Genomic DNA, 54,331 nt, shown 5'->3' with positions numbered 1-54,331 from the left:
CGACCTCCCCGACGGCGTCGTCATCGGTGCGATCTCCCGGGGCGGCGAACACATCACGCCGCGCGGGTCCACGGTCGTCCAGCCCGGCGACCACGTCATCGTCTTCGTCGACGCGGCCGCGCTCGACGAGGTCGTCGAACTGATTTAGGACTTCTGTCTTCGTCTTCTCTCGATATACACAGTCGATCACTGCTAGAAAGCTGGTAGACGAATCTGGTTTCGGCCAGTATTCGCGACCGCTCGAGTCTCTGACCCCCGATCTCGACCCCTACTTCCCGAACCCGATTCTCGATTCCGACCCACCGATTCAGTGGCGAACGCCGCGGTAGAGGACGTACGCGACGAAGAACATGACGTATGCGGCGGCGAGTCCCGTCGTCAGAGCCGACCTGCCGGCGACCGCGATTACGAGTATCAGCAGCGGGCCGACGAGCAGGAGCGAATCGAAGACCCGGTCTTCGGCACCCGACTCGAGGAGGTCGCCGACGATCGGCAGCTCACTGACCCGCATCAGTAGAGCCCTCCGCGGCGGAAGCCGGCTCGTAACAGCACCAAGACGGGAATGATCTCGAGGCGGCCGATCCACATGTTGAAGAGGAACATGATCTTGCCGAGCGTCGGCAGCGATTCGGGGCCGGTGATCCCTGCAGAGAGGCCGACGTTACCCTGTGCGCTCGCGACTTCGAAGAGCACGTTCTCGAGCGTGTACTCGCCCTGCGGGAGCAGCAAGAGGAGCACGAACGTGCCGATGCCGAGAAAGATCAACCAGAGCGCGGTGATGATCGCCGCTTCTTCGAACTCCTGGCGCATCTCCTGTTCGTTGAGGCGGCGGCCGTTGATCCGCAGTCGGCGGACGGCCGTCTCGGGATAGAAGACATCCGAGATCCGGAACCGGATGCCCTTCACCAGCGTGAGCGCCCGGATCAGCTTGATCCCGCCGACCGTCGACCCGGCCGCGCCGCCGATGAGCATCCCGAAGGAGACGGTGAGCTGAGCTTGGGTCGGCCAGCGCCCGAGCGCCACGTTGGTCGCGTCGACGGCGGTCTGGAAGCCGGCACAGGTCGCCGCCGAGACGAACTGGAACGAGCCGTACCGAAACGCCGTAAACAGGGAGTCGTACGTGTCGCCGACGTACACCAACGCGGTGAGCAGGGCCGTTCCGAGCCCCATATAGATGAATACCCAGCGGGTCTGGAGGTCGGCATAGAGGTTCCGCAGGTCGCCCTGCAGGATGAGGTAGTGGACCGGGAACGCGATGCTGCCGAGCAGCATGATCGGCAGGAGTGCGAAGTCGATGGCGGCGCTGTCGTAGGTCGCGATCGAGTTGTCGGTGATCGAGAACCCGCCGGTCGCGAGGCCGGTCATCCCGTGGTTGATCGCGCCCCAGATCGGCATCCCGACGACCCAGAGCAGCAGGATCGAGACGAAGGTAAACAGGATGAAGATCCACCAGATCGTCTGCACCGTCGAGACGATGCTCGGATGGATCCGCTCCGAGCGAGCCTCGCTCTCGTAGAGGGTGAGCGAGCCGCTCCCCGGCCGAGCGAGGATCGCCGTCGTGAGGACGATGACGCCGACGCCGCCGACCCACTCGATGAACGAGCGCCACCACTGCAGGGTTCGGGGCAGGACCTCCTCGTTGTCGGTCATCGTCAGGCCGGTGCCCGTAAAGCCGCTCATGCTCTCGAACAGCGCATTGAGCGGGTTCGTAAATGCCGCCAGCGTCGATGTCTGTGACGGCTCTCCGAGGATCGGCGGCGCGAACTCGACCGTCCACGCGATGAGGACGAAGGGGAGCGAGCCGAAGATCGCGACGCAGAACCACCCCAGTGCGGCGATGATCATCCCGTGAAGTTTGCCGGGCCTGGTCGCCTTCCGGAACCGTGAACTCAGGGCGTAGCCGATCGCGAACGGAATCAGCCCGGAGACGACCAATGCCGGAATCGCGTAGTACTCGCCCCAAACCAGCGGAATGAGCGTCGAGACGAACAGGAGACCGGCCAGTGCCTGAAACATGCGCCCCAAGTCCCGGCCGATCGTTTCCACCGCCTCGTTCATGTCTCTCTCCTCGCTCCCGATGGACTCGAGTTCGCACCGCGCTGTCGATCACGCACTCGAGTCGAGGGCCGCTCGCTCGAGGCCGTCCGGTGCGGTCGATCGAGAGCAGTGTCCCGCTCGTGCGTGTCCGACATCATCGTAACCGGTCTTCGGGGTGGCCGAACACGTCCGTGAGTTCGGGATCGGCACCGAACGCCGAGTAGACGGTGAGCAAATCGCCGGCCTGAACCGTTGTCCCTCCGCGCGGCGTGATCGGTTGCTCTCGCCCATCGCGTTCGATCGCGACGATCAGGACGTCCTCGGAGAGGAGGTCTTCGTCCGCCGCCTCGATGAGTGTCTTCCCGGCGATCGGCGCGTTTTCGGTGACCCGGATCTCGAAGACCTCCGCTTGTTCGCCGATCTGCATGTAGTCGACGATCGCCGGGCGAGCGACCGCTCGGTAGAGGTATTCGGCGATGAGTTCTTGGGGGTTTTCCATCGTGTTGACGCCGATCTGGCGGAACACGTTCATGTGCTCGGGATCGTGGACCACCGAGACGATCGTGGGGACCTCGTGTTCCTGCCCGAGCAGGCAGACCATGATGTTTGTCGGGTCCCGATCGGTTGTGCTGATCAAGGCGTCAGCTTTCTCGATTCCGGCGTCGATAAGCGCATTGTGGGCCGTCGCATCGTCGTTCAGGACCAGACAGTCGTACTCACCGGCGACGTGATCCGCCCGTTCGGGGTCGTTCTCGATGACGACGACCTCGTTGCCCGATCGGGTCGCGATATCGATGAGGGGCATTCCGATATCGCCCGCACCGACGATGACGATATACATTACGTCGGTCTTGTCGGGTATTCGTTGAAAATATATCGCTTTACTGACCTCGATCGGGACCCGATCTCGAGTCCGAATCCGCCGAGCTGTCTCCGCCCCGGTACCGCGCAGGCCGCTATCGACGGGCCGACCGCGAGGTCACTTCCACGGTGGCGTCTGCCGACGCCGTTTCGACCGTGCTTCGGATTCGGCCAGAATCCGTTCGATCGCCCAGCCGACCCACAGGAAGACGGCCGCCATGAAGACGACCATCTCGAGTCGGATGACCGACCCGTATCGCACTGCGAGGACGAGGGCCATGATCGCCACCGCTGCGGCAACGACGCTGAACACGTCGTAAAACGAGTGCGGGTGACGAACGCTTGGTGGTCGAACGCTCATAGATAAGTATACGTGCCGTTCGTATATAGGCCCTTATCAAATTATATTGATACGATAGTCACGCCGAACCGGTCCGAATGACGCCACGATTCGCAGTGATCCGGGATCGATTATCGTCGCGGTGGCGGGTGCTTACGATGGATTAATAGGACCGAGCCGAAATGCCGTTAGATATCGTGCCCAGACGTGACTGCGAAATCGGGGTGTTCTATGCGGCTCCGTACTGATTGGCGGGCCAGTCTGGCGCTGGTCGGAACCGTCCTCAAGTACCTCTCCGTCCCGCTGGTGATCCCGCTCGTCGTGGCGCTCATCTACGGCGATCCCGCGTTCCCGTTCGTCGCGACGATCGCGCTGACGGTCGCCGTCGGCCACGGCCTCGAGCGACTCAGTCCCGAGCCGGACTTGGAGGTCCGTGAGGCGATGTTGTTCGTGGCGATTTCGTGGCTGGCCGTCGCGATCATCGGCGCGGTGCCGTACGTGCTCGCGGGCTGGGGGACCGAATCGACGCTCGCCCATCCCGTCAACGCCCTGTTCGAGTCGATGTCCGGGTTCACGACGACCGGAGCGACGGTGCTCAGCGAGATTTCCCTCGAGCGCCACTCGCATGCCGTGATGATGTGGCGACAGCTCACCCAGTGGCTCGGCGGGATGGGGATCATCGTGTTGATGGTCGCGATCCTGCCGGAGATCGCCGTCAGCGGCGCACAGCTCGTCGAGTCGGAAGCGCCGGGGCCGGAGCTACAGAAGCTCACGCCGCGAATCGCCGAAACCGCGCGGATCCTCTGGCTCGTCTACTTCGCCTTTACCATCGTGTACATGGCCATTCTCTACGGGCTCCACCTCGCGGGGATGGCACCCGAAATGAACCTCTACAATGCCATTGCCCACGGGTTCACGACCCTGCCGACGGGCGGGTTCTCGCCGGAATCCGACAGCGTCGCGGCGTTCTCCGCGATCGTCCAGTGGACCGCAATCCCGTTCATGATCATCGCGGGGATGAACTTCGCCCTGTTCTGGCACGTCTTCAGCGGGGAGGGGCATCGATTCGTCCGCAACTCGGAGTTTCGTGCCTATATCGGCGCGATCGGTGCGCTGACCGTTCTCCTCGCCGGGGTCCTCTATACCGGTGCCGCGCCGGCGCTCGGCGACCTCGGCGGCGTGACCGACGGGGTCCTCGAGAACTCGCTGCGACAGAGCGCGTTCCAGATCGCGTCGCTGCTGACCTCGACCGGCTACGCGACGAGTGACTTCGCCGACTGGAATTCGACGGGCAGAATCGTCCTTCTCTTTGCCATGCTCGTCGGCGGCTGTGCCGGCTCGACCGGCGGCGGCGTCAAGGTCGTCCGGTGGCTGATCGTCTTCAAGGTACTCCGTCGAGAGCTGTTTACGGCCTCCCATCCCGAGGTTGTCCGCCCGATCCGGCTCGCCGGCAACGTCGTCGACGAGGACGCCATTCGCGGCGTGCTCGGCTTTACGTTCATGTACCTCCTCATCTTCGCGATCGCGACGCTGCTCATCGCACTCGACGCCAGCCGCGTCGCCGCCATCGACAACATAACGCCGCTCGAGGCGTTCAGCGCGAGCCTCGCCACGATCGGGAACATCGGTCCCGGATTCGGATTCCTCGGTCCGTTCGGCAGTTATCTGGACTTCCCGATCCCCTCGAAGCTCCTGATGATCTTCCTGATGTGGATCGGTCGCCTCGAGATTATTCCCGTGCTCGTCATGTTTACCGGCGGGTTCTGGACCCGCTGAGCTGCCGCCGGATTTCGAACGCTTCCCGAATACCGCCAGTTCTCGCAGTTCTACCGGTCAAAAGAGAGTGAGTGCGAGCGGTCGCGACGGGCTCAGTCGATCGTCGTCCCCGGATTCTCGCCCTCGAGGAACGAGGCGAGCGCCTCGAGCCCGAAGATCGACGCCTCGGCCTCGAGTTCGAGCAACGTCTGCACCTTGCCGGCCATCCCGCCGGTTACGTCCGTCGCGTCGCTGGCCCCCAGCACGTCGGCGACGGTCTCGAAGTCGCCGATCCGGTCGATTACCGCATTATCGTCGTCTAACACGCCGGGGACCGTCGAGCAGAGGCCGACCCGGTCGGCCTCGAGGGCGCGAGCGAGGGCCGCGACCAGTTCGTCCCCGCTGATCACGGTCGCGCCCGCGCCGGCGTGGGCGATCATGTCGCCGTGGATGACCGGGACGAACCCCTCGCCGAGCATCGTTTCGATCTGGCCGGTCGGCAGGCTGAGTTGCCCCGCGCCATCCCGGTGGGCCGCCGAGAACGGGTGGACTGGCACCGCGTCCACATCGCGGTCGAGCAGGCGGCTCAAGACGAACTGGTTCAACGTTTTCATCGCACCGTGGACGTCGAGCGCCGCGCTCGCGTCGCGGGTCCCAGCAGTCGTGCTGATGCCGTGTTCGCTGGCGTTGTGGTGGCCGAAACTCCCGCCGCCGTGGACGATCACGAGATTCTCGAGTCCGGCGTCGAGCGCCGCGGCGATCGCGTCGGCCGCTCGCTCGAGGGCCGCGCCGTCGAGGGTTTCCGGGCGGTCCTTCTCGGTGATGACGCTCCCACCGAGTTTCAAGACGATCATTCGAGCCGCTTCACCCCGGTTTCGGCGAGTTCCGCGCGGAAGGCGTCCTCACAGCCCGGCGTAAAGGACAGCCCGGTCTCCGTCTCTTCGGTGGGGTCGAGCGCGACGATACAACCGCCGCCGCCGGCCCCGGTGAGCTTCGCGCCGTGGGCACCCGCGTCCCGGGCCGCCCAGACCATCGTATCGAGCGAGCGCGAGGAGACGCCGAGCGCGGAGAGGAGGCCGTGATTGAAGTCCATCAGCCGCCCGATCTCCTCGACGTCGCCGTCGGCGAGCGCGTCCTCGCCGTTCCGGACGATGTCCCCGATCGCTTCGACCGTGTCGGCCGCGAAATCGTACTCCTCGCGCAGGGAGCGGACGCCCGCAACCAATCGGCCGGTGTCCCCCGCGCCGCCGTCGAACCCGATCACGATCGGCAGGTCCGGAGCCTCGAGCGAGCGGCAGTCGTCGCCCTCGACGCGGACCGCACCGCCGGTCGCCGAACAGAACGTGTCGGCCCGCGAAGCCTGTCCCTCTTGGACCTGTGACTCCGTCTGATAGGCCCGCTCCGCGAGTTCCTCGGGCTCGAGCGTGACGCCGAGTTCGCGGGTCGCAGCGTCGATGGCGGCGACGACGACCGCCGCCGAGGAGCCGAGTCCGGCACCCAGCGGGATGTCGCTCTCGATCGTGACGTCGAAGCCGGCGTCGTCCTCGCCGGTGACCGCCCGGACCTGCTCGATCGCGCCGTCGACGTACTGTGTCGCCGCCGTCACCAGCGACTCCGGTACGTCAACGTCGGGACGGCTGTCCGCAGTCGCGCCGTACTCGACGGTGAACCCGTCGAGGCTGAGATCCTCAGCGTTGACTCGGAGGCGGCCGTCGTCCCGTTGGGTCGCCTCGACCCGTGCCCGTCGCTCGATCGCACACGGAACGGCGGGCTCGCCGTAAACCACTGCGTGCTCCCCGAACAGATACACCTTCCCGGGAGCGCTCGAGAGTGTCATGCCCGGCCGTTCGTCCGACGACGGTTAATAGCTATCTTTGTCGTTGTTGCCACCCGCCGGCGACCGTCCTCGGACAGTCGACCGATCCCGTGCCGGCAGAGGGGACTTATGTGCCTGCAGTCGAACCTCGGTCGTATGTCGCTCGTCTTGCCGAGTGAACTCGTCGTCGATCGGTTCCTGCCGACGGTACGGGCGATGCTGGCCGTCCGACTCGCCGAGCGCGGCCTGACCCAACGGGAGATCGCCGACGAACTCGGCGTGACCCAAGCCGCCGTCAGCAAGTACGTCGGCGGCGAAAGCGGCGGCGACGACCGGTTCCGGAACGACCCCGAAACCGTCGCGACCGTCGAACGCATCGCGGACGGCCTCGCGAGCGGCGAGTTAGACGGCTACGACGCCCTCGCCGAACTCCTCTCGCTCGTCCGCAGCCTCGAGGATCGGGGCCCCATCTGCGAACTCCACGAAGAGGAGATGCCTGAACTGCGCGGACTGGGCTGTGATCTCTGTGTTCGCGGACTCGACCCCGACGTGCGGGCCGAACGGGACGTGCTCGCGAACGTCCGCACTGCCACACGGACCCTCGCCTCGATTCCCGGCATGGTCGACGCCGTGCCGAACGTCGGGACGAACGTCGGCATGTGCCTGCCGGATCCCCGTGACGAAACCGACGTGGCCGCGATCCCCGGCCGGATCTACGCCATGGGCGGTCGCATTGAGATCCCGGCGAATCCGGAGTTCGGCGCGTCGAAACACGTCGCGACGGCGGTCATCGCCGCGAATGCCGTCGAACCCGAGGTCCGGGGCGCTATCAACATCGCCACCGACGACGACCTGCTCGAGGCCGCCCGAAAACGCGGACTCGACCCACTTGAGTTCGACGCCGACTACGAAGACCGCGGCGCACACCTCCGTCGCCAGTTCGCGGACCGCGGAACGGTCCCCCGCGTCGCCTACCACCGCGGCGCGTTCGGGATCGAACCCGCGACCTACGTTTTCGGCGCGACGGCCGCCGACGCCGCTGAACTGATCGACGATTTGCTCGAGGCGGCCGCGTCGTAACCAGATACTGGCCACCACTCCGGGCTGTGCTCAGCGCTCTAGTCGCTCTTGAATGTCACTGTACACCCGATCGCAGAACACAGCGTCTCGCGGCGGAATTACCCGCTCAGCCCACACTCCGAACTACTGCTCTCGCGTTTCCGCTCGAGGGTCCGACAGCCACTGACCAACCGATCGGGAATCTCGTCGGCGTTCGCATACAGGCTCTCGATGATAACACTTACTTCCTCGAAATCGCGACCGCGGTAGGCGCGCAACGGATCGTCCTCCCACTGGACGAGCTCCGCCTCCGCTAACAGCGGGAGGTGGTGGTGGCGCAATCGAATCCGCAACTGATCGAACTCCGTCGCCATGCTCGAGTTCGAGACGGCCTCGGGCAACCGGATGGACTCGCCGGCGGCGACATCGATCAACGACCTGACGACCTGCCGTCGCGGTTCGGCCGAGAGTGCAGTAAACGCGCGGTCCCACCGACGAATCGTATCGTCAGCGACGTGTGACCGTGACCTATCCATACGATCATTACCTTTCTATCACACGGTAAACCTTGTGGGGAGCTGTCAGTTGGCACAGTAACTGCGACGCTTGCCTCCTCAAACGTAGTGTCAGACCCGCTTCGAACGCCGAACGCACCGCTGGGCGCGCAAACGTCGTGAGAAAACGAACAGTATCAATATCGAACGCGTTAGACGCCGCTCTCGAAGTCCTCGAGCGAGTAGGACGGCTCTGCGCCGCGTCGGTCGAGGACCTCGTTGGCGAGCAGCCAGTAGACGACCGAGAGAGCCTTGCGACCCTTGTTGTTCGTCGGGACGACGAGGTCGACGTTACTGACTTGGTTGTTGGAGTCACACATCGCGATGACCGGGATGCCGACCGTGATAGCCTCCTTGACGGCCTGGGCGTCGCCGATCGGGTCAGTGACGACGAGCACGTCCGGCTCGATGTAGCCGTCGTACTTCGGGTTCGTCAGGGTGCCCGGGATGAAGCGACCGGTGCGGGCGCGAGCGCCCACGGCGTCGGCGAACTTCTCCGCCGGAAACCGGCCGTACTGGCGTGAGGACGTGACCAGAATCTGCTCGGGGTCGTAGTTCGCGAGGAAGTCCGCGGCCGTGCGGATACGGCCGTCGGTCTTCGAGACGTCGAGCACGTAGAGCCCGTCGGTCCGGACGCGGTGGATGAACCGGCCCATGTCCTCGGTCTTCTGCTGGGTCCCGATGTGGACGCCAGCGCCGAGGTAGTCTTCGACGGGGATCAACAGGTCCGCTTCCTCGTCGGACATCACGTCGTCGTCGAGGGTCGGACCGGCGTCGTCCTCGGCGTCGTCGGCTTGTTCTGCGTCGGCCGCGGGCGATCCCTCGGCGTCGGCGGGCTGTTCGTCTACTGGCTCGACGTCGTCGGCGTCGGCGGCGGGGCCAGCCCCTTCGGCTGGCTCCTCGTCGATCGCCTCCTCGGCGGCGTCGAGCCCTTCCTGGGTTGCGTCGTTCTCTGTCATGTCGCGTCGTCTGCGATTCGGATGAGCTCGTTGAGCTTTGCAGTTCGCTCGCCGCCGACGGCACCCGTCTTGATGAAGGGCGCGTCGGTCGCAACGGCGAGGTGTGCGATCGTCGCGTCTTCGGTCTCGCCCGACCGGTGGGAGACGACCGAGTCGTAGCCGTTCTCCGTCGCGAGTTCGATCGCGTCGAAGGCGTCCGTCAGCGTCCCGATCTGGTTTGGCTTGATCAGGATGCTGTTTGCCGCGCCGCGATCGATTCCCTCGATGAGCCGATCGGTGTTCGTGACGAACAGGTCGTCACCACAGATCAGCGTCTGGTCGCCGACTTCGTCCGTGAGGTCGGCGAAGGCGTCGTAATCGTCCTCATCGAGCGGGTCCTCGACGTAGACGAGGTCGTACTCCTCGACCAACTCGGCGATGTACTCGATCTGTTCGTCGGTGTCGCGGCTCACGTCGCTGTACTCGTACGTTCCGGACACGGAATCGTACAGCTCCGCGCCGGCGACGTCCAGTCCGAAGCCGATGTTGAAACCGACCTCGTCCTGAACCATCGAGACCGCCTCGGCGACGACGTCGAACGCCTCGCCGTCGTCGATCGACGGTGCCCATGCGCCCTCGTCGCCCTTGCCACACGGAACGTCGCGTTCCTCGAGTAGGTCTGCGACGGCGGCGTGGACGGCCGCGTTCGCGAAGACGGCGTCGGCGACGCTCGGCGCGCCGACGGGTGCGGCGAGGAACTCCTGAATGTCGGTCGCGTCGGCGGCGTGTTCGCCGCCGCCGACGACGTTCCCGAGCGGAATCGGGAAGTTCTCGCCACGGAAGGTCCCGCCGAGATGCTGAAAGAGCGGAGCACCGAGCACGTCGGCACCGGCCTTCGCGGCGGCCATCGAGATCGCGACCGCGCTGTTGGCACCAATCTCCGAGAAGTCGTCGGTGCCGTCGGCGGCGTGCAGTGCGGCATCGACATCGCGCTGGTTGCCCGCGTAGACCTCACCGACGAGCCGGGGAACGGCGTGTTCCCGGGCCGCGGCGATCGCCTCGCCCGGCGGCCGCTCGACGGCCTCGTACTCGCCGGTACTGGCACCGCTCGGTGCCGCGGCACGGCCGAAGCCGCCGCTCTCGGTTACGACATCGGCCTCGACCGTCGGATTGCCTCGGGAGTCGAGGATCCGACGCAGCCGGATGTCGGTGATAAGCGTCATTTCCTGTCGTACCCCCGCTTGACGGTAAACGGCAACACGCCAGCGTCGTACTCCTCGGCGGCGATGAGGATCGGTTGGGTCTGCTCGGTCTCGGTCAGCACCGGCGCGCCGTAGGAGATCTGCAGCGCTCGAGCGCCGAGGATGCGTGCCTTCTCGTAGCGGTTGTGCTGTTGTTGTTGCATTGTTACTGGTACGGGGAGACGACGTCGACGAGGTCCTTGTGACTGACGAGCATGCGCCGACAGCAGTAGCGCTCGACGCCGAGTTCGTCAAGAACCTCTTCGGGGTCCTCGTCGCCCTCGTTGGCTCGCTCGTCGAACTCCTCCCAGTGTTCGGCGACGACGTTGCCACAGGTGAAACACCGGACCGGTACCATCATGCTTGAATCACCTCAGCGGTAGGACTTCTGGTAGCGCGCCCGAGCGCCCGGGCCGCCCCATTTCTTCGGTTCGGACTGGCGGACGTCGTTGACCAGCAGCGACCGGTCGAACTCCATGAACGCGTCGCGGAGTTCGGCGTCGTTCGTGTGCTGGACGATGCCGCGCGCGATGGCGGTGCGGACGGCGTCTGCCTGGCCGCTGATGCCGCCACCCTCGACGCGAACGTCGATATCCATCTCGCCGCGCAGGTCGTCGCCGACGATGCGGAACGGCTCGAGCATCTTGAGCCGGGACATCTCGGGTTCGACCAGTTCGACGGGCTGGGAGTTGATTCGAACTCGACCCTCGCCTTCGCGCACCGTAGCGCGAGCGACGGCCGTCTTTTTCTTGCCACTCGTGTTGGTTACCATGTGACGTTAGCACCTAACTGTTCGGACACTTCGTGTAGGTGGACGAAGCGGATGTTCGACAGTCGATCCAGCGACGTCCCCTCGAGGACCTCCGACTCGTGGTCGTCGTCGTTCTCGTAGGGGTTGCCGACGTAGACGCGGACGCTGTCGAGTGCCTCGCGGCCACGCGTTTTCTTGTACGGCAGCATCCCGCGAACGGACCGCTTGAAGATCATGTCCGGTCGTTTGGGGTAGTACGGCCCGCGGTCCGAGCCCAGGTTTTGCCGCGTGCGGTACGTCTCGAAGATGTCGTCTTCGTCGCCGGTGATGACCGCGTCCTCGGCGTTGACGATCGCAACGCGGTCGCCGTCCAGCGCGCGCTGGGCGACTTCGCTTGCGACCCGGCCGAGAATACAGTCCTGTGCGTCGACGACGAGATCTGCGTCGAACTCTGCGAGACTCATCGAATCACCCGGACGTTAGACCCTTCGGGGTTGTCCTCGAGGGCTTCCTCGAGGGTGACCGACTCGCCGACCTGTTCGATCTTCGTCTCTGCGGACGAGGAGAACTTGACGGCGGCGACGGTGACGTTTTTCTGTAGTGCGCCGGAGCCCAGCACTTTGCCGGGAACGACGACAGTCTCTTCTTCGCGTGCGTACCGCTCGATGCGGCCCAGGTTCACCTCAGCGTGGGTGCGCCGGGGCTTCTCGAGTCGATCCGCAACGTCTCGCCAGATGCCGGCGTCCGTTTCGCGGGACGTCGACTTCAGCTCGGCGATAAGATCGTTGAGCCTCGGATTAGTCTTGCTACTCATTGGTATCCTCCAACTGCTAACTGATCGACGACGCGAGGAACTGCGCCGTCGACGATGGAATCGAAATTGTTGCCCTGACGGCCGACGTGTCCGCGGTGCTCGCAGTCGATCTGCGAGCTGTCGGAGACGGACTGTCGGTCGACAGTAGAGAAGTGATGCAGGGAGCAGGATTTGAACCTGCGGACTCCTACGAGACAGCGCCCTGAACGCTGCGCCGTTGGCCTGACTTGGCTATCCCTGCTCGCACTTCCGTCTACCCGTCGCCCCTTCAAACCCCTTTCGATTCCAGTGGACACGCGATCGCCGGTCTCGTGGCTCACGGCATCGGCGAGCGGCGTGCCCGAATTGGGTTGGGGGCGTCGGTTCATATCTACAGCTGTACTGCGTCTTCGAGTTCAGTCGCACGCGCCGCGATCGTGTCCGCGGCCCGCGTCGCGAGCTCCTCGATCGGGAACGAGCCGTCCGTCTCCACGTGAAAGACGAAGGCGTTTGGCACGTCCTCGACCCGGACCTCCTTGCCCGGATAGCGATTCGAGAGGTCGTGGTCGAACTCGCTCGTTGCAACGAGTTCGCCGTCGTCCTCAATGACGCCACGGATGATCCGGCTCTCTTCGTCCTCGAACTCGGGGAGGTCACCGTCGACCTCCACGCGCTGGAGGTGTCGGTAACCGACTGCGACCCCGCCCTGGTGTTTGGCGTGGTTCTTCCCGCGGTTGACGACCGCATCCGCCTCGGCCTCGAGGCGCTGGCCGTCTTTGAGTTCGATAATCGGGACGTTGTCGTCCGCGGGTTGGACGAGGTCGTCCTCGGAGACGAGGTCGCCGGAGTAGGCGGTCGCCGGCCCTTCGACGTCGATCGAGAGCGTGACGGTCTCGTCTTCGCCAAACTCGCCGACCGGCGGTGTCGTCAGCGGGACGAGTCCCATTCGGAGCGCGAGTTGCTCGTCGAACATGACCGACGAGTTCTCGACGAACCGGACGGTGTCGACGGCCATCGTCGGCACGTCGGCGACCATCGCTCGACGGATGCCGTTGGCGAACCCGGGTGTCACGCCGCGAATGAGGAACCGTGCTTCACGATCCTCGCGTTCGACGAACTCGACGTCGTACTCCTCAGTCATGATCTAGTAGCCGCCCTTGCCTTTCGGAGCGCGCGATCCGTCGTGGGGGATCGGCGTGACGTCCTCGATGCGCCCGATCTCGATGCCCGAGCGGGCGAGCGCGCGAATCGTCGCCTGCGCGCCCGGACCGGGGGACTTCTGGAGGTTGCCACCGGGGCCGCGCACGTGAACGTGCAGGCCCGTGATGCCGGCCGCTTTGACCTCTTCGGCGACGGACTCGGCCATCTGCATGGCCGCGTACGGCGACGCCTCGTCGCGGTTCTGCTTGACCGCCGTCCCACCGGAGGACTTGGCGATCGTCTCCGCGCCCGTGAGGTCGGTCACGGTCATGACGGTGTTGTTGAACGATGCGTGTACGTGGGCAATGCCCCATTTCTCGTCGTCCTGACTCATGTTATTGACCCTCCGCGCGTTCGGGGTGGAGTTCGTCCGCGAGCGGACTGTTCTCGTCGAAGGCCACCAGATCCTCCTCGTCGATGTCGACGACGTAGGACGGAACGCGGTGGCGCTGGCCGTCAACGATGATGTGTCCGTGCGTGATGTACTGGCGGGCCTGCTGGGCCGTATTCGCCAGTCCGGAGCGGTAGACGACCGTCTGGAGTCGGCGCTCGAGGACGTCCTCGATCTCGAGCGACAGGATGTCGCCGAGTTCGTCGGTCTCGTCGAGGATGCCGACGCGCTTGAGCCGACCGAGGAACTCCTCGGAGCGGCGGATGACGGTTTCGTCGTCCTGGGCCTGACCGAGCAGTTCTCGGGCCTCGCGCCGGTAGGAGCGAAGCTCGGACTGTGCTCGCCAGAGCTCTTCCTTGTTCTTGAGACCGTAGCGGTCGACGAGGGAGTGCTCGCTTGCGATGCGTTCACCCTGGTAGGGGTGGTTCGGCGTTTCGTATTGCTTGGTGTCAGTGCCGAGTGGCATTATTCACCCTCGTCCTCTTCTTCTTCGGCGGCGGCCTCCTCGGCCTGTTCTTCGCGGATCTCTTCGACGTTGACTCCGATAGTGCCCTCCGTTCGGCCGGTGGACTTGGTTCGCTGACCGCGAACCTTCTGGCCGCGCTTGTGGCGCGTGCCCTTGTAGGAGTCGATCATCTTCATCCGGTTGATGTCGTGCTGTCGAGTCAACTGGAGATCGTTGCCGATCTCGTGGGTCGTCTCACCGCTGTAAAAGTCGTCCTGTCGGTTGTTGAGCCAGTCGGGGACTTCGTCAGCGTAGTTCTCGACGACCTCGATGACGCCATCGATGACGTCGTCGTCGAGTCGGCCGAACGTCGCCGTTCGGTCGACACCCGCTTCCTCGGCGATGAGCCGGGCGGTTCGGCGACCGATCCCGTTCATCTCCGAGAGCGAGCGCTCGACGGACTTCGTCCCATCGAGGTCGGTTTGCCCGATGCGGACGAAGTATCGAAGATCTTCGTCGTCTTCTTGTTCTTGAGGTTCTTCGGCGCTCATGTGTCGTATATCTGTGTCTGGTCTGCGCGCGTTGCAAATTGACTGGCGGGAAAGCGCCAGCAAATGTCCGACGTTGTGGCGGGGATTTGAACCCCGGAGGCTTGACGCCACATGGTTAGCAACCATGCGCCTTGGGCCGCTTGGCTACCACAACACCGTCGGTCTATCGTCGCCCTTGCGGACTCGGGGATCGCTCCCCTACACGTAACGCACTCGGTCCTACCCCCGTCTTCTACTTAAGGGCAACGAAAGGTGGCGGCCGATCGTGTGTTTCTCTCTCGTACTCTGCCCCGCTCGAGTCCCGGAGATTCGACTCGAGTCGGCACCCGAAAACGAATCCGAATCAGGCTCCGGCGTACTCCTCGATGTACTTCTCGTTGATCTCCCACTCGCCCTCGTCGTTTTGGATCATGTACTCGCCGTAGTAGGGCACCCGGTTGGCGACGACGTCTCGAAACGCCTCGCGGATCTCCGGCTTGGTCATCTCACCCATCGTTTTGAGGTCGTCGTTGCGGTTGAGACAACCTTTGAGATAGCCCTCGTGAGTCACGCGGACGCGATGGCAGTTCGCACAGAAGGTGGGGTTCTCGACGGGGTCGACGATTTCGACCATCCCGCGGCCGGCGGCGTCCGGTCCGGCATCGGCCGCATCGGTCGATCCGTCGCTGACCCAGTATCGCTTGCGATCGTGCATCTCGCGGTGTTCGATCTCGTCGGCCTGTTCGGCCAGCCAGTCGTGAACCCGCTGGATGTCGATGTTCCACTCCGGCTTGCCCGTCAGTTCGGGCATGTACTCGATCAACTGCAGCTGGAGCCCGTCGTTTGCCGCGACGTGGTCGACCATCTCCGGCACGTACCCCGCCGTGTGCTCGAAGACGACCATGTTGAGTTTGACCGGATCTAAGCCCGCCTCGAGCGCCGCGTCGACCCCCTCGAGGACCTTCTCGTAGGCTCCGCTTTTGGTCACCGCGGCGAAGTCCTCCGGATCGAGCGCGTCCTGGGAGACGTTGACTCGCTCGAGGCCGGCGTCGACGAGGTCCTCGGCTCGCCCGGGAAGGAACGTCCCGTTCGTGGTCAGCGAGACCTCCATCTGATCGGGCGTGCGTTCGATAATCTCCGCTAAGTCCTGCCGGAGCATCGGCTCCCCACCGGTGAACTTGACCGCGTCGACCCCGAACTCGGCGGCGACCTCGAGGAACCGGACGACATCGTCGGTCGACATCTCGTCGTCCTGTGGGTCCATCGGCCCGCGGGTGTCGCCGAGCCCCTCGTTGTGACAGTAGACGCAGTCGAAGTTACACCGATCGGTGAGGGAGACGCGAACCCCAGAGACCTCCCGCCCGAAGTCGTCGGTGAGCATGCTACCGAGTTGCAGCCGGATCCGCTTAAGCACGCCGGGAATCTGACGGGGTCGTAACCGATTTCGGTTCCGAATGCTGTCAGCGCGGTGCAACGATGGAACGGGAACGAGAACGCCGGGGTTCAGCGGAGTCGGACACTCTTGGTCGTCCGCGTGATGAGGAGTCACATGAGTACCATCGCCGAACTCGCCGTGCCCGCCGCGGCGTTCGCGCTCCGGCACACGCTCGAGGCGACGGACGACCTCGACATCGAGATCGAGATCGAACGCGTCGTCGCGTACGACCCGGGTCACGTCATGCCCTACGTCTGGTTTTCGGGCTCTGAATCGACGCTCGAGACCGTCGACGACGCGCTGGCGGACGACCCCAGCGTCGAGGCGGCAGAACGGCTGACGAACCTCGGCGACGAGTGTCTCTACCGGATGAACTGGGTGGACGACGTGACCGTCATCCTCCACCTGCTGACCGAGGAACGGGCGACGGTCCTCGATGCGCACGTGGAGGGCAAACAGTGGCGATTCCGCGTCCTCTTCCCGGAACGGGAGGCGCTCTCCCGGACCTACGACTTCGCGACCGAAGCGGGATTGAGCGTCGAGATTCAGAAGATTCACCGACTCGAGGAGAACCGCCATGACCGGTTCGGGCTCACCGAGCCGCAGTACGAGACGCTGGTCGCGGCCCTCGAGCGCGGCTACTACGAGATTCCGCGCGGGATGGACATGGACGGGTTGTCGGACGAACTCGGTATCTCCCATCAGGCGCTCTCCGAGCGGCTCCGGCGCGCACACCGCACGCTCGTCGAGGAGGTGATCGACGTCGGCGAAACCGCTGGGAGCGACGAACGCGAGTGACCCGCGTCAGCCACCGGCCGGCGGAAGACCTACCCCGTCCACGCTCGAAGGAAACGGTATGGACGAGGACATGCTCGCAGACCAGCGTCGCCTCGTAGAACTCGTCGAGGAGGAAGGATGGGACGTGACCGACCTCGAGATTTCGGCCTACGACAGCCCGTGGGCCGACGAGGACGACCCCGAAGCGACGGTGACGATCACCGCGAGAAAACCGTACGAGGGCGACAGAAACGACGGCGAGGATGACGGCGGAGACAACGAGAGTCCGTACCGGCTGAAGTAGGGCTCGAACGACCGGAACCGATGGCCTCGATCGATCACCCCTTGATGTTACACACGGGGAACGTCCGCGCGACCTTGTCGCCGATCCCTAGCTCGTCGGAGACGCGGACGACCTCGTCGACGTCCTTGTAGACCCCCGGCGCTTCCTCGGCGATCGTGGCACCGGACTGGGCCTTCACGTAAATCGCCTGCTGGTCCTCGAGGTCTTGCTGAACGTCGCCACCCCAGTACTCGTTTTTGGCCTGCGTACGGCTCATCAGCCGCCCCGCACCGTGGGCGGTGGAGCCGAAGGTGAGGTCCATCGAGTTCTCGCCGCCGCGGAGGACGTAGCTGCCCGCGCCCATGCTGCCGGGGATGATCACCGGCTGGCCGACATCGCGGTAGGCTTTGGGGACTTCGGGGTGGCCCGCGGGGAACGCCCGCGTCGCACCCTTCCGGTGGACGTAAAGTTCGCGTTCGTCGCCGTCAGCGTTCACCGTGTGGGTCTCTTTCTTCGCGATATTGTGGGCCACGTCGTACAGCAGGTGCATGTCCATGGACTCCCACGAGCGGTCGAAGACGCGCTCGAAGACCTGCCGCGTGCGGTGCATGATCAGCTGGCGGTTGACCCACGCGAAGTTGATCGCCGCGTTCATCGCGCCGTAGTAGTCCTCGGCGAGTTGTGAGCCAGCGGGCGCGGCCGCGAGTTCCTTGTCGGGCAACTGATCCAACAGCCCCTTGTGTTGCTGCTCGATCTTCCGCAGGTAGTCGTTGCAGGTCTGGTGGCCCAGTCCGCGGGAGCCACAGTGGATCAACACGACGATCTGGTCTTCCTCGAGCCCGTAGGCTTCTCCCACGCCCGAATCGAAGACGTCGGTCACGCGCTGGACCTCGAGGAAGTGGTTGCCCGAGCCCAGCGAGCCGATCTGGTTCTTCCCGCGGTCCTTGGCCTTCTGGCTCACCTTTTCGGGGGCCGCGCCCTCGCGCATCCCTTCGTCCTCGCAGTGTAACAGGTCCTCCTCGACGGCGTGGCCGTTCTCGAGCGCCCAGTCGACGCCGCGGGCGAGGATCTCGTCGACGGCGTCGATGCCGGGTTCGACGATGCCGCCGCCGCCCAGCCCCGACGGGATATTCGCGAAGAGGGAGTCGACGAGTTCCTCCTCGCGGCCCTGCAACTCGTCGTAGGTCAGGTTCGTCCGCATCATCCGGACGCCGCAATTGATGTCGTAGCCGACCGCTCCCGGCGAAATACAGCCGTCTTCGGCATCGAGTGCGCCGACCCCGCCGACCGGGAAGCCATAGCCCTGATGGGTGTCGGGCATACAGATCGCGTGGTTGGTGATGCCGGGCAGGTGGGTCGTGTTTTTGATCTGCTCGAGGCTCTTGTCCTCTTTAATCTCCTCGAGCAGTGCTTCGCTCGCCAGCACCCGTGCGGGGGCGCGCATGTCGCCCTCCTGTGGAATCTCCCAGACGTGCTCGCGCACCCGCTCTAACGTGATGCCGTTTGCGTCGAAAGTGGTCATACTCGAGACTCGAGCCCCGGCGATGAAAGATGTTCGTCTTGCCAGCGACTCCGAGAGACCGTCTCATTGACGGATTGCGACGACGACCGGAGCTGATGCAAGCAGTTGCGTCTCGGGTTAGACATCGAAGACGACGTACGCCTCCCAGCCGCCGGCCTCGTCCTCTCCAACCCGCTCGAGGCGCATCTCCGAGTAGGTTACCGCCTTCACTTCGCGAGCGTCGACCGCGTCAAGGGGGACACCGCGGGCGCTGGCCTCAAGGTACCACTCCGCCGGTCTGTCGTCCGCGCCCGATCTGTCGCCCGACGCCGGCCCGGCGATCGAGTCGACGCGGTGGTCGACCGGCAGTTCCGCGCGGGTGTCCCGCAGGTAGATCAGTTCGTCGAGGTAGTCGAACAGGAGCGCCTCGCGGCTCTCCGCGGTCACGGAGAGCGAAAAGCGGTCGCCGGTCTCGGCCGGTATCTCGTCGCACGACGCGGCCGCGAGGCCGTCGGCGACCGCGGCGAAGACCGCCTCGAGCGAGTGTCCGGTCGCCGCCACCGCGACATCGGCCGTGTGATCGCGCAGTTCGAACCCCATCTGATCGCCCGTTCGCCGGCGTGACTTCTATGCCCGTCGTTTCGGCCGCGTCGCCGGCGATCTAGTCGCCCGCGAACGGAACCTGTTACGGACATGTCGGCTCCGTCTGACGTTCCCGCGGATCGACTGCCGGTGGAATTATATTGACGACGATGGTATGTGACGGTAGTGAGCGTCAACATCGACAGTCGCGTCGTCGCCCCGGGGAGCGACGATTTCGTCGACGAAGCCTGGCAGCTAAAAGAGGAGATCAACCGTCAGGAGGATGTGCTCAAACAGCGACACGACTTCTTTACCGACGCGTATCGCCGGTCGACGGTCCACTGTTACGTTCAAGACGGCGACCTCATCGGATTCGCCGCCGTTCGTCGCGACGGCTACATTCTCTTTCTGGCGGTCTCCCCCGACTACCGCGGTGAAGGGATCGGCAAACGGCTCGTCGCCCACGTGGCCGACGACCACGACACGATCACGTGTCACGCCCGCACGAGCAACGAGAACGCGTTGCAGTTCTACGAACACCTCGGCTTCGAGATCAAGCGCCGGATCGACAACTACTACGAGGACGGCGGCGACGCCTACTACCTGAAACTCGGCGCCGACGTCGGCCTCGCCGACCGAATTTCCGACCTGATCCGTCGGTGAGTCGGGTCGAGCGTCGCGTTGTCATACATAGTTGAGTCACGACTCCGTCCCATTCGGCAGGGTTATACACCACCACCGACGACTACCCGAAGCGCATGGAGGAGCGAACGAGGGCCTATCTGCGGGGCCGGTTCCGCGATCACTATCGACGGACAGCGATCACGCCGCCGCCCGCGGCCAACGAACGCGAGTGGGGGTTCATCCCCTGGACGGAGGGCCCGGACACGACCATGGTCCGCCACCGTTCGCTGCTCGAGTTAGGCGACCTCTCGGAGTTCCTCGTCCGGAAACGCCCGCGCCACGTCTACTTCTCGGCGGGGCGCTTTCGCGATCCGGGCGCGAGTTCGATGCACGAGAAAGACTGGCAGTCCGCGGATCTCGTCTTCGACCTCGACGCCGACCACCTGCCGGGTGTGACGCTCGGCGAGGACAGCTACGCCGAGATGCTCGCCCAGTGTAAGGACGCCCTGCTCCGACTGCTCGATTTCCTCGAGGACGACTTCGCCTTCGAGGACCTCGAGATCGTCTTCTCGGGCGGCCGCGGCTATCACGTCCACGTCCGCGATACGAACGTCCTGGAACTCGATCGGGAGCACCGGCGCGAAATCGTCGACTACGTCCGGGGCATCGGCCTCGAGTTCGACGAACTGATCGAGACCGAGACCGTCGCCGGGTTGGGCCGGAAGACGCCGACGGAACGCCGAACGCTGCGAGTCGAGGGCGGCTGGGGTGCTCGCATCCACGACCACTTCATGGCCTTCATCGACGACCTGCTCGCGGCCGACGAGGACGACGCCCTCGAGCGACTGCAGGCGTTCGACGGCATCGGCGAGGGGAAGGCACAGGCCACGCTGAACGCGGCCCGCAACAATCGCGAGCAACTCGAGGCGGGCAACGTAACGGTCCACACTGCCGTCGCGCAGTTAGCCGAACGGTTCGCGAGCACGGCCGTCGAGCGAGATAACGCGCCCATCGACGAACCCGTCACGACGGACACGAACCGACTCATCCGGCTCCCCGGCAGTCTCCACGGCGGGAGCGGGCTGAAGACGGTGCGACTCGAGCGCGACGAAATCGCCGATTTCGACCCGCTGGTCGACGCCGTCCCCGAGACGTTCGTCGGTCACGAGATCACGGTCGACGTCAGCGACGGTGGCGAGGTCGAACTCGGAGGAGATACTTTTACGGTCTCCGAGGGTGACCAGTCACTACCCGAGTACGTCGCCGTGTTCCTGATGGCACGCGGCCGCGCCGAGAAGGAGAAAGAATGAACCTCGACGAACTGCGTTCGGTCCAGAGCAAGGAGCGCCAGAAGGACAGCCTCCAGAACCTTCGCCCCTCGTTCTACCAAGAGGTCGGCGAGTACATTGCCGATCTCGAGGACGAACGCGACCGCGTCGCCGAGCAGGCCGAAGATCCCTTTTCCGCGCCCGAGGTCGGCCGGCTGACCGACGAGATCGAGACCGCCAAGGACGTCGTCGAGGCGATCTACGAGCGCCGGATGGGCAAACTCGTCAAACAGGCCAGCCTCGCCGCGGCCGGAATGGCAGCCAACGACGAGGGCCTGACCGCCGAAGAGGCCGACCTCTTCGACGATCTGGTCGACCGCATCGGCTCGAACAAGAGCCGGGTGCTCGACGTCCTCGAGGGCGTCGAGGGTGCGGCCACCGAACCGGACGCGCGGATCGACGCCGCGGCCGACTCCGATCCCACCGCGACCGACGGACCCAGCGGCCGCGAGTCCCGTCCTGACGACCCGTCACCACCCGGTGCGACCACGGACGAGACCCCGCCGGCACCGCCCGAGGAACCGGCCGGTCCCGAAGCCTCCGAAGCGGGCGGAAAACCGGGAGCAGGCGACTCGAGCGGCGTCTCTCCCGCCGACGTCATGGGCGGAGAAGGGCCGTCGACGGACGCGCCGGAGGCGGACGCCGTCGACCGGAGCGAGCCCGCCAACCCGTCGAACGACCGACCGGACGGCCCCAACGCCGCGCAGGGTTCGGGTGGGCCCGACGGGGCCACTGGGCCGGATTCCGCGCCGACCCCGCCGAATCCCGACGCCGACTCGGCGGCCGGCACACGGGACGATGACGAGCCCGCCGACATCGATCGGACGACGGTTCGGATCACAAGCGACATCGGCTCGATCCTCGGCGTCGACGACCGCGAGTACACGTTGACGAGCGACGACGTCGTCACGCTCCCGGAGCAAAACGCCGCTCCCCTCGTCGACCGAGAGGCCGCCGAACGGCTCGAGTGAGTCGGCGTTCGACTCGCCGCCGGTCCCGGTCCGTTTCCGCCGCGGCCGAGTTTCCGGCGCGGTGTGTCGCCGTGTGAAATCGCAACGTATACGGCAGCGGTCGCTAAGTCGAACCCATGCTCGATGTCGGCGACGAAGCGCCGGAGTTCGAACTGCCAAACCAACACGGCGAGACGGTCAGCCGCTCCGATTTCGAGGGGCGGCGGCTCGTCGTCTACTTCTATCCCCGTGCCAACACGGAGGGCTGTACCACCGAAGCCTGCGGGTTCAACGACGCGCTGCCGCAGTTCGAGGACCGCGACGTGTCGGTCGTCGGTATCAGCGACGACCCCGTCGACGACCTCGCCGACTTCGCTGACGACTACGACCTTGAATTCGACCTCCTCTCCGACGAGTTCGGCGAGGTCGCGACGCTCTACGAGTCCTACGGGGAAAAGCAGATGTTCGGCAACACCTTCGACGGCGTCTTCCGGAACACCTACGTCATCGGTCCGGACGGTCGGATCGAGGCGACCTACGAGGGCGTCTCGCCGGAGGGCCACGCAGACGACCTCCTCGAGGACCTCGAGGAACTCGACCCGGCAGATATCGCCCACTGACGGGGTTCGCGCGGTCCGTTCTCGGTCCCGTTGTTAGCCGTTGGAGTCGTCGTCGGCGTCGGTCGGACCCAGAACGCGAACGGAACCGCGATCGGAGACGCGGAGCAGGTGCTCGTTTAGTCGCAGTTCGACGGTGACGGACTCCTCCCGTCGGTCGTCACCCATCAGCGAATCGAGGGCCTCGGGATCGATGTGGTCGTACAGCGTGAAGCCGTGTTCGGTCGTACACTCGATCGGATCGGTATCGAGCGCGGCGGCGATCGCGTAGACGACGGCGATGCTGGCCGGCGTCGTCTCGTCGTGGGACCGTTCGGCCAGCACCGGCCGTTCGTCCGCGGGATCGCGATCGGGTCCGGACATTAGCCGCTTGCCCTCCGGCGGTTCGCTCGTCGCTCGTCGATCTCCTTGATCCGGTCGATCGATTGTCCGACCATTACCAGTGGTAGCCGATCGGCTACTACCAAGCTTTGGCTTGAATAGGTGAGTCCGATCGACGTACCTCCGTGGGGACACTGTTCGTGACATGCACAGCTGCCGAGCGAGTAAGCTGATATTACTCTCCGCGTGCCGGCCGCACAACCCGATTTTACCGGACTGAAGAAGTGGCATAGCTTTTCCGCGTTTCACGCCGATTACTCCCACACTATGGCTCCCTCAACGAGCGGTCGGTTCACCCATGTCTGAAGCTGATGCCATCGACGCGCTGGAGGAGTTGGGGCTTCGCACGTACGAGGCGCGGTGTTTCGTAGCGCTGACGCAGCTCTCTGAGGGAACGGCAAAGGAGATCAGTCAGGTCGCCGACGTTCCCCAGTCGCGCGTCTACGACGTCGTCGAACAGTTACACCGGCTCGGGCTCGTCGACGTCCAAGCGTCCGACCCGCGGCGATACGCCGTCGTCTCCGTCGATGTCGCCCGAGAACGACTCCGACAGGAGTACCGCGACCACCTCGAGACTGCGACCACGAACCTCCGGGACCTCGAGCGACGGACGACCGAGGGCGACGGCGTCTGGAAGGTCGCCGACCAGCGGGATCTGTCCCACCGGACGACGGCGGCCGTCGAGAACGCGACGAGCGAGATCTACCTGCTCGTGGCGGACGGAGACCTGCTCGAGCCAGCCCTCCTCGAGGCACTCGCCGCGGCGCGCGATCGGGGCGTCGCGGTGTTCGTCGAGGTACCGTCGGCGTCGGCCCGGCACGCCGTTCGGGAGGCCGTCGAGACGGCTCGGGTCTCCGTCACCGACTTCGCGTTCGATTCGAAAGGACCGGCGGAGCGGTCGCTGGGCCGTCTCCTCTTCGTCGACCGGGAGACGGTCGTGATAAGCGCGCTGACGGAGGGACTCGTCCCGCGGGAAACGGCGGAGACCGGGATCTGGTCGAGCGAACGCGGCCACGGCCTGATCGTCTGGTTCCGGTACGTCCTCGAGGAACGGTTAGCGACGGTCGCGTTCGAAACCGGCGGGCCGGTCGACTCGGGTGAGCAAAACGGGGAGTGCACGGCCTGCGAAGAATGAGATGACAGTATAGAACGGGCCCGGGAGCGGTCACGTGTCGTGACCGCGTGGCGACCTTACTGGAAGGTCCGTCCGAGCTGTTCGTCCTGTCCGGGTTCTGCCTGCTGGAACTCCTCTTCGAGGTCCTCGTACTGCTCGCGGGTCTCGGGGGCGACGCTCGGGTTGACCTCCTCGAGCGCCGTCTCGAAGTGTTCGCGGCTGATGCGGACGTTGCCGATGGTGTCGTCCATGTCCTCGGGGTCGACCGAGTTGATGAACTCGCGGCTGGCGGCCATCGACGCCTCGCGGCAGACCGCTTCGATGTCGGCACCGACGTAGCCGTCCGTCCGACTGGCAAGCCACTCGAGGTCGACGGATTCGGCCAGGGGCTTGTTGCGGGTGTGGACGTCGAAGATCGCCTTGCGCGCGTCCTCGTCGGGGACCGGCACGTGGACGTGGCGGTCGAGCCGTCCGGGACGGAGCAGGGCGCTGTCGATCAGGTCCGGTCGGTTGGTCGTGGCGATCACGACGACGTCCTCGAGTTCCTCGAGGCCGTCCAGTTCCGTCAGGAGCTGGGAGACGACTCGTTCGCCGACGCCGGAGTCACCCTGACGCTGGCCGCGTTCGCCCGCGATCGAGTCGATCTCGTCGAAGAAGATCACGGTCGGTGCGTTCGACCGCGCCTTCTCGAAGACCTCGCGGACCCCCTTCTCGGACTCCCCGACGTACTTGTTCAGCAGTTCGGGGCCCTTGATCGAGATGAAGTTCGACTGGGCCTCGTTGGCGACGGCCTTCGCGAGCAGGGTCTTCCCCGTGCCCGGCGGGCCGTACATGAGGACGCCCTTGGCGGCCTGCATGTCCATCTGCTCGAACACCTCGGGGTAGTCGAGCGGCCACTGGATCGTCTCGCGGAGCTGCTCTTTGGTCTCGCCGAGTCCGCCGACGTCGTTCCACGTGACATCGGGGACTTCGACGAAGACCTCGCGCATCGCGGAGGGCTGGATGCCCTTGAGCGCCTCCTTGAAGTCCCGTTCGGAGACTTCCAGCGAGTCGAGCACGTCGGCGTCGATCTCCTCGGACTCGAGGTCGAGTTCGGGGCGGATGCGACGGAGCGCGTTCATCGCGCTTTCGCGTGCGAGCGACTCGAGGTCGGCACCGACGAAGCCGTGCGTGCTCTCGGCGTACTGATCAAGATCGATCCCCTCGTGGAGGGGCATCCCGCGGGTGTGGACCTGCAGGATCTCCTTGCGGCCCTCCTTGTCGGGGACGCCGATCTCGATCTCGCGGTCGAAGCGACCGCCGCGCCGGAGCGCGGGGTCGATCGCGTCGACGCGGTTGGTCGCGGCGATGACCGTGACGCGGCCCCGTTCCTCGAGGCCGTCCATCAGCGAGAGCAGTTGAGCGACGACGCGTCGTTCGACGTCACCGCCGGCCTCCTCGCGCTTTGCCGCGATGGAGTCGAGCTCGTCGATGAAGATGATCGAGGGGGCGTTCTCCTCGGCTTCCTCGAAGACCTCGCGGAGCTGCTCCTCGCTCTCACCGTAGTACTTCGACATGATCTCCGGGCCGGAGATCGTCTCGAAGTGGGCGTCGATCTCGTTGGCGACGGCTTTCGCCATCAGCGTCTTCCCGGTGCCCGGCGGGCCGTGCAGGAGCACGCCCTTCGGCGGCTCGATGCCCAGCTGCTGGAACAGCTCGGGGTGGCGCATCGGCAGCTCGATCATCTCGCGGACCTGATCGAGTTCGTCGTCCAGCCCGCCGATGTCCTCGTAGGCGACGTTCGGGACGCCTTCGGCGGACGCGCCGCCGCCGGACTGGACCTGTTCGGCGGGGGTCTCGGAGATTTCGATGCTCGTCGAGTCCGTGATGACGACGGTCCCCGACGGCGAGGTGCTCGCGATCTTCAGCGGCACCGACTGGCCGGAGCTGGCCATGGGACCGAACGAGAGCGAGAACGGTACCGTCTGGCCCTCGGTGACGGCCTGTCCGGACAGCTTGTCCCGGACGAGCGGGCCGATATCCCCGCGAATGCGGAGGTTCTGGGGCAGCGCGACGGTGACCGACGTGGCGGGTTTGACATCCGCGGGTTCGATCGTGACGTTGTCGTCGATCCCGACGTCGGCCTCTTGGCGCAGGCGGCCGTCGATGCGGACGATGCCGCGTCCTTCGTCTTCGGGGTAGCCGGGCCAGACGCGAGCGACGGCCTGACTGTCACCCTTCCCCTTGATGACGATGTAATCGCCGTTCTCGAGGTCGAGTTCGTTCATGGAGACGCGGTCGATCGCGGCGAGTCCGCGGCCGGCGTCTTTCTGTTTCAGTGGTTTGACGGTGAGCTTCATAGTTCCTCCTCCAGTTCGACAGTGAGAACGCCGTTTTTCATAAACGTGTGCGCGTTCTCGGCGGTCTCGGGCAGTTCGATTTCGTACTGATCGTCCGCGAGGACGACGATAACGGTTCCATCGACGACGTCCACCGAGGCATCAGCCTCCTCGGTACCGAAGTCGACGGCCATCACCGTGCTGTCCTCGTACTCGTATCGACGGGCCACTTGCCCCTCTTCGCGGGTGAATTGTTCGAGAGTCATGCTGTAACTAACCCAAGGTAAGCACTGCTAATATATAAATCTTCCGCCGACTAATCGCAGGAAGGCGGCACGGTCGATCTGTAGTTCATTGTTCGTAGTTCACAGCGACAACGCCCACGCTGGTCAGTCAAGCGGTAGCTGCTACTCGGCCCGCGAGGAGGATAGCCCCGTTGCTGGCGTACTCCGGTGGCCCCGAATCGAGTCTTTATGCCCGCCCCGCTCGTGTCCTTTCGTATGGAAACGGTATCACACCACGGACGGGAGACGGCCTACGACGTTGTCGACCGCGGCGGCGACGGCCCGCCGATCTGTTGTGTCCACGGCAGCGGCGGCTCGCGCGAGGTATGGACCGGCCAACACCCGCTCGCGGACCACCACCCGATCGTCTCGGTCGATCTCAGCGGCCACGGGGAGTCGGACGACATCGATGCGAGCGCCGGCTACACGGCGCTGTCGGCCTACGCCGACGACGTACTGGCCGTCGCGGAAACAACGGATGCGGATATCCTCGTCGGGAACTCGCTCGGCGGTGCCGTCGTCTTACAGATCCTGCTCGAGCGCGATTTCTCCCCCGAGGCGGCCGTGTTGACGGGCACCGGTGCCCGGCTCGGCGTTCTCGAGGACCTGCTGTCGTGGCTCGAGTCGGACTTCGAGCGGGCGGTCGAGTTCCTGCACGGGCCGGACCGGCTCTTTCACGACCCCGATCCCGAGATCCGAGAGCGCTCGATGGAGCGGATGCACGACTGTGGACAGGCGGTGACGCGGCGGGATTTCCTGACTTGTCACGGGTTCGACGTTCGCGACCGCGTCGGCGAGATCGAGGCCCCCGTCCTCGCGGTCTACGGGGAGTACGACCAACTGACGCCGCCGTGGTTCCACGAGTATCTGGCCGACGAGATCGACGGGGCCGGCCTCGCCGAGATCGAGGACGCGGCCCATCTGGCGATGGTCGAGCAAGCGGCCGCGTTCAACGGGGCCATCGAGGAATTCCTGGCGACCGTCGGCGAGGATCGCAGCCGAGACTGGTACTGAGAGTCGGCCGACAGCCCGAGACGCCGCCTCCCTGCGCTGTTCTCAGTAAATCTCCTCGAGGTCGCGCTCCTCGTGGCTGTGTTCGTCGGCGGGAAACTCGCCGGACTCGACCGCCGACACGTACGCGCCGATCGCGGATTCCATCTCCCCGCGAACGTCGCCGAACTGCTTCGAGAACGAGGGCGTCCACTCGCTGAGCCCGATCGCGTCGTCGACCACGAGCACCTGTCCGTCGCAGTCGGGGCCGGCACCGATCCCGATCGTCGGGATGTCGAGCGCCGCCGTCACGTCGGCCGCGAGGTTCGACGGCACGTGCTCGAGGACCAGCGAGAACGCGCCCGCCTCCTCGTGGGCTTCCGCCAACTCGAGGATGCGCTCGGCGGCCTCCTGGTCGGTTCCCTGTCGCGGATAGCCGCCGTACTGATTGACGTGCTGGGGGGTCAGGCCGAGGTGGGCCATCACCGGAATCCCGAGCTGGACCAGTTTCTCCGTGAGGTCGACAGTGTGGGGGCCACACTCGAGTTTGACCGCGTGGGCGTCCTCCTCTTTGAGCATCCGCCCGGCGTTCTCGACGCTCGCGCGCTCGTCGACCCCGACGGAGAGAAACGGCATGTCGGCGACGACGAGGGCGTCGTCGGTCGCGCGTGCGACCGCGCCGGTGTGGCGAGCCATGTCGTCGACGGTCACCGGAAGGGTGTCCTCGTAGCCCAGACTGGTGTTCCCGAGGCTGTCTCCGACGAGGATGATGTCGACGCCGGCCTCGTCGACGATCGACGCCGTGGGCGCGTCGTAGGCCGTCAGCATCGTGATCGGTTCCTCGCCCGCCTTCGCTCTGAGATCCCGCACGCTAGGCATACCCACAGGTCGGTCCCCCGTGATTAAACGTCGTTGTTCTCCGGCAATCGATCGACCGCAAGCGCCGTCACCCCCTCGCACCGCACCGGCCCGGGGGCGACCCGGCGCGCTTAAGAGGGACCGGTCGCCATACTCACGCGTGCCAGAACGCGTCGAGACGAGTTCGCCCGACGGCGTCGACTACGGCTGGGTCATGCAGACCACCTTCGTCGCGACGATCGTCGTCGGCGCGCCGCTCGTCGCCGCGCTATCGACGACCGCGACCCTCCCCACGTGGGCCGATCGACTCGAGTTCGCGATCCGGGTCGGGGCCCCCGTCTGGTTAGTCACGTCGATCGCGGTGTTCGCTTACGCGAAACGAAAACAGACGTAGCCATCCGGCGACGCGAGCCCGGATTCGGACTCAGACTCAGACACCGGACGGCCCCTCGCCGACGTACTCGAAGTCGACGCCCGCCCGTTCTGCCGTCCGCTGATCCCGCGCGGAGTCACCGATGAACAGCGCCCGCTCTGGTTCGACCCCGAGTGCGCTCACGGTCGCGAGCAACGGCTCCGGATCGGGTTTCCACGTTCCGACGGAATCCCGGCCGACGACGGCGTCGATCGCCGGCGTCAGCGCGTGTTCCTCGAGCGCGATCCGACACGCCCGCTCGCAGTTCAGCGAGCAGATGCCCGCCGGCAGCGATCGCTCGAGTAACCCGTCGGCGTGGGCGAGCCGATCGGCGGTCCGTGCCCCGTCGTGTTCGTGTGCGGCGATCACGGCCTCCACTTCGTCGGCCAGTCCGACATCGGCCGCGGCCTCGAGCATGTCCCAGAGCCCATCGCTCGGCGGGTCGACGGCAGCGCTGTCGTACACCTCGCGGACATCGACGGCGACGGCATTCCAGTCGACATCGAGATTGACGAGGGTGCCGTCCAGATCGTAGACGACGGCGTCGTAGTCGGTCATAGCCGGCTCTACGGGCGACAGGAGAATAGGAACTTCGGTCGCGGCGGTCGCGGCGTGGCGACCGGTCGGCCGCTCGAGCCGAGCGGCGGCCATCGAACGACCGTCCTCAGTCCAGCAGTTCCCGCGCGATCACCGTCTTCTGGATCTCCGTCGTCCCCTCGTAGATCTCGGTGATCTTGGCGTCGCGGTAGAGCCGTTCGACCTCGCTCTCGGTGACGTAGCCGTAGCCGCCGTGGATCTGTACCGCCTCGTTCGTCACGAACATCGCCGCCTCGCTCGCGAAGTACTTGGCCATGCTCGCCTCGAGCGCCGCGTCCCCGGCCGCCCGCTTTTGGGCTGCGTCGCGGGTCAACAGCCGTGCGGCGCGGGTCCGCGTCGCCATCTCCGCGAGTTTGTGCCGGATCGTCTGGATGTCCGCGATCGGGCCGCCGAACTGATCGCGCTCCTGACTGTAGGCCATCGCTTCCTCGAGCGCGCGGCGTGCGAGCCCGACGGACTGGGCGGCGATGGCGATCCGGCCGCCGGTAAGGATGTGAAACGCGGCCGAGAGCCCCTTTCCTTCCTCGGTGAGCCGGTTTTCGGCCGGAATCCGAACGTCGTCGAAGGTCAGGCTCGTGGTGTCGCTCGCGCGCAGGCCGAGTTTATCCTCTTTCTCGCCGACAGTCAGCCCGTCGGCGTCGCCGGGGACCAGAAACTGCGTGACCGAGTCCGGATCGTCCCGGTCGGTCTTCGCGAAGAGGACGTAGACGCCGGCGCGCTCGCCGTTCGTGATCCACTGCTTCTCGCCGTCGATGACGTATTTGTCGCCGTCTCGAGAAGCCTCGGTCGACATCTCCGCCGGGTTCGATCCCGCGTGGGGTTCCGAGAGCGCGAAGGCACCGACCGGCCGCCCCGCGGCCATTTCGGGAAGCCAGCGCTCCCGCTGGTCCTCGCTTCCGAACTCCGCGATACAGGAGGTGGCAAGCGAGTGGACCGACAGCGCCGTCGCCACGGCTAACATTCCGGCGGCCACCTCCTCGTTGACCACGGCGGCCGTCACCGGGTCCGCGTCGTAACCGCCGTAGGCCTCGGGGACCGTCAACCCGGTCAGATCGAGGTCGGCGAGCCCGTCCCAGACGTCCTCCGGAAACCGCTGGTCCCTATCGGCCTCGAGCGCGGTCGGCTCGATCTCCTCGCGCGCGAACTCCCGGACGACATCGCGGACCGCCGCCTGTTCCTCGGTGAGTTCCATGGCGGCCATTCGACGGCCGTGGCAAAAATCTCCGTGTCGGATTCGGACTCAGTATCGGTCTCGGATGCGGCTCAGACCGCGGGCGGGACTCAGACCCCCTCGAGGTTGAGCGCCTGCAGCTCTTCGCGCAACTCCGCCACGCCGTCGTCGTCCTTGAGTCGCAGCGGGCTCCGGAGCGGGCCGGCGTCGAAGCCCCGTATCCGGAGCGCGGTCTTGACGCCGGACATGTACGCGCCGCCGGCCTTGAACGCGTCTCGTACCTGGAAAATCTTGCTCTGCAGTTCTCGCGCACGGTCCTCGTCGCCCGCGTCGTAGGCCTCGTAACAGTCGACGACGAGTTCCGGGAACGCGTTCGCGACGGCGCTGACCGCGCCCGAACAGCCGACCTCGAGCCCGGTGAATATCAGCGAGTCCGAGCCGGCGAGGAAGGTCAGGTCGGGGTGGGAATCGATCCCCTGTGCGAGCCACGGCACGTTCTTGCTCGAGTCCTTGACGCCGGCGATGGTGTCGATGTCGGTGAGTTCGGCGAGGGTGTCCAGCGAGAGTTCGTTCCCGGTCTTGCTGGGAATGTGGTAGATGTAGACCGGCAGGGAGACGGACTCGGCGACCCGGCGGTAGTGCTCGAGGGCCCCCTCGCGATCCAGCGGGTAGTAGTAGGGCGTGACGACGACGATGCCGTCCGCGCCGACGGACTCGGCGTGTTCGGCGTGGCCGACGGTCTGGTGGGTACTCGGCGCACCGACGCCGGCGATGACCGGTACCTCGCCGCCGACTTCGTCGACGACCGCGTCGATGACTTGGTCGCGTTCCTCGCCCGACAGCAGCGGGAACTCGCCGTTAGTTCCCAGCGGAAAGACGCCGTGTGCCCCGCGGTCGACGACGAACCGGGCGTGTGCGGCGGTCGTTTCGTAGTCGACGGACTCGTCCTCCTGAAAGGCGGTGACAGTCGGCGGGACGATACCGTGAAGCGACAACGGATCGGCAACACCGGGGTCGTGATTCGCCATGAACGCCCCTCCGCCCGGCACGGTCAAAAAACGCCCGCCGTCGGCCCGCCTCGGGCGGCTCAGTCGGGCGTTGCCATCTCGCCCGCCGGCTCGTCTAACTGTTCGCCCGCGAGCACGCGATTCGCCCGACGGAGCCGCTCGGAGAGGGCCTGATGGGAGATATCGAGTTCGTTCGCGAGTTCCTCGAGCGAGATTTCGCGGGGCACGTCGTAGTAGCCCTGCCGGTAGGCCTCGGCGATGGCCTCCTGCTGGGGTTCGGTCAGCGCCGCCGTCGTCTCGAGGTCCTCGTCTTGCCCGGCCTCGACCATGCGCTTGACATCGATTCGGACGCCGCGGTCTTCGATGGCCGAAACGGCACTCGAGAGCTCCTCGCGGTGGGGAAAGAGCAGGCGGAGCGTCCACTGGCCGTCCGAAACGTGGGCGTCGAGTACCGTCCCGCCGTGTCGGTAGACACAGCAACAGACCGACCCGACTTCCTCGGTGTACTCGAGCCGGTAGAACAGTTCGCCGTCTGCGGTGTTCTCGAGCAACTGGCGGTGCTCGGCGACGGTCGGATCGTCCTCGAGAACGGGCTCGAGATCGTCCCGGTCGACGTTCGAGAACCAGACGAGCGGGACCGTTCGGGACGGCCCCTCCGCGACGACGCTTTCGACGCGGACCTCGAGGGCCGGTAGTTGCTGGAAGGTCTCTGCGAGTGCGAACTCGGTCGTCGAAAGCGAAAGTTCTGCGATCGTCGTCATTGGGATCACCTCATAGCGCTGGCTCGAGTCCGACCGGCAACCGACGCCGCCGTGAGAACGGGACTCGAGTCGTCTCGTCGGTTCGCCGATCCGCTCGGCCTCGTCACGAACGGGCCGCCAGCGGCCGTGAGGCAGTCGCTGCCGACCCCGTTCGCTCGGATCGTGCTGATAGAAGGGAGGATTCCGACACGGTTGATGAGCGGGCCTTTGTGTTCCGGCCGTTTAAGAGAGCACGTCACCCGTTGCGACGGTCAGAATCCCGTGACGGAAGCGGATTCCGGACGAGTCACTCGGCGGGTGGGCTCACCCGAGTCGGGCGAGTCGATTCAGCGCGTAGACCGTCCGGAGCACGTCCCCGCTTTTCCCGCGATCGAAGACGAGTTCGTCCGTCTCGAGAACGTGCTCTAAGGTGTCTTGGGAGGCGTGTTCCGGGGCCGCTGCGATCCCGGCGTCGGTCTCGGCGACCCACTCCATGACCCGCAGATCGCTCTTGGAGTCGCCCATCACGAGCGCGAAGGGATCATCGACACCTAGCACGTCCAGTGCCCGCTCGACGCCGACCACCTTGTTCAGTTCGAGGCTGCCGATCTCGGCCGCATCGGCCTCGTAGTAGGCCACGTCGATGCGCTCGAGGAGCGCCGCGAGTTCCTCGGGCACCGCATCGGCCTCGAGGTCGGGATACGCGCCTTCTCCCTCGAGGACGGCCCTGATCTCAGGGTCCTGTGCGGCATAGAACGCGCGGGTCCAGTCGACGACCGCCTCGTCGGCAAGTTCTGTGCTGCCGTCGTTGCCGTCGAGCGTCGTCCCGGCGGCGTCCGCGAGCAGATCGATGAGATAGACCAGCGCCTCGTCGATGACCTCGCGAGCGTCCGCGGAGCCGGTCTCGTAATTGGGTTTCATCGTGACGTTGAACTCGTTGCCCTGCAGGTGACAGCCCCGGCGGAGTTCCTCGGGCGCTTCGGGGAGCACGCGCGAGCGCACGTCGTCGAAAACGGTCCGGATCGACTCTTCGAGGTCCTCGTAGAGCAACTGCTTCGTCTCCGCGCCGTGGCCCGGCGTGAACACGCCGGTTCCCGCCTCGTAGACGATCGAGAGGTCACCCGAGTGGACGATCTCGCTGCCCAGTCCCTGAATCGCGAACCCTTTGACGTTCTCTAAGGTCTGGCCGGTACAGATGACGATCGGGACCCCGGCGTCGTAGAACTCGGTCAGGAGGTGCAGCGTCTCCCGCGGAATCTCGTTGTCGGTTCCGCCGGCTGAGCGCAGCGTCTCGTCGACGTCGAGCACGAGCACGTTCACCGCGCGGCCGTACTTCGCCTCGAGGTCGAGCGCGGTAAAGGCCTGGTCCCGGGTCGCCCGCGCGGCGACCTCGGCGAACGTTTCGCCGGCCGCAAACGCCGAGCGGATCTCGTCCTTGCGCTCCTCGAGTTCCTCCGTAGCACCCTGCCAGTGCTCCAGGGCGACCCGCGAATCGACGGCCGGAAAGATGTCGACGAACTCCTGGTACTCTCGCAGCGTCTTCGTGTCGTACTCGTCGTAGAGCCGATAGACGAGGTCGTATCGTTCCATGTGACCTACAGGCAGGGGCAGTCGGATAATCGTTTTCAGTATCGGTCGCCCGACGACCGCCGCCGCGTCCGTGGCTCTCGACTCACTGTCCCGACCGCACAGCTATTTACTCGAGTAGGAATAAATATTTAACATCACGGTTCCTACCGGGTTCGTATGAAAGCCATCGCAGTCGCGCCCGGAGCGGGCGTCCCCGAAGTCGTCGAGCGGTCCGTTCCCGAGCCGGCTCCCGGCGAGGCGCTCGTGCGGATCTGTCGCGTGGGCGTCGACGGAACCGATTACGAGGTCATCGAGGGCTCTCACGGCGGGCTCCCGGATGGCGACAACGAGCTAATTCTCGGCCACGAGGCCGTCGGCGTCGTCGAGGATGCGAACGGGACCGCCCTCGAGGCGGGCCAGTACGTCGTGCCGACGGTCCGACGGCCGCCCACCGGCGTCGAGACCAACGCCTACTTCGAGCGCGGCGAGCCCGACATGGCACCCGACGGCGAGTACGTCGAACGCGGCATCGTCGGAGCCCACGGCTTCATGGCGGAGTACGTCACGAGCCCAGCCGACGACCTCGTGCCGATCGCCGACGATCTGGCACAGTGGGGCTTTCTCGTCGAGCCGATCAGCATCACCGAGAAGGCCCTCGAGCACGCTCGCGCGACGCGCTCAGCGTTCGACTGGCACCCCGAGTCCGCCCTCGTGCTCGGCACCGGCTCACTGGGGCTTCTGACCGCCGCGATGTTCACCGAGACCCTCGGCTACGATCGGGTCTACTGTCTCGGCCGGAAGGATCGGTCGCATCCGACGGTCGACATCGTCGAGCGACTCGGCGCGACGTACATCGACTCCCGCGAGACGCCGGTACCGGAGATCCCGGACGCGTACGAGCCGATGGACGTCGTCTACGAGGCGACCGGCTACGCGAAACACGCCTTCGAATCGATCGAGGCGCTCGCGCCGAACGGCGTCGCGGCGCTGCTCGGCGTCCCCGGCGACTGGGCGTTCGAGGTCGACGGCGGTCGCCTCCACCGCGAACTGGTGCTCCACAACAAGTCCCTCGTCGGCAGCGTCAACTCGAACCGCGGCCACTTCGAGGCGGCCATCGACACCCTCGCCGACCTCCCCGAGTGGGTACTCGAGGGGATCGTCTCTGGCATCTACGATCTCGAGTCGGTCGATCGGGCGTTCCCGGAAGCGACCGCGCGCGTCCCGGCTGGCGGCCGCGGATCGGCAGGAACCGTGGATGACGACACGACTATAAAAACGGCGGTCGAATTCGAAGGCATATGAAAAACGTCGACGACCTCATCGAGAGCGCGGCCGAGCTCGCGGCCCGGGGCCTCTCGAAGGGCGAAATCGCAGACGAGCTGAACGTTTCTCGAGAGACCGCGAGCTGGCTCGTCGAGCGCAGCAGCACGAGCCCGCAGCCGGCCGACCAATCGACCCAGCGACCGAACAACGGCGGGAGCAGCCCGCAGGACATCCACGTCGACTGGTCCGCGATCGGTCGGGACAGCAAACGAATGGGTGCCATCGCGGAGGCCATGGCCGACATGCTCGCCAAACACGGCGAGGACGTCGACCTGACGATCGGGATCGAGAAAGCCGGCGGCCCCATCGCCACCCTCGTCGCCCGCGAACTCGAGACCGACCTCGGGACTTACACCCCTGCGAAACACCAGTGGGAGGAAGGCGACATCGACGAACTCGGCGGCACCTTCTCGCGGAACTTCGCCGGCATCCGTGACCGCGAGTGCTACATCGTCGACGACACCGTCACCAGCGGCACCACCATGCGCGAGACCATCGAAGCGATCCGCGCCGAGGGCGGGAAACCCCTCGCCTGCGTCGTCCTCGCGGACAAGCAGGGCCTCGAGGAACTCGAGGGCGTCCCCGTCTACTCGCTGTTGCAGGTCATCAGCGTCGGCAAAGACGAGTAGTCGAGTCCGGGACTCGAGACCGGCGACTGCGCGATCGAGCAGCCACGCGGCCGCGGCAGTACACGGTCGAATTTTGCGCGTAAGCAGGCGATCACGCCTCCTGTCGGATTATACAGCTCCCGCTCGAGTGCTGACCACGTGACGGTTTCGGCAGCGATCCCGGCGACGACGACAACAGCGCAGTCGCTCGGATTCGAAATCGCAACGAAAGAAAACGGCTGGAAACGGCGCGGCGTTACCCGTGAATGCCCATCGCTTCGATCTGTTCCTGATACCGGTTCCGGATCGTCACTTCGGTCACCTGTGCGACGTCGGCGACCTCCCGCTGGGTCTTCTTCTCGTTACAGAGCAGCGACGCGGCGTAAATCGCGGCCGCGGCGTAGCCGGTGGGCGACTTGCCCGAAAGCAATCCTTCCTCGGCCGTCTTCTCGATGATCTCGTTGGCCTTGGTCTGGACCTCTTCGGAGAGTTCGAGTTCGGAACAGAAACGAGGGACGTACTTTTTCGGGTCGACGGGTCGCATCTCGAGGCCGAGTTCCTGCGAGATGTATCGATACGTGCGACCGATCTCTTTGCGTTCGACGCGGGAGACTTCCGAGATCTCCTCGAGGCTTCGCGGAATCCCCTCCTTTCGACAGGCGGCGTACAGTGCCGAGGTCGCGACCCCCTCGATGGAGCGGCCGCGGATGAGGTCTTCCTTGAGCGCGCGGCGGTAGATGACCGACGCGACCTCGCGGACCGAGCGCGGAACACCGAGCGCGGAGGCCATCCGATCGATCTCGCTGAGCGCGAACTGCAGGTTCCGTTCGCCGGCGTCTTTGGTACGGATCCGTTCCTGCCACTTGCGCAGCCGGTGCATCTGACTGCGCTTTTTCGAAGAAATCGAGCGTCCGTAGTCGTCCTTGTCCTTCCAGTCGATCGTCGTCGTCAGTCCCTTGTCGTGCATCGTCTGGGTCGTCGGCGCGCCGACGCGGGACTTCTCCTGTCGTTCCTGGTGGTTGAACGCCCGCCACTCCGGGCCAGGATCGATCTGTTCTTCCTCCACGACGAGCCCACAGTCTTCACAGATGAGCTCACCCCGGTCGGAGTCCTTAACGAGATTATCCGATTCACACTCGGGGCAGGCACGTACCCCCTCCTGATCCTCGGTCTCGTCCGTCTCGCGCGTTCGCTCCCGCTGGCGGGTGGACCGTGTCATCGCACTTTTATAGTAGTATCACCATGCTATATAAATATTTGGTGGCAGTTTTGCACCACGGGCGGATATCTGCCGAAAACAGCGAGTACAAGCGTTACAGACCGAGGTTTACGATTCGGTACCGGAAAGCCTTTATACGGATATGGCCGATCACGGAGACGAATGCCGGTTATCGAGTGCGACGTCGAGACGGCTCGCGAACGACTCGAGGCGGCGGGCGTGACCGTCGACTCGGGAAACACTGACCACGAGCGCTGGCGGGCGAGCCGGGGCGGTGCGACCGCCGTCGCCTACGACGACAAGGTCGTCATTCAGGGTGCCGAGCCGCGGGAGATCGAGGCCCTGCTCCGCGAGGACGGCGGGCGCGCACACGTCTACTTCGACGGCGGCTCGCGGGGCAACCCCGGCCCGGCCGCGATCGGCTGGGTGATCGTCACCGGCGACGGGATCGTCGCCGAGGACGGCGAGACCATCGGGACGGCGACGAACAATCAGGCCGAGTACGAGGCGCTGATCGCGGGCCTCGAGGCCGCCCGCGACTACGGCTACGACGAGGTCCACGTCCGCGGTGACTCCGAACTCATCGTCAAGCAGGTCCGCGGCGAGTACGACACCAACAACCCCGAACTCCGCGAGAAGCGGGTCACCGCCCACGAAATCCTGCAAGCGTTCGACGAGTGGACGCTGGAGTACGTTCCTCGAGAGGTCAACGACCGCGCGGACGGCCTCGTCAACGAAGCGCTGGATCAGGCGTAGCGTAGCCACTGACAGTCATTGCACGCCTGATCGCACGACTCCGTCGCAATCAGTGTATACCCCGTTTCAGTGGCTACTACAGCGTCGCCGGTTCGGTGGCCCCGGTGTGCTCTCCGGGTCGACGGATCGGTCGGTAGCGACCGGATTCGGGCGAGTGACGAACATACAGAGCCAGTATCGATTTAAGCGCTACCTGAGTAGTCTGTTCCCAGTAATGGGCCACGGCCATGATCCGATTCGTGTGCTCCACGTCGACGGCGATCCCGAGTTCTCCGAGGCGGTCGGCCGGTTCCTCGAGCGCGAGGACGATCGGTTCGATGTCACGACCGCCCCAGACGTCAGCGAGGGGCTGGCCTCCCTCGCCGAGCGCGATGTCGACTGCATCGTCTCCGACTACGACATGCCCGGCCGGGACGGCCTCGAGTTCCTCGAAGCCGTCCGGAGCGACGATCCGGATCTCCCCTTTATCCTCTACACGGGAAAGGGGTCCGAAGCGGTCGCCAGCGACGCCATCTCCGCCGGCGTCACCGATTACCTCCAGAAGGAACGCGGAACCGACCAGTACGCCATCCTCGCGAACCGAATCGCAAACGCCGTCGAGGCGCGGCGCTACCAACGGCTGTTCACCGAGCGAACGCGCCGCCTCGAGACCCTGATCGACAACCTCCCGGGGATGGTCTACCGGTGTCGAAACGTGCCCGACTGGCCCATGGAAACCGTCGAGGGCGAAGTCGAATCGCTGTCGGGGTACACGGCCCGCGAACTGGAACGCAACGAGGTGAAGTGGGGCGAGTCGGTGGTCCATCCTGCGGATCAGGCGGAGACGTGGGAGACGATCCAGGACTCACTGTCGGCCGACGGAACCTTCGAAGTGACCTACCGGATCGTCACGGCCGACAGGACCACGAAGTGGGTCTGGGAGCGCGGGCGCGGTATTGACGAAGCTGACGGCGATCCGGAGACGTTGGAAGGGTTCATCACGGACGTCACTGAGCAGAAACGGCGCGAGCGCGAGCTCCGACGGGCCCGCGAGGAGTACGGGGCGCTGATCAACGGCATGAACGACACCGCGTGGGTCCTCGATATCGACGGCACGATCCTCGCAGTGAACGACGCCGCCGTCGAGACGATGGGCTACTCGCGCGAGGAACTCCGGTCGATGAGGCCCCACGATTTCGATATCGGTCTCGACGAAGCCGAACTCTCGGAACTCATCGAAACCATGCCGACAGACGGGATACAGGTCTTCGAGACCGTCCACGAGACCAAAGACGGCGAGCGGATCCCCGTCGAGATCAGTTCCAGTCTGATCCCCTATCACGGCGACACGGTCGTCTTGAGCATCGCGCGGGACATCTCCGATCGGAAAGAACGCGAGGAGCAACTGGAGCGCTTTGCCTCCATCGTCAGTCACGACCTTCGGAACCCGCTTAACGTCGCGCAGGGCCACCTCGAGTCGGCTCGCGAGGAGCGCGACAGCGAGCACCTCGAGCACGTCGCTCGCGCCCACGAACGGATGGCGGCGCTGGTCGATGATCTGCTGGCGCTCTCGCGTGCGGGCGCTCGGATCGGCGACGTGGAGTCGGTCGATCTCGGGGCGACCGTCGACCACTGTTGGCAAAACGTCGCCACGGCGAACGCGACCGTGCGGACCGACATCGATAGAACGGTTCGAGCCGATCCGACCCGACTGGCACAGCTCTTAGAGAACCTGTTCCGAAACGCGGTCGAACACGGCGGCGACGAGGTGTCGATCACCGTCGGGGAGCGGCCGGACGGGTTCTACGTCGCGGACGACGGGAGGGGAATCGCCGAACAGGAGCGCGAGGAGGTGTTCCGCGACGGCTACTCGACGGCGGCCGAGGGAACCGGCTTCGGACTCTCGATCGTCGAGCAGGTCGCCGACGCCCACGGCTGGTCCGTCACCGTCTCCGACAGCGAGCACGGCGGCGCGCGGTTCGATGTCGTCGGCCTCGAGTCGGCCGACGACTGACGCCCGAAGGGAACTGCGGGAGGACCCACCGCTGTCCGTCTCCCCCCGCCAGCCACGCCGGACCGGATCGTCAAGCGCAAAACCGCTCGAGTGCGTAGACGCTCCTATGACCGAGTCGAACGCGAGCGACCCTGCCGAGGACGGAGACGGTACGAGCGACGACGGGCTTCCACGGGATGTCGTCGACGAAGTCGAACGCCTAACGCGCCTCGAGCGCGGTGCGGTCGACGAGAACGAAAGCGAGGCCTACGAACAGCGGCGCGACGAACTGCTCGACGACCACGACTTTACGGCCCGTGTCCGGGACGACGACGGCGACGACATCCTCGTCTGCCACCCCGAGGAGTGGCATGACGAGGAAAACGGCGTCATCAGGACCGAGCGGATCGACAACATCGACCGCGCGGTCGAGATCGCGCTCGAGGGGACGGCCGACCCGGACGACTGGGCGGCCGTCGACGAGCACAATCGGGATCTCGTCGCAGCGGTCAAGGAGGCCCACGGCGATGTCCACGGCGATAACGCCGCCATGCTCGCTGATTTCGCGGGCAATCACTACGCGAAGCCGATGGAATCATTGACGAGCGAGGAACTCGCCGAGTTCGGCACTGACTACGTGGTTCGGAACGCGTGGCCGTCGGCAAAACAACAGGAAGTGATCGCGGAATCGATCGAACTCGTCTTCGAGACCGCCGAAGAGCCGGTCCCGGAGATCCGGTTCTAGTAGCTGTTTTCGACGATCTCGCTGATCTCGTCGGCGCGGTCGTCGCCCGTGACGATCTTCGAGAGCGACCACTGGATGCCGTCGAGGACGGCGTCGTAGCCGTCGTCGGTCAGCGAGTACTGGTTGGTTCGCTTGTCGAGTTCGCTCTTCTCGACCAGTCCGAGATCGACGAGTTCGTCGAGGTTGGGGTAGAGTCGGCCGTGATTGACTTCGGTCCCGTAGTAATCCTCGAGTTCCCGCTTGATCGCCAGGCCGTACATCGGCTCCTTGGCGAGGATGACGAGGATGTTGTTCTGGAACGCTGTGAGTTCGCGTGCAATACTCTGTTCGCCGGTGATTGATTGTGCCTCTGACATACGTATGCAAATGTCACCAGACTATTTAAGACTTGTCAACTATTCCTTCGTATCAGTCGGCCGGACAGGCCGTTACCGACCGCTACACCGCCGGACACTGGTGTACGTGTCCGATTCGTGTCTGTCGATTATCTGGCAACCGTCGCGTCAATAGTGACACTCGATTACGAAAGTACTTTTTGATCGACGGTGGATGCTCCGGTACATGGTCAACCTCTGGGAAGACCTCGAAACCGGACCGAATCCGCCAGAAGAGATCTACGCCGTCGTGGAGTGTCTCAAGGGCGAGCGAAACAAATACGAGTACGACAAGGACGTTCCCGGCGTCGTGCTGGACCGCGTGCTCCACAGCAACGTCCACTATCCGAGCGACTACGGCTTCATTCCGCAGTCGTACTACGACGACGAGGATCCCTTCGACGTGCTCGTCCTCGTCGAGGACCAGACGTTCCCCGGCTGTGTCATCGAAGCCCGTCCCGTCGCCCTGATGAAGATGGACGACGACGGCGAGCAAGACGACAAGGTCATCGCCGTCCCGAGCGAGGACCCGCGCTACGATCACATCGAGGACCTCGAGGACATCCCACAGCAGGAACTCGACGAAATCGACGAGTTCTTCTCGAGCTACAAGAACCTCGAGGAAGGCAAGGAAGTCGAGACGCTGGGCTGGGAGGACAAGCAGGCGGCCTACGACGCAATCGAGCACGCACAGGACCTCTACGACGAGAACTTCTAGAGCCGATCGACGGCAAGACGGTCACCGACGGACCCACCGCGTCTGCGGTGGTCCTGTTCTCGCAGTTATCGGCGACTCGAGTTGATTCCCGAGAGTTATCCGCGCCCGTTCGGGAGATGCATTATGAGCATGGGTAATTTTATCCCCGAACACGCCGTAGTCGTTCCTGTATGGTAGCACCCGACCCTTCCCCGCGACCGTCACCGTCGGCCGACGACGCGGTCGAGTCCGCCGCCGGCATGGCCCACCCCACGGTCGTCCCGGCCAACTTCGATCCTGAGGACTCGAGCGACCGCGACGAGTAATCCTCGCCCGCGGATTGCCGAGACTCCAGATCGGTGTCTCTCGCTCAATTCACCGCTGAGATGCGAAATCTGACATCACTATAGCGCCGGACGGTGGGACACCAGCACACGGAGTGTCAGCGGTTCGCAAAACACTATCTCGAAACGAACCTTCTTGTATGCGGTCGAACTACGTCCGTCCATGGGTCTGTTCGATCGATTGCGGGGCGACGGCGACCCCCGGGTCGCATTTATCGGGGTCGACGGCGTACCGTATAGTCTCCTCTCGGAGAACGAGGAACTGTTTCCGAACTTCGCTGCGCTCGCCGACGACGGGACCGCCGCGGAAATCTCGAGCATCGTCCCGCCGGAGTCGAGCGCTTGCTGGCCGTCGCTGACGACCGGCATGAACCCCGGCGAGACGGGCGTCTACGGCTTCCAAGACCGAGAGGTCGGCACGTACGACACCTACGTCCCGATGGGCCGGGACGTCCAGGCCGACCGCGTCTGGGACCGCGTACAGGAGGACGGCCGCAAGGCCACCGTGATGAACGTTCCCGTCACGTTCCCGCCCCAGCGCGACGTCCAGCGAATGGTCTCGGGCTTTCTCTCACCCGGCCTCGATAAGGCCGCCTACCCCGACGACGTGCGCGACTACCTCGAGACGCTCGATTACCGGATCGACGTCAATCCGAAACTCGGCCATCAGGCGGACAAATCCGAGTTCATCGAGGACGCCCACGCAACCGTCGACGCCCAGTATGAGGCCTTCCAGCACTACATCGACGAGGACGACTGGGATCTCTTCTTCGGCGTCTTCATGACGACCGACCGGGTCAACCACTTCCTGTTCAAGGACTACGAGCGCGACGGCGAGAACAAGGACGCGTTCATCGAGTTCTACCAGAAGGTCGACGACTACATCGGCCGCCTGCGCGACTCACTGCCCGACGACGTGACCATGATCGTCGCCTCCGACCACGGCTTTACCAGCCTCGACTACGAGGTCCACTTCAACGAGTGGCTCCGCCAGGAAGGCTGGCTCTCCTTCGGGACTGACGACCCCGAGGAACTGGGCGACATCTCCGACGACACCACGGCCTACTCGTTCATCCCCGGCCGCTTCTACATCAACCTCGAGGGTCGCGAGCCCCACGGGTCCGTCCCCGAAGACGAGTACGACGCAGTTCGGGACGAACTCAAGGCCGACCTCGAGGCCCTCGAGGGGCCAAACGGCAACAAGGTCGTCGAACGCGTCGTCGAGAAGGAAGAGGCCTTCCGCGGCGACCACGACGACATCGCGCCGGATCTGGTCGCGATCCCGAACAAGGGCTTCGACCTCAAGTCCGGGTTCAAGGGCGACTCCGACATCTTCACCACCGGACCGCGAAACGGGATGCACAGCTTCGACAACACATCGCTGTACATCGACCACCCCGAGGCGACGATCGACGACGCCGACCTGTTCGACATCACGCCGACGATCCTCGACCTGCTGGAGATCGACTACAGCCGCGGCGATTTCGACGGCGCGAGCCTCGTCTAAGCGGCGGCCTCGAGCGCCAGTAGGTATTTCTCCGCTGCCAGTCACGTGCGGATATGAACGATACCCTGACCGTCGGGAGCAGCCTCGTCGCCGCGATCGTGCTCGCCGGCATCGTCGGCGCGCTCACCGAGAGCCCGGCCGTCCTCGGGATCACGGCAGCCGGAATCGCGATCTATCTGGCCGTCGGCATCGGCCTCCCGCAGTACCTGCTCTCGCGCCGGCGCGGGTCGACACTCCAGGTCGGACTTGCCGTCCTCGCGATCGGCGCTGCGGCGAGTGTCGTGGCCGCCGGCGTCGCGACGGGAACGCTCCACGACGACTCAGGCCCCGGATTCGTCGCGATCTTGCTCCTCGTCGTCCTCGGCAACGCCGTCGGTGCCGGCCTCCGCGAGTTCCGGTCCGGCTACCGCTCCGCGTCGTAGGTCGTCCGTCTCGCATCGCAACGCGGACTGGACCGCACCACCGCACCGAACGCGACACGCGCCGTCGCGCGACGACCGCGATTCGATCCCGTTTTCCGCCCGGCACCGAACCGCCGTCCATGGACGAAGTCATTCGCGCTCGCGGCCACGAGAACGTCAGCGCCGAGCACGCGAGCACCTTCGAAGTGACGACCGACGACTACCTCACTCCCGCCGGCGACTGCATCCTCGCGATCGAGGCCGACCGCGCCCCCGCCGATTTCGACCCCGAGTTCGTCGCGGCCTGCCGAGACGCCGACGCGACGATCACCGTCACCGTCGAGGCCGACGGCCACACGGAGACCGTCGAGGGACGCGGCGATCCCGACCTCGAGTTCGCGAACGAGCGCAGCGCGGTCGGGCGCACGAGCGACTACGTCGACGACCGGACGATCGTCGTGGGTGCCGAGTTCGCGGCCGAGGGGTTCGATCGCGGCCTCGTCGCCGCGCTGGCCGACGGGGCCGAGGCGACGGTGACGATTTCCGTCGAGTGATCGCTCGCAGGTCGGATTGAGGGCGCGGGCTCGAGCCCCCGGTTCCGCCGCGGTTTTGACCCTGCGGCCCTAACGCGGCGATATGAGCGACGATCCGGAGCCCGCAGTCAACATCAGCGGCGGTGCGACCGGCGGCGGCGTCGCGGCCGAGTTCGATCCCGCGACCGCGGACACCCGCGCGGAGGAGGTCGTCGACCGACTGGGGGAACTGTTCTGGCAGAAGCAGTACGGTGGGCGAGACGCCTTCACCTGCCTCGTCCGGACGATCCTGAGCCAGAACACCAGCGACAAGGCGAGCCAGCCGGCCCACGACGCGCTGCTCGAGCGGTATGACGGCCCCGATATCGACCTCGCCGAATCGCTCGCGAGCGCCGAGCAGTCGACCCTTGCCGAGACGATCAGCGGCGCGGGGTTATACAACCAGAAGTCCGAGACGCTCATCGACACCGCCGAGTGGGTCCTCGCGGAGTTCGGCTCGGCTGCCGCGTTCGATACCTTCGTCAAGGACGAGGAGCCGTCGGCCGTCCGCGAGACGCTGCTTTCCGTCCGCGGCGTCGGGCCGAAGACCGCCGATTGCGTCCTGCTCTTCGCGGGTGGTCGCGGCGGCGTCTTTCCCGTCGACACTCACGTCCACCGAATCTACCGCCGCATGGGAATCGCGCCGCCGGACGCGGACCACGAGGCCGTTCGGGCCGTCCTCGAGCGCGACGTGCCCGCCGAAAAATGCGGCTTCGGACACACGGCGACCATCCAGTTCGGCCGCGAGTACTGTACGGCGCGCACACCCGCCTGTCTCGAGGACCCGGACGCCTGTCCGATGGCCGATATCTGCGATCAGGTCGGCGTCTATCCCGCGACGGACGAGGTCGTCGATCCCGCCGCCGCTCCCGAGGACGAGTGAGCACTCGAGGCGACCAGCGAACGCGATACTATAGTAGCCACTGAAACGATTTACACACTGATCGTGACGCAGTCGTGCGATCAAGTGTGCAATGACTTTCAGTGGCTACTATAGCCGAAGAGTCTCCGCTACTGCTCTGCGATCCACTCCAACGCGTCCGCTTCGCTTCCGAACGTGCGGTATTCGAAGTCGGGATCGATCGCATTCAACGTCGATTCGATGCGACCCATATCCAGACTCGAGATCGCGGAGTCCGCGTACACGCCGGCCCCTGCCCTGACGCCATGGTCGATCAAGTTCGGCAGCCAGGTCTCGCCGAGCCACTGCTTGTCCTCCTCTTCGTGCGCCATGAACGCCTCGGTGTTGACGACGTACCGTTCGACGCCCGTCGCTTCGATAATTGCCTCCCATCTGCGGGCGACCTCCCGAAGCCGTTCCCCCGTGAGGTATTCGTTGTACGTGAAAATCGGCACGCCGAGCGCGTCGGCTCGTTCGATCGTGTACTCCTCGGTCCGCTCTAGGACTGTCGTAGTCATGTACACAGCGTTCCTGTGCACTGTTTTAAACTATTTGGGCGAAGTATCCGTACTGATATTCTCATCGTTCCTCGAGCACGAATCGTACCGCCGGATGACGTGCCGAACGGAACCGATGACGTTGACGGGTGCGAGAGCCGACGAGGGCGAGGAAATATAACAGGTATATGAGCGTTGTATAACGCGGCGCTCGTTCGATCGCGCGGCCGGGCCGATTCCCGTCGCTGCTCGAGTCGATCGACCGCCGATTCGACGCTATTACCTTCGGTATGGCATGGTTTTCCGTGTCACGGTCTCAGGCGGAAATCGAACTGGAGACGAGATCGAACCCGCCGCAGTCGGGAGCTTCGACACGCCATGCGCGATTTATGACACGTTTTCCGGACTTCACAACGGTTATATGTCGGTATCGGGGTAGACCCGGGGTACCAATGCCTGCAGGCCCAGATCGGGATGCAGAGACGAGCGGGTGCGAGTCGACGGCAGCGTCGCCGACCGACCGAGCGCGGAACGCGGTCTCGCGCCGACGGCTGTTGTCGGCGACTGCGGCCGGCTCGGCGACCGCCCTCGCCGGCTGTACCGAACTCCTCTCCGGCGGAGGCGGCGACCCGCTGCGCGTCAGCGTCTGGAGCGGAAACTACGCCGATCGATTCGAAGAATCGGTCGTCTCGAGATACGAAGACGAGTTCGACGCGGAAGTCCAACTCGAGCCGGGGTGGAACAACATCCTCAGCGACATTCAGACCGCGCCGGACGACGATCCGCCGTACGACGTGACGATCACGGAGGGGAACTTCTACTACTACGGGAGACAGGACGATCTCTTCCACGAGATCAGGACGGAAAACGTTCCCAACTTCGACGAGGTCATCGACTACTACGCGGAGTTCCGAAACACGGAGTACGGGATGCCGGTCGATGGCGCTCCCTGTACGATCATCCACCGCGAGGGGATGGATTTCGAGCCGGACTCGTGGGCCGACCTCTCATCGCCGGCCGTCGCCGAAAGCAACGGCGTCGGCGTCGATACCGGCTTCTGGTGGTACCCGATGTACGCCGCCGCCGTCGGCATGGACGAGGCCGAACTCGGCGAGGAGATGCACGACGCCGACCTGCACGACGACGTCCTCGAGACCGTCCGCGAGTGGCCCGTCGAGAGCTGGGCGAGCTCCGGCGAGGACATCTGGCAGGCGTTCCAGAACGACGTCATCGACGTCGCCCAGTGGTACTACGAGCAGACGGCCTACGACATCGACGACTACGACGGCCTGACCCACACGATGCCGGAGGAGACGACCGGCTATCTGAACCACTGGTGTGTCGTCGAGGGTACCGACAAACGCGATCAGGCCGAGGAGTTCATCAACTTCCTCATGGATTCCGAGGTCCAGACGGCGTGGTCCGAGGAGATGCCCACCCTGTTCTGTAACGAAAATACCGAGTACGCCGGCGATCTAGCGGACGATCTGCCGAGCAACAGCGAGGAGGCACGGAACATCGCCTTCCCGGACTGGGAGTTCCTCTCGGAGCACAGCGGCGATCTCTCCGACGACTTCACCGAGATGCAGTCGAACGCCTAACGGGTCGCCACCGCCACACCATTCATGTCTGAAATTACGCTTTCCGGACTCGAGAAACGGTACGGAGACACGCTCGCCGTCGAGGACGTCTCAGTGACGATCGACGACGGCGAACTACTGTGCCTGCTCGGGCCCAGCGGCAGCGGCAAGTCCACGACGCTGCGGATGCTTGCCGGCCTCGAGACGCCGACCGACGGCGAAATACACATTGGCGACGAGGACGTGACCGACCGCCCGGCCTACGAACGCACCACCGCGACGGTGTTTCAGGACTGGGCGCTGTTCCCCCACAAGACGGTCCTCGAGAACGTCGCCTTCGGGCTGAAGATGCAGGGGACGGGGAAAGACGAGCGCCGCGAGCGGGCCAAGGAGATGCTCGAGCGCGTTCGGATGGGCGAGTACGCCGACGACGACCCGATGAACCTGAGCGGCGGGCAGAAACAGCGCGTCGCGCTCGCGCGGGCGCTCGCCGTCAACCCCGACGTCTTGTTGCTCGACGAGCCGCTGTCGAACCTCGACAAGCGGCTCAGCGAGGACATGCAGATCGAACTCCGCGAGATCCACGAGGAACTCGAGGAGACGTTCGTCCACGTCACCCACGACCAGGACGAGGCGTTTACCCTCGCCGACCGAATCGGCATCATGGCCGACGGGAGCCTCGTGCAGGTTGGCGAGCCGAACGAGGTCTACGAGAACCCGAAGAACCGGTTCATCGAGGCCTTTCTCGGGGATACGAACTTCGTTGCCGGCGAGGTCGAGCGGACGACGGCGGAGTCAGTCCACGTCGAGACCGAACTGGGCCGCGAAGTCGTCCTCCCGAGGACGGGCGACGCGGACGACGCGGACGCCCTCACCGAGGGCGAGTCGGTGGCCCTGTCGCTTCGTCCCGAAGTGCTCTCGATCGAGCCGGCGGACGCGGCCACATCCGACGGCGAGTCGGACCGGACACAGCCGGTTCGCACCGACGGAGACACGACGAACGCCGTCGTCGGTACCGTCGAGAACGTCCTCTATCGGGGCTCGACGATCCGCTACTCCGTCGCGGTCGAGGACACGTCGGTGTTCGTCGAACGAACCGTTGCCGACTCCGGCGCGTTCGACGCCGGCGACGAGATCCGAATCAGTTGGGACGGTGCGGACGTCCTCGCGTTCCGTGACGACGGCTCGAGGGTCGACCTGTAACGATGTCCGGAACGCACTCATCGTCCGCACTGCCGGCTCCGATCGCGCGGCTCTGGGAGTCGTTACGGGAGCGATCGCGCTCGAAGCGGGCGCTGCTGTTGATGGCCCCGCTGCTGGTCTTCGAGTTGCTCCTGTTCGTCGCGCCGTTTCTGATCCTGCTGCGGATCAGCCTCACGGACGGGTCACAGGACCTCCGCTACGCGCCGGGAACGTGGTCGATCTCCGGATACGGCGAGGTGTTTACCACCGACGTACTGCTGAACGCGATCACCTACTCGATCAAGCTGGGACTGCTCGCGACGGCGATCACGGTCGTGATCGCGACGTTTTACGCCTACGCGATCTGGCGATCCGAGGGGCTCGTCAAGTCGGCGCTGCTGTTCTCGGTCATCTTGCCCCTGCTGACGACGCTGGTCATCAAGACCTACGCGTTCATGCCGCTGCTCTCGCCCAACGGGACGCTCAACGATGTCCTGCTATCGCTGAACCTCATCTCGGAGCCGATCCAGTTCGTCCCCGGGACGGTCGGCGTCGTCGTCGGACAGGTCTACATCGTCCTGCCCTACGCCGTGCTGGCGATCTACAGCGTCCTCGCGACGATGGACTGGGGGATCGTCGAAGCCGCTCGCGACCTCGGCGCGAGCCGCCCGCGCTCGGTGCTCGAGGTCGTCGTGCCCCAAGCGATGCCCGGCATCATCGTCGCGACGGTGATCTCCTTTGCCTGGAGCGTCGGTGCCTACGCCGCGCCGGGACTCCTCGGCGACGGGCAAAACAAGGCGAGGGCGTTCGCGCTCGTGGTCGAGGAGCAGCTGCTGACGAACCTTCAGTGGGAGGTCGCGACCGCGTACGCGGTCGTCATGTTGCTCCTAATGGTCGTGAGTATCGTCCTTCTGACAGCCACGCTCAACTACTTCGGAGGTGAGTTCGAATATGCATAGAGAACAATTCGAGAACGCCCTGTTCCGGGCGGGCTATCTGGCGATTTTGGTGTTCATGCTGTTACCGCTCGCGGTGGTCGTCGTGACCTCCTTCGCGGAGTCGGGGAACCTCGCGTTCCCGCCCGAGAGCTACTCGCTGGTCCACTATCGCGCGTTCTTCGAGCAGACGCGCTGGCTGTCGGCGTTCGACAACAGCCTCCTCGTCGGCGTCGGGACGACGATCGTCGCAACCACGCTCGGCGTCACGGCCGCGTTCGGTCACGAAATCGACGACGGCCGCGCCGGACAGGTGCTCGCGCCGCTGGTCCTTGTCCCGCTGCTGATCCCGCCGATCATCCTCGGGATCTCGATGCGGGTCTACTTCGTCAGGGCCGGCCTCGAGGCCTCGTACCTGAGCATCGTCCTTGCGCACACGCTGTGGGCGACGCCGCTCGTCTACTTCGTGATGCGATCGGTGTTCAGCCGGTTCGACTGGCAACTCCTCGACGCCGCGAAAGACCTCGGCGCGGGACCGATCCGGTCGTTCGTCTACGCCGTCCTCCCCAACGTCAAACACGGGATCTTCGTCGGCGCGCTGCTCGCCTTTATCATCAGCCTCCAGGAGTTCGTGATGGCGCTGTTCCTCTCGAGTCGCAGCACGGAGACCATCCCGGTCGTCGCGTGGACCCAGATCCGACAGTCCCTGGACCCGATGGTGAGCGTCGTCTCGACGTTCCTGATCGTCATCTCGCTCATCGCGATCGTGATCGCAACGATCGCCACGAACCTGGACTGGCTCTCGAAACAGCTGTCCTGATCGGTCGGTTCCGTTCGGCTCTTTTTTCGATCGGTTTCTCACCGACTCGAGCAGTCGGTAACGTAGCGAACCCGAACGGCCGGCAGAAACCTGTGGCAGTGACTCTGACTAGTGCAGTGGCTTCCACCGATGCGGTGGCCGTCTCGAGGGCTCGCCGATTCGGCGAGCCCTCGAGTCACGGGGGAGGGCAGGCCGATCGCGCGGCTCGCGGACCCGCGAACCGCGCCAGTGCGGTCCTGGCGGACATAAAAAGGGCGAGTGAGGCCTGCCAAGGCCGAACGAGGGCTTTTATAGGAAGCGGAAGGTCTCGAGGTTCTTCGGCGCGAAGGTGCGCATGTCGTAGTCGTGGTAGAGCGCCGACGAGAGGTCCTGGGTGGAGCGTTCGTCGCCGTGGACACAGAGCACCTTCTCGGGGCGGGGATTCATCGTCTTGACGAAGTTCTCGAGGCCGGCGCGGTCGGCGTGGCCGGAGAAGCCGTCGACGGTTTCGACGTCCATGTTCAGCGAGAGGGTGCCGCGACCGCCGCCGTTGCCCATGGCACCGACCTCGCTGGTCGGGATCTCGTCCCAGCCGTTCTGGATGCGTCGGCCGAGGGTTCCCTGGGCCTGGTAGCCGACGAAGACGAGCGTCGAGTCCGGATCGGGACCGATGTGACCGAGCCAGGACATGATCGGGCCGCCGGTGACCATCCCGGAGGTCGAGAGGATGATACAGGGCTCGCCGTCGGCGACATCCTGTCGTTCCTCCTCGCCGCCGTCGATGTGGTTGAACTCGTCGGCGAGGAAGGGGTTCTCATCCTCGTGGAAGATGCGGTCGCGCAGGTCGTCGCGCAGGTATTCGGGGTAGGTCGTGTGGATCGCCGTCGCTTCCCAGATCATCCCGTCTAAGTGGACCGGCATCTCGGGGATGTCGCCGCTGCGCATCGCCTCCTCTAAGACGAGCATGATCTCCTGTGACCGGCCGACCGCGAAGGCGGGAATGACGACCTTGCCGTCCTGTTCGTAGGCTTCGTTGATGACTTCCTTGAGCCTCTCCTCGGAGTCCTGCTGGTCGGTCTGGTAGTCGTTGCGACCGCCATAGGTCGACTCGAGGACGAGCGTTTCGACCCGCGGGAAGTCGTTGACCGCACCGTTGAACAGGCGGGTGTCGTCGTAGTGAATGTCGCCGGAGAAGGCCACGTTGTAGAGGCCGTCGCCGATGTGGAAGTGCGAGACGGCCGAGCCGAGGATGTGGCCGGCGTTGTGGAAGGTGAGTTTGACGTCCGGCGCGATGTCGGTGACATCGCCGTACTCGAGCGGGATGCAGTGTTTGATCGCTTCGCGGACCTGCTCGCTCTCGTAGGGCGGACTGCGGCCTTCCTTGGCCGCGACGTCGAGGTAGTCAAGCGTCAGCAGGCCCATCATGTCCCGTGTGGGCTCGGTACAGTAGATCGGGCCGTCGTAGCCGTACTTGAACAGGAGCGGGATCAGCGCGGAGTGGTCGAGGTGGGCGTGGGTCAGCACGACCGCGTCGATGGTCTGTGGGCCCGCGCCGAGCGCCTCGGGTGCGTGGAGGTAGGGCACTTCACCTTCAGCGCCGGGCTTGTCCCCACAGTCGATGAGGATGCGCGTTTCCGGCGTCGAGAGGATGAAGGAGGCCCGACCGACTTCGCGACAGCAGCCCAGCGTCGTGATGCGGACGTACTCGTCGTCGGACATCTCCTCGCGGTGGATCTGTCGGCCGACCTTCTCTAAGATGTCCCGTCGGTCGTCGCGTTCCTGCTTGAGGAAGCTGCGAACGTTCGAGACCGTCGAGGATTCGATCGGCGGCGTGCGGACGACTTCGGGCGTCCAGCCGACGTTTTTGGTGATTTCGCGGAGCGTCGACCCGTGGCGGCCGATGACCATGCCGGGCTTTTCGGCCTCGATGACGACCTCGCCGGTGTCGGCGTGGAAGTCGAGGTCCGTGACCCCCGCGTCCTCGGGGATGACGTTCATGATCTCCTCGCGAGCCTGCTCGGGTCGCGAGAGGACGCTCGGGTCCGGTCGGACGGTGATCCGCTTGCGGAGCTTGCTCGCGAGCTGCCGAATCAGATCGCCCTGCTGGGCGAATTTCTTCGGATCGCGCGTGTAGACCACCAGTTCCGGGCCTTCGTATTTCACCGAGGAGACCGAGATATCGCTCGGTAACTCGCTCGTGATCTGTGCTTTGAGATCGTCGAGTTGCTGCTCTACAGTGCTCATAGGTCGCCGAATGTGGATTGCGTGAACTCACCGTCCGGAACCGGACACGACGTCAGGACAGGAGTCGGAGATCGGAGACGGCCGAGAGAGATCGGTTCGACGGCGGCCAACCGACGGCCGCCGTGCCGGAATCGGGAGCGCACCGCGTCGCCCGCGGGGGCGACGGCGCTCGTCTGCCGGTTCGTCTCCCGAATCATCGTATCCGACTCCGTGTCGTGACGAACATGCTCCCGGATCGGTTATCCTGGTCCGTGCGGGACAATTCCAGGGAGAACCCGCTTACTCGACGCTATTCTTTGCGTGGTATAAAAGCCTTCGCAAAAACCAGGGCCGTGGGGACGATAGTCCTCACCTGCACATGCACGTTTCACCCGCTCGAGTCGCCGAGGAGCGCGATTGGGTCATCAACCGCGCCGACACCGTCGTCCCGCTCATTAACAACGTTCGCGACGATCTCGGCGAGGTCTTCGGGACGGATGTCGATTCGGTCTCGGAGTCGGACTATCGCGACGCGGTCGACGCCGTCTTTGCGGACGGCGATCTGGCCGTCAACGTCGCCGCGATGGTCGCGATTCTACGAGAGCTCGACGTGGAGGGGGACTATCCGGGGTTCGTGGTCGATGAACTCCTCGGCCGCGAACTGGCCGCGACGATCGCCGGCCCGCAGCCGCTGCGGACGCTCGGCGAGGCCACCTTCCACTACGCCGACGTTCGAGTCCACGGCGAGGCCGACGAAAACGCCGGTATCGACGACTGCGAGGCGGCGCTGGCCGCCGGCTTTCAGGAACGACTGCCCGGCTGGAACTGGACGGAACGGGAGAGTCCCTTCGCCCTCGAGCGCTGAGTCACCCACTGGCGAGAGCGGTAATGACGCCGGGTACGCTAAGTATGCCGAGTACGAGTTAGCTTGCCGTTTCGTTCCCGGAATCCGTCTCGTTGCCGCCGTCGGAGCTGTTGGTCTCGTTGCCCGCTGTCTGCTCCTGTTGTTGCTGTTGTTGTTCGCGCATCGCCTGCTGTTGTTGCTGTTGCTGGACGAATACCTCGTACTGATCGCCGGGATAAATGCCGTCGACGGTGCCGTCTCGAAGCGTCCCCATGATCGCTTCGTCGGACCCGGTGACGCGGAAGAGGCCATACTGTGTCTCGGAGTCCTCGATCGTGAAATCGCGGTCGGACGCCGAGTCCTCGAACTCGCTCCCGGCCTGCTCGATCAACTCGCGCTGTTGTGCCACCGCTTCCTCTTGGGTAAGGTTTCCGCTCTGGTACTCCTGGTTGAGACTCGCGAGGTCTTCCTGATCCGGAGAAACCGCCACCGTGACCGCATCGCCCCCCGAATCGTCCGACTGCGTCAACGAGTCGAGTTGGGAACAGCCGGCGAGCGACGCGGCTGCTCCGGTACCGGTCAGTGCGAGGAAGTTGCGGCGAG

63 protein-coding genes and 2 tRNA genes (1 of these 65 cut by a window edge) are annotated in these 54,331 nt (G+C 65.1%); 28 read left to right on the top strand and 37 right to left on the bottom strand.

The genetic code is table 11. The features are described 5' to 3' along the window. Window positions 1–148 carry the 3' portion of a Trk system potassium transporter TrkA gene (gene trkA / locus C489_RS16650; RefSeq protein ID WP_006432504.1) on the top strand. 1,184 nt of this gene lie to the left of the window's left edge, so the window shows 148 of its 1,332 coding nt (coding positions 1,185–1,332); its start codon lies off the left edge, out of view; the stop codon is at window positions 146–148. A gap of 159 nt (window positions 149–307) precedes the next feature. Here trkA and C489_RS16645 read toward each other — a convergent pair whose 3' ends face one another. The 4 genes from C489_RS16645 to C489_RS16630 form a co-directional block, all read right to left on the bottom strand. After that, on the bottom strand, window positions 308–511 hold the full coding sequence (locus C489_RS16645) for a hypothetical protein (RefSeq protein ID WP_006432503.1): 204 nt from the start codon (window positions 509–511) through the stop codon (window positions 308–310). After that, complete coding sequence (locus C489_RS16640) at window positions 511–2,058, bottom strand: TrkH family potassium uptake protein (RefSeq protein WP_006432502.1); 1,548 nt, start codon at window positions 2,056–2,058, stop codon at window positions 511–513. The genes C489_RS16645 and C489_RS16640 overlap by 1 nt, the downstream gene beginning before the upstream one ends. A 133-nt stretch (window positions 2,059–2,191) precedes the next feature. Further along, window positions 2,192–2,878, bottom strand: coding sequence for a potassium channel family protein (locus C489_RS16635; RefSeq protein ID WP_006432501.1), 687 nt, complete (start codon window positions 2,876–2,878; stop codon window positions 2,192–2,194). A 138-nt stretch (window positions 2,879–3,016) separates the two neighbouring features. Beyond that, window positions 3,017–3,259 (bottom strand): hypothetical protein, encoded by a 243-nt coding sequence (locus C489_RS16630; protein ID WP_049890968.1) that lies wholly within the window; start codon window positions 3,257–3,259, stop codon window positions 3,017–3,019. A gap of 210 nt (window positions 3,260–3,469) precedes the next feature. On the opposite strand from C489_RS16630, the gene C489_RS16625 reads away from it, so the two are divergent. Continuing rightward, window positions 3,470–5,014, top strand: coding sequence for a TrkH family potassium uptake protein (locus tag C489_RS16625; protein WP_006432499.1), 1,545 nt, complete (start codon window positions 3,470–3,472; stop codon window positions 5,012–5,014). A 92-nt stretch (window positions 5,015–5,106) separates the two neighbouring features. On the opposite strand, the gene C489_RS16620 is transcribed toward C489_RS16625, so the two are convergent. Both C489_RS16620 and mvk read right to left on the bottom strand, forming a co-directional pair. Then, window positions 5,107–5,847, bottom strand: a complete 741-nt coding sequence (locus C489_RS16620) for an isopentenyl phosphate kinase (RefSeq protein WP_006432498.1) — start codon at window positions 5,845–5,847, stop codon at window positions 5,107–5,109. Next, complete coding sequence (gene mvk / locus C489_RS16615) at window positions 5,844–6,830, bottom strand: mevalonate kinase (protein WP_006432497.1); 987 nt, start codon at window positions 6,828–6,830, stop codon at window positions 5,844–5,846. Before mvk ends, C489_RS16620 begins: the two co-directional genes overlap by 4 nt. A 135-nt stretch (window positions 6,831–6,965) precedes the next feature. On the opposite strand from mvk, the gene C489_RS16610 reads away from it, so the two are divergent. Continuing rightward, window positions 6,966–7,889: a thiamine-phosphate synthase family protein gene (locus tag C489_RS16610; protein WP_006432496.1), complete on the top strand. Its 924-nt coding sequence runs from the start codon at window positions 6,966–6,968 to the stop codon at window positions 7,887–7,889. Window positions 7,890–7,987: 98 nt separating this feature from the next. On the opposite strand, the gene C489_RS16605 is transcribed toward C489_RS16610, so the two are convergent. The 15 genes from C489_RS16605 to moaA all read right to left on the bottom strand — a co-directional run bounded on the left by C489_RS16605 (window position 7,988) and on the right by moaA (window position 16,092). Next, window positions 7,988–8,404 carry a hypothetical protein gene (locus C489_RS16605; RefSeq protein ID WP_006432495.1) on the bottom strand — a complete coding sequence of 139 codons (417 nt, stop codon included), beginning with the start codon at window positions 8,402–8,404 and terminating at the stop codon, window positions 7,988–7,990. Window positions 8,405–8,574: 170 nt separating this feature from the next. Next, window positions 8,575–9,381: a 30S ribosomal protein S2 gene (rpsB, locus tag C489_RS16600; RefSeq protein ID WP_006432494.1), complete on the bottom strand. Its 807-nt coding sequence runs from the start codon at window positions 9,379–9,381 to the stop codon at window positions 8,575–8,577. After that, window positions 9,378–10,583 carry a phosphopyruvate hydratase gene (eno, locus tag C489_RS16595; RefSeq protein WP_006432493.1) on the bottom strand — a complete coding sequence of 402 codons (1,206 nt, stop codon included), beginning with the start codon at window positions 10,581–10,583 and terminating at the stop codon, window positions 9,378–9,380. Before eno ends, rpsB begins: the two co-directional genes overlap by 4 nt. Then, a complete protein-coding gene (locus tag C489_RS16590) occupies window positions 10,580–10,765 on the bottom strand; it encodes a DNA-directed RNA polymerase subunit K (RefSeq protein WP_006432492.1) in 186 nt (61 codons plus the stop codon). Before C489_RS16590 ends, eno begins: the two co-directional genes overlap by 4 nt. Before the next feature lie 2 nt (window positions 10,766–10,767). Then, a complete protein-coding gene (locus tag C489_RS16585; RefSeq protein WP_006432491.1) occupies window positions 10,768–10,962 on the bottom strand; it encodes a DNA-directed RNA polymerase subunit N in 195 nt (64 codons plus the stop codon). Window positions 10,963–10,974: 12 nt separating this feature from the next. Continuing rightward, window positions 10,975–11,373, bottom strand: coding sequence for a 30S ribosomal protein S9 (locus tag C489_RS16580; RefSeq protein WP_006432490.1), 399 nt, complete (start codon window positions 11,371–11,373; stop codon window positions 10,975–10,977). Next, window positions 11,367–11,816 carry a 50S ribosomal protein L13 gene (locus C489_RS16575; protein ID WP_006432489.1) on the bottom strand — a complete coding sequence of 150 codons (450 nt, stop codon included), beginning with the start codon at window positions 11,814–11,816 and terminating at the stop codon, window positions 11,367–11,369. Before C489_RS16575 ends, C489_RS16580 begins: the two co-directional genes overlap by 7 nt. Further along, window positions 11,813–12,166 carry a 50S ribosomal protein L18e gene (locus C489_RS16570; protein WP_006432488.1) on the bottom strand — a complete coding sequence of 118 codons (354 nt, stop codon included), beginning with the start codon at window positions 12,164–12,166 and terminating at the stop codon, window positions 11,813–11,815. The genes C489_RS16575 and C489_RS16570 overlap by 4 nt, the downstream gene beginning before the upstream one ends. A 156-nt stretch (window positions 12,167–12,322) precedes the next feature. Next, window positions 12,323–12,407: transfer RNA gene (locus C489_RS16565), tRNA-Leu, on the bottom strand. 129 nt (window positions 12,408–12,536) lie between these two features. Then, window positions 12,537–13,286, bottom strand: coding sequence for a DNA-directed RNA polymerase subunit D (locus C489_RS16560; protein WP_006432487.1), 750 nt, complete (start codon window positions 13,284–13,286; stop codon window positions 12,537–12,539). 3 nt (window positions 13,287–13,289) lie between these two features. Beyond that, window positions 13,290–13,679 (bottom strand): 30S ribosomal protein S11, encoded by a 390-nt coding sequence (locus C489_RS16555; protein WP_006184686.1) that lies wholly within the window; start codon window positions 13,677–13,679, stop codon window positions 13,290–13,292. Between the two features lies 1 nt (window position 13,680). Continuing rightward, complete coding sequence (locus tag C489_RS16550; RefSeq protein WP_006432486.1) at window positions 13,681–14,202, bottom strand: 30S ribosomal protein S4; 522 nt, start codon at window positions 14,200–14,202, stop codon at window positions 13,681–13,683. Next, the gene (locus C489_RS16545) at window positions 14,202–14,732 is read right to left on the bottom strand and encodes a 30S ribosomal protein S13 (protein ID WP_006432485.1); all 531 of its coding nucleotides are present in this window, start codon (window positions 14,730–14,732) and stop codon (window positions 14,202–14,204) included. Before C489_RS16545 ends, C489_RS16550 begins: the two co-directional genes overlap by 1 nt. 71 nt (window positions 14,733–14,803) lie before the next feature. Then, window positions 14,804–14,886 (bottom strand) — tRNA-Ser (locus C489_RS16540). 189 nt (window positions 14,887–15,075) lie between these two features. Next, complete coding sequence (gene moaA / locus C489_RS16535) at window positions 15,076–16,092, bottom strand: GTP 3',8-cyclase MoaA (protein ID WP_006432484.1); 1,017 nt, start codon at window positions 16,090–16,092, stop codon at window positions 15,076–15,078. A gap of 168 nt (window positions 16,093–16,260) precedes the next feature. Here moaA and C489_RS16530 point away from each other — a divergent pair, with 168 nt between their 5' ends. Both C489_RS16530 and C489_RS16525 read left to right on the top strand, forming a co-directional pair. Further along, window positions 16,261–16,944, top strand: coding sequence for a helix-turn-helix domain-containing protein (locus C489_RS16530; RefSeq protein ID WP_006432483.1), 684 nt, complete (start codon window positions 16,261–16,263; stop codon window positions 16,942–16,944). 58 nt (window positions 16,945–17,002) lie between these two features. Beyond that, window positions 17,003–17,227, top strand: a complete 225-nt coding sequence (locus C489_RS16525) for a hypothetical protein (RefSeq protein ID WP_006432482.1) — start codon at window positions 17,003–17,005, stop codon at window positions 17,225–17,227. A 34-nt stretch (window positions 17,228–17,261) separates the two neighbouring features. Here C489_RS16525 and C489_RS16520 read toward each other — a convergent pair whose 3' ends face one another. After that, entirely contained in the window at window positions 17,262–18,728 is a 1,467-nt protein-coding gene (locus tag C489_RS16520) for an RtcB family protein (protein WP_006432481.1), read from the bottom strand. 117 nt (window positions 18,729–18,845) lie between these two features. Then, on the bottom strand, window positions 18,846–19,307 hold the full coding sequence (locus C489_RS16515) for an archease (RefSeq protein WP_006432480.1): 462 nt from the start codon (window positions 19,305–19,307) through the stop codon (window positions 18,846–18,848). A 168-nt stretch (window positions 19,308–19,475) separates the two neighbouring features. Between C489_RS16515 and C489_RS16510 the strand changes: the two genes are divergently transcribed. The 4 genes from C489_RS16510 to bcp all read left to right on the top strand — a co-directional run bounded on the left by C489_RS16510 (window position 19,476) and on the right by bcp (window position 22,811). Next, window positions 19,476–19,952, top strand: coding sequence for a GNAT family N-acetyltransferase (locus C489_RS16510; RefSeq protein ID WP_006432479.1), 477 nt, complete (start codon window positions 19,476–19,478; stop codon window positions 19,950–19,952). A 95-nt stretch (window positions 19,953–20,047) separates the two neighbouring features. Next, a complete protein-coding gene (priS, locus tag C489_RS16505) occupies window positions 20,048–21,223 on the top strand; it encodes a DNA primase small subunit PriS (protein ID WP_006432478.1) in 1,176 nt (391 codons plus the stop codon). Then, a complete protein-coding gene (locus tag C489_RS16500) occupies window positions 21,220–22,212 on the top strand; it encodes a DNA replication complex subunit Gins51 (RefSeq protein ID WP_006432477.1) in 993 nt (330 codons plus the stop codon). Before priS ends, C489_RS16500 begins: the two co-directional genes overlap by 4 nt. Before the next feature lie 116 nt (window positions 22,213–22,328). Then, window positions 22,329–22,811, top strand: a complete 483-nt coding sequence (bcp, locus tag C489_RS16495; protein WP_006432476.1) for a thioredoxin-dependent thiol peroxidase — start codon at window positions 22,329–22,331, stop codon at window positions 22,809–22,811. 33 nt (window positions 22,812–22,844) lie between these two features. Here the strand turns inward: bcp and C489_RS16490 are convergent, their stop codons facing one another. After that, window positions 22,845–23,171: a HalOD1 output domain-containing protein gene (locus C489_RS16490; RefSeq protein ID WP_006432475.1), complete on the bottom strand. Its 327-nt coding sequence runs from the start codon at window positions 23,169–23,171 to the stop codon at window positions 22,845–22,847. A 316-nt stretch (window positions 23,172–23,487) separates the two neighbouring features. Between C489_RS16490 and C489_RS16485 the strand changes: the two genes are divergently transcribed. Next, window positions 23,488–24,324, top strand: a complete 837-nt coding sequence (locus C489_RS16485) for a TrmB family transcriptional regulator (RefSeq protein WP_006432474.1) — start codon at window positions 23,488–23,490, stop codon at window positions 24,322–24,324. A 56-nt stretch (window positions 24,325–24,380) separates the two neighbouring features. Here C489_RS16485 and C489_RS16480 read toward each other — a convergent pair whose 3' ends face one another. Both C489_RS16480 and C489_RS16475 read right to left on the bottom strand, forming a co-directional pair. Next, window positions 24,381–26,642 carry a CDC48 family AAA ATPase gene (locus C489_RS16480; RefSeq protein WP_006432473.1) on the bottom strand — a complete coding sequence of 754 codons (2,262 nt, stop codon included), beginning with the start codon at window positions 26,640–26,642 and terminating at the stop codon, window positions 24,381–24,383. After that, the gene (locus tag C489_RS16475; protein ID WP_006432472.1) at window positions 26,639–26,887 is read right to left on the bottom strand and encodes a DUF7127 family protein; all 249 of its coding nucleotides are present in this window, start codon (window positions 26,885–26,887) and stop codon (window positions 26,639–26,641) included. The genes C489_RS16480 and C489_RS16475 overlap by 4 nt, the downstream gene beginning before the upstream one ends. Window positions 26,888–27,121: 234 nt before the next feature. On the opposite strand from C489_RS16475, the gene C489_RS16470 reads away from it, so the two are divergent. Continuing rightward, entirely contained in the window at window positions 27,122–27,919 is a 798-nt protein-coding gene (locus C489_RS16470; RefSeq protein WP_006432471.1) for an alpha/beta fold hydrolase, read from the top strand. A 42-nt stretch (window positions 27,920–27,961) separates the two neighbouring features. Here C489_RS16470 and panB read toward each other — a convergent pair whose 3' ends face one another. Further along, window positions 27,962–28,774: a 3-methyl-2-oxobutanoate hydroxymethyltransferase gene (panB, locus tag C489_RS16465; protein ID WP_006432470.1), complete on the bottom strand. Its 813-nt coding sequence runs from the start codon at window positions 28,772–28,774 to the stop codon at window positions 27,962–27,964. Between the two features lie 139 nt (window positions 28,775–28,913). On the opposite strand from panB, the gene C489_RS16460 reads away from it, so the two are divergent. Next, window positions 28,914–29,147, top strand: a complete 234-nt coding sequence (locus C489_RS16460) for a DUF5822 domain-containing protein (protein ID WP_006432469.1) — start codon at window positions 28,914–28,916, stop codon at window positions 29,145–29,147. Window positions 29,148–29,183: 36 nt separating this feature from the next. Here C489_RS16460 and C489_RS16455 read toward each other — a convergent pair whose 3' ends face one another. From C489_RS16455 to C489_RS16435, 5 genes are all read right to left on the bottom strand, one after another. Continuing rightward, window positions 29,184–29,723, bottom strand: a complete 540-nt coding sequence (locus C489_RS16455) for an HAD family hydrolase (protein WP_049890986.1) — start codon at window positions 29,721–29,723, stop codon at window positions 29,184–29,186. Between the two features lie 106 nt (window positions 29,724–29,829). After that, complete coding sequence (locus C489_RS16450) at window positions 29,830–30,954, bottom strand: acyl-CoA dehydrogenase family protein (RefSeq protein WP_006432467.1); 1,125 nt, start codon at window positions 30,952–30,954, stop codon at window positions 29,830–29,832. 89 nt (window positions 30,955–31,043) lie between these two features. Beyond that, complete coding sequence (locus C489_RS16445; protein WP_006432466.1) at window positions 31,044–31,961, bottom strand: dihydrodipicolinate synthase family protein; 918 nt, start codon at window positions 31,959–31,961, stop codon at window positions 31,044–31,046. A gap of 59 nt (window positions 31,962–32,020) precedes the next feature. After that, window positions 32,021–32,701: a helix-turn-helix domain-containing protein gene (locus tag C489_RS16440; protein ID WP_049890967.1), complete on the bottom strand. Its 681-nt coding sequence runs from the start codon at window positions 32,699–32,701 to the stop codon at window positions 32,021–32,023. A gap of 303 nt (window positions 32,702–33,004) precedes the next feature. Next, window positions 33,005–34,270 (bottom strand): HAD family hydrolase, encoded by a 1,266-nt coding sequence (locus C489_RS16435; RefSeq protein ID WP_006432464.1) that lies wholly within the window; start codon window positions 34,268–34,270, stop codon window positions 33,005–33,007. Window positions 34,271–34,426: 156 nt separating this feature from the next. Between C489_RS16435 and C489_RS16430 the strand changes: the two genes are divergently transcribed. Next, a complete protein-coding gene (locus C489_RS16430; protein ID WP_006432463.1) occupies window positions 34,427–35,551 on the top strand; it encodes a glucose 1-dehydrogenase in 1,125 nt (374 codons plus the stop codon). Further along, entirely contained in the window at window positions 35,548–36,201 is a 654-nt protein-coding gene (gene gfcR / locus C489_RS16425) for a transcriptional regulator GfcR (RefSeq protein ID WP_006432462.1), read from the top strand. Before C489_RS16430 ends, gfcR begins: the two co-directional genes overlap by 4 nt. Before the next feature lie 235 nt (window positions 36,202–36,436). Here gfcR and C489_RS16420 read toward each other — a convergent pair whose 3' ends face one another. Next, window positions 36,437–37,399: a transcription initiation factor IIB gene (locus C489_RS16420; protein ID WP_006432461.1), complete on the bottom strand. Its 963-nt coding sequence runs from the start codon at window positions 37,397–37,399 to the stop codon at window positions 36,437–36,439. A 162-nt stretch (window positions 37,400–37,561) separates the two neighbouring features. On the opposite strand from C489_RS16420, the gene rnhA reads away from it, so the two are divergent. The 3 genes from rnhA (at window position 37,562) to C489_RS16405 (ending at window position 40,872) form a co-directional block, all read left to right on the top strand. Continuing rightward, window positions 37,562–38,155, top strand: a complete 594-nt coding sequence (rnhA, locus tag C489_RS16415) for a ribonuclease HI (RefSeq protein ID WP_006432460.1) — start codon at window positions 37,562–37,564, stop codon at window positions 38,153–38,155. A gap of 214 nt (window positions 38,156–38,369) precedes the next feature. Beyond that, entirely contained in the window at window positions 38,370–40,148 is a 1,779-nt protein-coding gene (locus C489_RS16410; RefSeq protein ID WP_049890965.1) for a hybrid sensor histidine kinase/response regulator, read from the top strand. Window positions 40,149–40,254: 106 nt separating this feature from the next. Beyond that, entirely contained in the window at window positions 40,255–40,872 is a 618-nt protein-coding gene (locus C489_RS16405) for a DUF7108 family protein (protein WP_006432458.1), read from the top strand. On the opposite strand, the gene C489_RS16400 is transcribed toward C489_RS16405, so the two are convergent. Further along, window positions 40,869–41,228, bottom strand: coding sequence for a PadR family transcriptional regulator (locus C489_RS16400; RefSeq protein ID WP_006432457.1), 360 nt, complete (start codon window positions 41,226–41,228; stop codon window positions 40,869–40,871). The two genes, C489_RS16405 and C489_RS16400, sit on opposite strands and share 4 nt — an antisense overlap. Before the next feature lie 205 nt (window positions 41,229–41,433). Between C489_RS16400 and C489_RS16395 the strand changes: the two genes are divergently transcribed. From C489_RS16395 to C489_RS16375, 6 genes are all read left to right on the top strand, one after another. Beyond that, window positions 41,434–41,964: an inorganic diphosphatase gene (locus tag C489_RS16395; RefSeq protein ID WP_006432455.1), complete on the top strand. Its 531-nt coding sequence runs from the start codon at window positions 41,434–41,436 to the stop codon at window positions 41,962–41,964. Between the two features lie 170 nt (window positions 41,965–42,134). After that, the gene (locus tag C489_RS22895) at window positions 42,135–42,269 is read left to right on the top strand and encodes a hypothetical protein (protein ID WP_006432454.1); all 135 of its coding nucleotides are present in this window, start codon (window positions 42,135–42,137) and stop codon (window positions 42,267–42,269) included. A gap of 181 nt (window positions 42,270–42,450) precedes the next feature. After that, entirely contained in the window at window positions 42,451–43,794 is a 1,344-nt protein-coding gene (locus C489_RS16390) for an alkaline phosphatase family protein (protein WP_006432453.1), read from the top strand. Window positions 43,795–43,847: 53 nt separating this feature from the next. Then, complete coding sequence (locus C489_RS16385) at window positions 43,848–44,216, top strand: hypothetical protein (protein ID WP_006432452.1); 369 nt, start codon at window positions 43,848–43,850, stop codon at window positions 44,214–44,216. 119 nt (window positions 44,217–44,335) lie between these two features. Further along, window positions 44,336–44,749: a DUF371 domain-containing protein gene (locus C489_RS16380; RefSeq protein WP_006432451.1), complete on the top strand. Its 414-nt coding sequence runs from the start codon at window positions 44,336–44,338 to the stop codon at window positions 44,747–44,749. Between the two features lie 82 nt (window positions 44,750–44,831). Further along, window positions 44,832–45,650: an endonuclease III domain-containing protein gene (locus tag C489_RS16375; RefSeq protein WP_006432450.1), complete on the top strand. Its 819-nt coding sequence runs from the start codon at window positions 44,832–44,834 to the stop codon at window positions 45,648–45,650. 128 nt (window positions 45,651–45,778) lie between these two features. On the opposite strand, the gene C489_RS16370 is transcribed toward C489_RS16375, so the two are convergent. Further along, entirely contained in the window at window positions 45,779–46,186 is a 408-nt protein-coding gene (locus C489_RS16370; RefSeq protein WP_006432449.1) for a hypothetical protein, read from the bottom strand. Between the two features lie 431 nt (window positions 46,187–46,617). Here C489_RS16370 and C489_RS16365 point away from each other — a divergent pair, with 431 nt between their 5' ends. From C489_RS16365 to C489_RS16350, 4 genes are read left to right on the top strand one after another with little or no spacing between them, the layout of a single operon-like run. Continuing rightward, window positions 46,618–47,766: an ABC transporter substrate-binding protein gene (locus C489_RS16365; protein ID WP_006432448.1), complete on the top strand. Its 1,149-nt coding sequence runs from the start codon at window positions 46,618–46,620 to the stop codon at window positions 47,764–47,766. A 24-nt stretch (window positions 47,767–47,790) separates the two neighbouring features. After that, window positions 47,791–48,948, top strand: a complete 1,158-nt coding sequence (locus C489_RS16360; protein WP_006432447.1) for an ABC transporter ATP-binding protein — start codon at window positions 47,791–47,793, stop codon at window positions 48,946–48,948. Between the two features lie 2 nt (window positions 48,949–48,950). After that, window positions 48,951–49,886 (top strand): ABC transporter permease, encoded by a 936-nt coding sequence (locus C489_RS16355; protein ID WP_006432446.1) that lies wholly within the window; start codon window positions 48,951–48,953, stop codon window positions 49,884–49,886. After that, entirely contained in the window at window positions 49,879–50,682 is an 804-nt protein-coding gene (locus C489_RS16350) for an ABC transporter permease (RefSeq protein ID WP_006432445.1), read from the top strand. Before C489_RS16355 ends, C489_RS16350 begins: the two co-directional genes overlap by 8 nt. Before the next feature lie 288 nt (window positions 50,683–50,970). On the opposite strand, the gene C489_RS16345 is transcribed toward C489_RS16350, so the two are convergent. Next, a complete protein-coding gene (locus C489_RS16345) occupies window positions 50,971–52,905 on the bottom strand; it encodes a beta-CASP ribonuclease aCPSF1 (RefSeq protein WP_006432444.1) in 1,935 nt (644 codons plus the stop codon). A gap of 358 nt (window positions 52,906–53,263) precedes the next feature. On the opposite strand from C489_RS16345, the gene C489_RS16335 reads away from it, so the two are divergent. Then, window positions 53,264–53,749: a hypothetical protein gene (locus C489_RS16335; protein ID WP_006432442.1), complete on the top strand. Its 486-nt coding sequence runs from the start codon at window positions 53,264–53,266 to the stop codon at window positions 53,747–53,749. A 58-nt stretch (window positions 53,750–53,807) separates the two neighbouring features. Here C489_RS16335 and C489_RS16330 read toward each other — a convergent pair. Then, the coding region (locus tag C489_RS16330) for a hypothetical protein (protein WP_006432441.1) at window positions 53,808–54,331 on the bottom strand (524 nt) is incomplete at its 5' end.

Source organism: Natrinema versiforme JCM 10478 (genome assembly GCF_000337195.1).
Lineage (GTDB): Archaea > Halobacteriota > Halobacteria > Halobacteriales > Natrialbaceae > Natrinema > Natrinema versiforme.
This window is presented reverse-complemented; position numbering and strand designations above follow the sequence as displayed.

Bases quoted from the DNA above. Each gene is read 5' to 3' on its own strand.
- C489_RS16645 (WP_006432503.1), bottom strand. From the start codon at position 511: ATGCGGGTCAGTGAGCTGCCGATCGTCGGCGACCTCCTCGAGTCGGGT.
- C489_RS16640 (WP_006432502.1), bottom strand. From the start codon at position 2,058: ATGAACGAGGCGGTGGAAACGATCGGCCGGGACTTGGGGCGCATGTTT.
- C489_RS16635 (WP_006432501.1), bottom strand. From the start codon at position 2,878: ATGTATATCGTCATCGTCGGTGCGGGCGATATCGGAATGCCCCTCATC.
- C489_RS16630 (WP_049890968.1), bottom strand. From the start codon at position 3,259: ATGAGCGTTCGACCACCAAGCGTTCGTCACCCGCACTCGTTTTACGAC.
- C489_RS16625 (WP_006432499.1), top strand. From the start codon at position 3,470: ATGCGGCTCCGTACTGATTGGCGGGCCAGTCTGGCGCTGGTCGGAACC.
- C489_RS16620 (WP_006432498.1), bottom strand. From the start codon at position 5,847: ATGATCGTCTTGAAACTCGGTGGGAGCGTCATCACCGAGAAGGACCGC.
- mvk (WP_006432497.1), bottom strand. From the start codon at position 6,830: ATGACACTCTCGAGCGCTCCCGGGAAGGTGTATCTGTTCGGGGAGCAC.
- C489_RS16610 (WP_006432496.1), top strand. From the start codon at position 6,966: ATGTCGCTCGTCTTGCCGAGTGAACTCGTCGTCGATCGGTTCCTGCCG.
- C489_RS16605 (WP_006432495.1), bottom strand. From the start codon at position 8,404: ATGGATAGGTCACGGTCACACGTCGCTGACGATACGATTCGTCGGTGG.
- rpsB (WP_006432494.1), bottom strand. From the start codon at position 9,381: ATGACAGAGAACGACGCAACCCAGGAAGGGCTCGACGCCGCCGAGGAG.
- eno (WP_006432493.1), bottom strand. From the start codon at position 10,583: ATGACGCTTATCACCGACATCCGGCTGCGTCGGATCCTCGACTCCCGA.
- C489_RS16590 (WP_006432492.1), bottom strand. From the start codon at position 10,765: ATGCAACAACAACAGCACAACCGCTACGAGAAGGCACGCATCCTCGGC.
- C489_RS16585 (WP_006432491.1), bottom strand. From the start codon at position 10,962: ATGATGGTACCGGTCCGGTGTTTCACCTGTGGCAACGTCGTCGCCGAA.
- C489_RS16580 (WP_006432490.1), bottom strand. From the start codon at position 11,373: ATGGTAACCAACACGAGTGGCAAGAAAAAGACGGCCGTCGCTCGCGCT.
- C489_RS16575 (WP_006432489.1), bottom strand. From the start codon at position 11,816: ATGAGTCTCGCAGAGTTCGACGCAGATCTCGTCGTCGACGCACAGGAC.
- C489_RS16570 (WP_006432488.1), bottom strand. From the start codon at position 12,166: ATGAGTAGCAAGACTAATCCGAGGCTCAACGATCTTATCGCCGAGCTG.
- C489_RS16560 (WP_006432487.1), bottom strand. From the start codon at position 13,286: ATGACTGAGGAGTACGACGTCGAGTTCGTCGAACGCGAGGATCGTGAA.
- C489_RS16555 (WP_006184686.1), bottom strand. From the start codon at position 13,679: ATGAGTCAGGACGACGAGAAATGGGGCATTGCCCACGTACACGCATCG.
- C489_RS16550 (WP_006432486.1), bottom strand. From the start codon at position 14,202: ATGCCACTCGGCACTGACACCAAGCAATACGAAACGCCGAACCACCCC.
- C489_RS16545 (WP_006432485.1), bottom strand. From the start codon at position 14,732: ATGAGCGCCGAAGAACCTCAAGAACAAGAAGACGACGAAGATCTTCGA.
- moaA (WP_006432484.1), bottom strand. From the start codon at position 16,092: ATGCTCACCGACGACTTCGGGCGGGAGGTCTCTGGGGTTCGCGTCTCC.
- C489_RS16530 (WP_006432483.1), top strand. From the start codon at position 16,261: ATGAGTACCATCGCCGAACTCGCCGTGCCCGCCGCGGCGTTCGCGCTC.
- C489_RS16525 (WP_006432482.1), top strand. From the start codon at position 17,003: ATGGACGAGGACATGCTCGCAGACCAGCGTCGCCTCGTAGAACTCGTC.
- C489_RS16520 (WP_006432481.1), bottom strand. From the start codon at position 18,728: ATGACCACTTTCGACGCAAACGGCATCACGTTAGAGCGGGTGCGCGAG.
- C489_RS16515 (WP_006432480.1), bottom strand. From the start codon at position 19,307: ATGGGGTTCGAACTGCGCGATCACACGGCCGATGTCGCGGTGGCGGCG.
- priS (WP_006432478.1), top strand. From the start codon at position 20,048: ATGGAGGAGCGAACGAGGGCCTATCTGCGGGGCCGGTTCCGCGATCAC.
- C489_RS16500 (WP_006432477.1), top strand. From the start codon at position 21,220: ATGAACCTCGACGAACTGCGTTCGGTCCAGAGCAAGGAGCGCCAGAAG.
- bcp (WP_006432476.1), top strand. From the start codon at position 22,329: ATGCTCGATGTCGGCGACGAAGCGCCGGAGTTCGAACTGCCAAACCAA.
- C489_RS16490 (WP_006432475.1), bottom strand. From the start codon at position 23,171: ATGTCCGGACCCGATCGCGATCCCGCGGACGAACGGCCGGTGCTGGCC.
- C489_RS16485 (WP_006432474.1), top strand. From the start codon at position 23,488: ATGTCTGAAGCTGATGCCATCGACGCGCTGGAGGAGTTGGGGCTTCGC.
- C489_RS16480 (WP_006432473.1), bottom strand. From the start codon at position 26,642: ATGAAGCTCACCGTCAAACCACTGAAACAGAAAGACGCCGGCCGCGGA.
- C489_RS16475 (WP_006432472.1), bottom strand. From the start codon at position 26,887: ATGACTCTCGAACAATTCACCCGCGAAGAGGGGCAAGTGGCCCGTCGA.
- C489_RS16470 (WP_006432471.1), top strand. From the start codon at position 27,122: ATGGAAACGGTATCACACCACGGACGGGAGACGGCCTACGACGTTGTC.
- panB (WP_006432470.1), bottom strand. From the start codon at position 28,774: ATGCCTAGCGTGCGGGATCTCAGAGCGAAGGCGGGCGAGGAACCGATC.
- C489_RS16455 (WP_049890986.1), bottom strand. From the start codon at position 29,723: ATGACCGACTACGACGCCGTCGTCTACGATCTGGACGGCACCCTCGTC.
- C489_RS16450 (WP_006432467.1), bottom strand. From the start codon at position 30,954: ATGGAACTCACCGAGGAACAGGCGGCGGTCCGCGATGTCGTCCGGGAG.
- C489_RS16445 (WP_006432466.1), bottom strand. From the start codon at position 31,961: ATGGCGAATCACGACCCCGGTGTTGCCGATCCGTTGTCGCTTCACGGT.
- C489_RS16440 (WP_049890967.1), bottom strand. From the start codon at position 32,701: ATGACGACGATCGCAGAACTTTCGCTTTCGACGACCGAGTTCGCACTC.
- C489_RS16435 (WP_006432464.1), bottom strand. From the start codon at position 34,270: ATGGAACGATACGACCTCGTCTATCGGCTCTACGACGAGTACGACACG.
- C489_RS16430 (WP_006432463.1), top strand. From the start codon at position 34,427: ATGAAAGCCATCGCAGTCGCGCCCGGAGCGGGCGTCCCCGAAGTCGTC.
- gfcR (WP_006432462.1), top strand. From the start codon at position 35,548: ATGAAAAACGTCGACGACCTCATCGAGAGCGCGGCCGAGCTCGCGGCC.
- C489_RS16420 (WP_006432461.1), bottom strand. From the start codon at position 37,399: ATGACACGGTCCACCCGCCAGCGGGAGCGAACGCGCGAGACGGACGAG.
- rnhA (WP_006432460.1), top strand. From the start codon at position 37,562: ATGCCGGTTATCGAGTGCGACGTCGAGACGGCTCGCGAACGACTCGAG.
- C489_RS16410 (WP_049890965.1), top strand. From the start codon at position 38,370: ATGGGCCACGGCCATGATCCGATTCGTGTGCTCCACGTCGACGGCGAT.
- C489_RS16405 (WP_006432458.1), top strand. From the start codon at position 40,255: ATGACCGAGTCGAACGCGAGCGACCCTGCCGAGGACGGAGACGGTACG.
- C489_RS16400 (WP_006432457.1), bottom strand. From the start codon at position 41,228: ATGTCAGAGGCACAATCAATCACCGGCGAACAGAGTATTGCACGCGAA.
- C489_RS16395 (WP_006432455.1), top strand. From the start codon at position 41,434: ATGGTCAACCTCTGGGAAGACCTCGAAACCGGACCGAATCCGCCAGAA.
- C489_RS22895 (WP_006432454.1), top strand. From the start codon at position 42,135: ATGGTAGCACCCGACCCTTCCCCGCGACCGTCACCGTCGGCCGACGAC.
- C489_RS16390 (WP_006432453.1), top strand. From the start codon at position 42,451: ATGGGTCTGTTCGATCGATTGCGGGGCGACGGCGACCCCCGGGTCGCA.
- C489_RS16385 (WP_006432452.1), top strand. From the start codon at position 43,848: ATGAACGATACCCTGACCGTCGGGAGCAGCCTCGTCGCCGCGATCGTG.
- C489_RS16380 (WP_006432451.1), top strand. From the start codon at position 44,336: ATGGACGAAGTCATTCGCGCTCGCGGCCACGAGAACGTCAGCGCCGAG.
- C489_RS16375 (WP_006432450.1), top strand. From the start codon at position 44,832: ATGAGCGACGATCCGGAGCCCGCAGTCAACATCAGCGGCGGTGCGACC.
- C489_RS16370 (WP_006432449.1), bottom strand. From the start codon at position 46,186: ATGACTACGACAGTCCTAGAGCGGACCGAGGAGTACACGATCGAACGA.
- C489_RS16365 (WP_006432448.1), top strand. From the start codon at position 46,618: ATGCCTGCAGGCCCAGATCGGGATGCAGAGACGAGCGGGTGCGAGTCG.
- C489_RS16360 (WP_006432447.1), top strand. From the start codon at position 47,791: ATGTCTGAAATTACGCTTTCCGGACTCGAGAAACGGTACGGAGACACG.
- C489_RS16355 (WP_006432446.1), top strand. From the start codon at position 48,951: ATGTCCGGAACGCACTCATCGTCCGCACTGCCGGCTCCGATCGCGCGG.
- C489_RS16350 (WP_006432445.1), top strand. From the start codon at position 49,879: ATGCATAGAGAACAATTCGAGAACGCCCTGTTCCGGGCGGGCTATCTG.
- C489_RS16345 (WP_006432444.1), bottom strand. From the start codon at position 52,905: ATGAGCACTGTAGAGCAGCAACTCGACGATCTCAAAGCACAGATCACG.
- C489_RS16335 (WP_006432442.1), top strand. From the start codon at position 53,264: ATGCACGTTTCACCCGCTCGAGTCGCCGAGGAGCGCGATTGGGTCATC.